The organism is Paenibacillus xylanivorans (genome assembly GCF_001280595.1).
GTDB lineage: Bacteria > Bacillota > Bacilli > Paenibacillales > Paenibacillaceae > Paenibacillus > Paenibacillus xylanivorans.
The window spans coordinates 147,982-205,652 of sequence record NZ_LITU01000050.1 but is presented as its reverse complement, the minus strand read 5'-3'; the positions used below and the strand labels follow the sequence as shown (position 1 = coordinate 205,652).

The window sequence follows — 57,671 nt, the reverse complement described above, 5'->3', positions numbered from 1 at the left end:
CAAAATCAGATTACTCTGTAGGAACTTTGATTTCGCCGTTGATGATTTTTTCTTTGTACTCGTCCACTTTTGCAAGTGTATCAGCAGAAACATTTTTCGTAGAAGTATCAGCGATACCTACACCGTTTTCTTTCAAAGTCAGATTCTCAGCTCCGCCTTTGAATGTTCCATCGATGATTTCTTGGTTTACGCGCTTAACAGCTTCGTCAACTTTTTTGATCATAGAAGTCAGTGTTACATCATCACCAAACTCCAGGGATTGGTCTTTATCTACACCGATAACCCAAACGTCTTGACCTTGTTCCTTACGAGCGATTGCTTCTTTGAACACACCATTACCAGTAGCACCGGAAGCGTGGAAAATGATATCTACGCCTTTGTTGTAGAGTGTTGTTGCTGCTGCTTTACCCAGGTCAGGCTTATCAAATGCACCTGTGTAGTTGGGAATGAACTCAGCATTAGGATTAACAGCTTTAACCCCTTCTCTGAAACCTACTTCAAACTTTTTGATCAGTGGGCTTTCCATACCGCCAACAAAACCAATTTTGTTCGATTTAGTTGTCAGACCAGCTACAACACCTACCAAGTAAGAACCTTCTTCTTCAGCAAATGTTACCGATTTAACGTTAGGAGCATCAACAACACTGTCGATGATCGCGAGTTTGGAATCAGGATTTTGTTCAGCTACAGTCTTGATCGCATCAGCCAATTGGAAACCGATACCCCAAGTCAGATCATATCCACCTTTAACGAACTCGTTCAGGTTTGGAATGTACTCTTCATCGGATTTACTTTGCAGGTATTTAACAGCTACACCTGTTTCAGTTTCAGTTGCTTGCAGAGCTTCCCAAGCGGATTGGTTAAACGATTTGTCGTTAACTCCACCTACGTCAGTAACCATACCGATTTTCAAATCGGATTTAGCTTCAGTGTTTTCGCCACCTGTAGTTCCTCCGGCATTTGTTTCCTCTTTCGGTTTGCTACCGCAACCTGCGAGCATAACCGATACTGCCAGCAACATGACCAAAGACAAGCTGAGCATCTTTTTCATTTCTCTTGTTCCCCCTTAATGATATATACCTAATTCCTGTCCAGGCCAAAATGGAACGGTTCAACAGATCGATAATATGGCTTTTATGCAGAATGTATGGTTTCTTCGACATTAAAAGCGCATTCTTACCTCTAAAAGATTGTGTCACCTGTCGAAAAACCGAACATTATGACTCGAAGAGAAAATTTTAGGACTAGCCTACAGAGGTGATTATACATTCAACCCGTGGTAAAATCCAGATGTTTCATCACCAAATCTCACTTATTTTTGCTCTTTTTTTATTGAAAGCGCTTAATATTTTAACGGTTTAACACAATAACGTTACAACGATGTGATGTTACATAACAAAAACTTATCACACCTCCTAGCAAAAAGTGGATTCACCCTGTTTTTGTTTGCATTATTTCACCGTTCGTAATTTATGTATTATCACAGCCTGTTATTCAGCCGTTATATGCTTTCATTGTGTCCCTACAGACTGCAGCATATTCGTTTCGCACAACCCGGCACTTCTGAGTAGATCATTCTTTAAGTCGTAAAAAAAGCCGCCATAGGTACGGCGGCTTGCATAAACAATTTTAAGCGTTGATTTTGCCTTTAGCTACAGTAGCCAAAGAGTTGAACGCATTGATGTCGTTAACGGCCAGATCAGCCAACATTTTGCGGTTCATGTCTACACCAGCAAGTTTCAATCCATGGATCAGTTTGTTGTAAGACAAACCATTCATACGTGCTGCAGCATTGATACGAACGATCCACAGTCTGCGGAAGTTACGTTTTGTGTTGCGACGGTCACGGTATGCGTATACCAGGGATTTCATTACTTGCTCGTTAGCTGTTTTAAAAATACGGTGTTTGGAACCGAAATAACCTCTTGCCAGTTTCAAAACCTTTTTATGACGACGACGTACTACAAAACCGCCTTTTACTCTTGCCATATTAAAGAACCTCCCAATAAATATTAAATGTATCCGTGGTATGTGTACGGCCTAGGCCGATCCCCCATACGGAATGTACTATTTCAAGTTAGCCTTTCAAGTTAGCCAAACCTTGTTTCAAACGTCTTACGTCCCCGGCAGCCATAACTGGGTTGCCGTTCAGAACGCGCTTAGCACGTTTTGATTTGTGGGAAAGCAAGTGGTTTTTGTGAGCTTTGTAACGCAGGACTTTACCGGAACCGGTAATTTTGAAGCGTCCTTTCAAACTGCTGTGTGTTTTCATTTTAGGCATTTTGTGTTTCCTCCTTCAATGTTATCAGGCTTTAGGAGCCAGAATCATGATCATACTGCGGCCTTCCAATTTTGGCTGACGTTCGATGGTGCAGAGTTCTGCAACCTCCACCTTAACGCGCTCCAAAATCCGTTGACCAATGGCGGCATGCGCAATTTCACGTCCGCGGTAACGAACGGAACATTTTACCTTGTCGCCTTCTTTCAAGAACTTAACTACATTACGAAGCTTCGTTTGATAATCATGCTCCTCAATATTGGAACGGAACCATACTTCTTTAATGTCAACAATTTTCTGGTTCTTACGGGCTTCTTTGTCTTTCTTTTGTTGCTCATAGCGGAATTTGCCATAGTCCATGATGCGGCATACCGGCGGTTTAGCCTGTGGTGCCACATTGACCAGGTCCAAGTTCAGGTCAATCGCCATTTGCAGTGCTTCCCGAATCGGCGTGATCCCAATTTGTTCTCCTTCAGCTCCGACAAGGCGCACTTCCTTCGCCCGAATCTCATCATTAATCATGTGATCTTTACTAATAACCGTCCACCTCCAGGTCATTTTGAATATCCAGTTACACAAAAAAATAAAAGGGATGCCGGTTAAGCTACCGACATCCCTGTAATCAACACAATTCTTCATGAGTATACACTTCATAAATTATTGGGATCGTTGACCAGTCAACATGTTTGTTGATCAGGTGAGAAGTCGGACTTCTACTTGTGATTCCATAGCTATTCATTTAACGCACTTGAATACTATAACATCCTGCAAAACGATTGTCAACATCTCTACAATGTTTTTTACAGAGATACTTTCATCCAAGTCAATAATTTATTATCCCTGCTTGCTCTGCACCTCATCCAAACGTACAACACGTGTATGTTGGGTATGGCTCCATTGTTTGTTGTTCTGCGTGAAGAACGCATAGAACGTAATTGGATACCAAGAAAGAAGGTAAATCGGGAACAAGATCAGGTACAGATACACTTTGGCAAAAGTAACCTTTTCCAGCGCCATGGACAACAAGAATGTCAGGACATTCAGACCAATCGCTACGAACCCTACCCAAAGCGGGAAGTAGCCATATATGTTTGCGATATGCGGACCACTAAATATCACTGTATCCACCCACAAGACAGCTGTCATCAGGAATGTAAGCAAAACAACGTACACGTTTGCTCCATACACAGCAAGGTCAAATTTCACCAAGCTTCTTTCCTTGATACTCTGCCACAACAGCGGGAAGAAATATCTGCGTGCAACCGTAAAGTGACCTTGCATCCAGCGAAGACGTTGTCTTGCTGAAGCTTTAAAGGTCAACGGCTTCTCATCAAATACTTTGGCATCATAGTTAAAGACAGGATATACGTTACGCTGAACACTGCGCATCGTAAACTCCAAATCCTCAACCAGACTTGTAGCGCCCCAGCCAATTTCCTTGAGAAGGTTGGTCTCGAAGCACATTCCAGTACCTCCGAGGAAATTCGCCATATTCAGATTATGACGGGACAACTGCCACAGACGGTTGATGTACCAGTAAGATACGCCATATGCTGCAGTGATCCAAGAATCCTCCGGATTTTTCGTATCGATGTATCCTTGAATAACACGCGAACCATTGCACAAGTCGTCATTCATCTCGAGCAAGAAGTTACGGTCAACCAGGTTATCCGCGTCAAACATGACGACTGCGTCATACTGACGTGGCAATTTCCACAAGTATTTAAGCATCCATTCGATGGCATACCCTTTACCTCTGAGATCAGCATTCGTACGTACACAAGCATTCAATCCATGCTGTCTTACAATTTGAGCCGTTCCATCCGTACAGTTGTCGCAAATGACAAACACATCGTACAGATCTTCCGGGTAATCCAGTTGTTTCAAGTTCTCCATCAATGCACCAATGACTTGTTCCTCATTGTGTGCTGCGACGAGTACAGCGAATGACTTTGTCGCCGGATAATGTTTCTTTTTCTTTTTCTTAATCAGACCGAACAGCGAAAACGTGAATTGGTACACGGCTAGCAGTGCCAGAATGACCTGCATCGTGACGAATATAGCGTCCAACATCGTTCTCTGTTACCCCCTTTTTTTCAAAACCAGATTACTTTAATTCGTTTCTCTTCCTGGATTCTGCACTTTTATTTTTTTTGTGACGCGCAGAATATGACCCTGTTCTTTTGTTTACTACGCAAATATTTCAGACAATGTTTCAAGCATGGTTGATGCCAGTTGGCTGCTTTATCGATTTTGTATTCTTTTCAGCCATTTGTCAAAACCGCAATTCCACTTCCTGAAGCAGAAATGTGAACTTTAAACGCTGAATAGGCACTTTGTGATACTCCAACCTCGCATTCATGCCTGTTATATCTTATTTTCAGCCGTTTACTTGATTTTTATTTCTAAAGTCCCTGCTTTTTTCATCAGGCTGATACATATCGACAGAGGCTCTACATCAAATAACGTAAACAGACCTCAAAAAGTTCAGTCTTTTACTCACAATTTTTTAACCGCATTTCAGCCATGTTGAATCATTGTATCTTTTTTAGATCGTCCGAGTCAAAAAGTTAAGTTGGGTGTATATCCACTCTTTAACATGAATTTTACCTTTTTCACATGTGTTCTTCTTGAAAAGGACAACATTTAAAAATATGATAAACATATACCTGAAATAACCTCAAGTTCACGAAAAAACGGTTATATACTAATCAGGACGACACCGGACACAGCAATTTACCGGAAATACTGCCGCCAACATGGGGCCTGACTGGCAGGAGGCCAATATGAGCCGTTTATTCGTAAAGTTTCAAGAGTATGATCGAAATGTATTTATGTGGATTAATGGTCGACTTCATAATCGTTTTATGAACTTTTGGCTGTATTATTTCACCCATCTGGGAGGAGCAACTTCTTCTATTGCAGTATCCTTACTCATCTGGCTGCTGGCTCCAGCTCCTTGGAGTACAGCAGGACTTCAGGCATGCATCGCTCTGGCGGTTAGCCACATTCCCGTAGCCATCGCCAAAAAGCTGTATCCACGCATTCGGCCTTACCTGGCCCTGCCGGATACGATTACGTTCCGCAATCCCCTGACGGACCATTCATTCCCTTCAGGGCATACTACTGCCGTATTCTCGGTTACGGTTCCTTTTATGGCAATGGAGCCGTTCCTGTTGTTGTTGTTACTCCCTGTTGCATTAATTGTCGGATTTTCACGAATTTACCTGGGATTACACTATCCCTCAGATGTGCTCGCAGGTGCTACGATCGGTACTTTAGTCGCACTTGCAACAGTTGCTTTATGGACATAATGTGAATATGTTAGACTAAGGAAAACCTCGCAGGAACAGGTGAAGCAAGCGTGGAGAAAAAAAGAGTATTACTATTATCTGAAGGCTTTGGCGCCGGTCATACTCAAGCCGCTTATGCGCTGTCCAGCAGTTTGCGAAAACTTTCGCCGGATGTGCAAACCAAAGTGCTTGAGCTGGGAAGTTTTCTGAACCCCAGAGTTGCGCCACTCATCATTACAGCGTACAAAAAAACGGTCATTAATCAGCCCAAGCTCATCGGGTATGTATACAGGCACCAATATAAAAAATCTTTGAACCGGCTGACTACACTCGCGTTGCATAAATTGTTTTATACCCATACACGCAGTATTGTGCGTCAGCTTCGTCCGAATGTTATCGTATGCACCCACCCTATTCCCAGTGCCGTCATATCCAGACTGAAACGTCTGGGTGTACAGGTTCCACTTTGTACAGTCATTACCGATTATGACGCGCACGGGACTTGGATTAGCCCAGAAGTGGATCTGTACCTTGTTTCGACAGATGAGGTAAAGTCCAAATTAATGCTGCGGGGTGTATCTTTAGACAAAATTCGAGTTACCGGCATTCCGATCCACCCCAATTTCTGGGAACATCCCGGACGGGATGAGATCCGAGGCAAATTCAATTTGAAGAACATGCCTACTGTGCTTGTGATGGGCGGTGGTTGGGGAATGCTTAGTGATGAAGTGGTTAACCAATTATTGACACGATGGCATGAGGATGTTCAGATTATTTTCTGCCTCGGCCGCAATGACAAAAGCCGAATCAGCATGGAGCAAAATCCGTTGTATCAAAAAGAGAATATCCATATCATCGGGTACACCAATGAAGTGGACAAATTAATGGAAGTATCCGATCTCCTGATCACCAAGCCGGGCGGGATGACATGCAGTGAGGGTTTGGCAAAAGGGATCCCCATGTTGTTCCATAATCCCATACCGGGCCAGGAAGAAGAGAATGTTCAGTATTTCACTGCACGAGGTTTGGGAGAGCCGATTACTTCACTTGACGTTGTTGTAAAATGGATGAATAAGCTGCTCCATAACTACCCTGACATTGTTCGGAAACGTAAACGCCACATGGCGCAGATTGCCAAGTATCACCCGATGCAGAGCGCACAGAGTATTATCGACCTTCTGGACCTGCGTCCCTACTCGGCAGACCAAGCCAGACTGTAACGGCTTCAAACAAGCCTGCATGTACACAGCAAAGGTGCCTTCGAATCGAAGGCACCTTTTTTAATATGAAGAAAAGTACAAACTATTGAATACCAGCAGACTTCAAGTAATCCTGCCACTGTTTGGTGTACTCACTCTGGATCTTTTCAAGACCTGCCTGTTTGGCTTTTTCCATAAAAGTATTCAGCCCTGCTTCTACATCCTCAACCAATCCCACATTCAGCGGATACAAATACTGCTTCTCTACTTGCTCTAGGGCAGCCTTCTCAGCTTGATATGGCGTCCAATCCTCTGCAAATCCGGTGTAAATATCCGGCTTTTTCATTTTGTCCAGTTCTTTAAAAATAGCAAGCACATCATCAAAGCTCTTATCGTAGAGCATGAATTCCGGATTACGCCAAGCCCAGCCATTCATGCCTTCGCGCGGGAATCCATTGGTCTGGGCATCGCCCACCATTGTATAATAACCGTCTTGGACTTCGAAGTTTTTGCCTTCCACGCCATATTCGGTCAGCCAGTTGTAACGTTTGTCGGTAACCAGTTTCTCATAGAATGCGAGTGCTTTCTCCGGGTTTTTGCTACTGCGTGGAATGGCGAAACCATTGTGGATCGGATGAACGGGTTGTGCAAACCCTTTTGCATTCGGGTAAGGGAAATAACCGAGCTTCCAATCCGGGTGAGTGGACTGGACCTTAATCACATCCGCATTAAATTTGTTCGGGTTCTCTCCCGACAGAACAACAGCCGATTTGCCATTTTGCAGCAATGAGTTGGACGTATCCTTTACATTCAGCACGTTTTTCGGGAAAAAGCCTTTGTCCATCCAGCGTTTATACGTTTTCAGATCTTCCAGATGCTGTGCAGACCCCCAATAGGAAGTGATATTGGATGGTGTATCATACATGATGTCCAGACCATAAGAGAGCTGACCTGCCGTATTTACCAGCTTGGATGTCAATTGACGAATACCATGGGTATGGTTCGCATTGCTGTCCGCGATTGGAATCATACTCGGTTCATTGGCTTTGATTCCCTCCAGATAGGCTTCGAGGGTCTCCAGAGATTCCGGTTTGGGCAGATTGTACTTCTCACGCAAATCCTCACGATACGCAATACCTTCAGTAACATATTCAGTCCATGTAGATGGCACAGTATAGATTTTGTCATTGACTGTTACCGCTTTCCACATATCTTCAGGTACATAAGCTTTAAGTGTTGGTGCTGCCTTAGGCAGTAGTTCATCCAACGGCAGGAATGCTCCTTTTTTCGCATAGGACTGATAGAACGTCCAATCTGCCGTAAAGATCAGGTCAATCGGTTGACCGGAAGATAGAAGTAGTTTATATTTCTGATCCCAGTCTGTCCAGGAGGTATAGTTGAATTTTACATTGACGTTCAGATCAGCTTCAGCCAACTTGTTGACTTCCGATTCAATTACAGGCAGATCCTTGGGTGCATCACCAAGCATGTAGAATTGCAGTGTTACCTTCTCCCCTTTGTTTTCAGTAGAACCTGACTGCTCACTTCCTTGCGCCGATCCCCCAGAACCGTTATTACATGCGGCAAGCACCCCGGCGAACAGCATCAGGGCAAGTACCATAGACAGGTGCCGAATTGTTTTGTTACGCATACGCATCCTCCCTTTTTTTGTGATCAACCTTATATGTTAGCGCAGACTCGCCGTAGTTCAGACGGACAGACAGCTCCCCCGCAATCTGTCCCCACAGCGCGTGCACGTTCTAACCTTTCACCGCACCAATGGTAAGCCCTTTAACAAAGTAGCGCTGCACAAATGGATACAGGAACAAGATGGGGCCAGTAACCACAATAGCCATCGCCATTTTGGTCGATTCGGTAGGTACATCCTGACTAAGTGTAATACCGGTGCCAATCGCCATCTGGTCAATGAAGGTAATCGTGTTCATCGTGTTATATAAGTAGAATTGCAGCTGGTACATATCCGGGTTGTTAATGAACAATGAAGATGTGAACCAGTCATTCCAGTATCCCAGTGCCAGAAATAACCCTACAGTGGCAATGCCAGGCATCGCCAGCTTCAGCACAACGCTAAAGTAAATGCGGAAGTCATTCGCTCCGTCGATTTTGGCTGACTCAATCAACTCATCCGGAACAGCTGAACGAATGAAGTTTTTCATCAGGATAATGAGAAATGGTGTCATCAGTCCGGGGAAAATCAACACGGTATACGTATCCGTAAGATTGAAATAGTTTGCCAGCATGATGTACCAAGGTACCAATCCCCCACCAAAGAGGGTTGTGAAGTAGATAAAAAACGAGAAGGCGTTCCGGTACTTGAAATCTTTGCGTTGCAGTACAAATCCCGCCATTGTAATGAGAAACAGTCCAAGAGCCGTACCCACAACGGTTGTAAAAACCGTTACACCATAAGCTTTGAGCACCTGGGTCGGAAATTTGAACACCATCTTATAACCTTCCAGGGAAAAATCGGTAGGAAAGAGGTGATATCCATCCCTCACAATGGATTCGTTGCTGCTGAAGGAGCCGGATAAAATCAAAAGAAATGGCACGATACAGATTAAGGAAAGAATAAGGATCACGCTGTAAGCGATGACTTGAAACAATAAGGTGAATTCGGAATCTCTGGCATGTGTATGCATGGTGGTTCTCCCTTCTGCCCTGCGGGCTTTCTAGAACAAGGCGTAGTCCTCATTGATTTTGCGGATGATATAGTTCACGGTCATGATCAGGATAAAACCAAACAGCGATTGATACAGACCTGCCGCGGTAGCCATTCCGATATCGAACGTTACTTTCAGAGAACGGTACACATACGTATCGATGATGTCTGTAGCGTTATATAAGACACCGTTATTTCCTATGAGTTGGTAAAAGAGATCAAACTGCCCCTTCATAATGCTTCCGAGCGAGAATAAAAGCAGGATGACAAATGTCGGTTTTAGCATCGGTACGGTGATGTACCAAATACGCTGAAAGATGTTAGCTCCGTCAATCCGGGCCGCTTCGTAATACTCATCGCTGATACCTGTAATGGCTGCAAGGTAGATGACCATGCTGTACCCGAGATTTTTCCATAGATAAAAAATGATGATCAGGAACACCCAGATCCAGGGTGTATTGTAAATATCGATTGGACCCGCCTCAAAACGTTTGAGTACGGTGTTCACAAAACCGGATTCATAGCTGAACATGTTGTAAGCGATTACACTTAATAGTACAAACGAGATAAAGTACGGTAAAAACATGACCGACTGCGTAATTTTCTTAAACACTTTCCCCCGAATTTCACTAAGCAAAATTGCACAGAAGATCGCTAGCCCGTTTCCCAATATAATGAAGGCCAGATTGTACCCCACGGTGTTGGATGTCAGCTTCAGCAGCATTCCTGATTGCCACAGAAACTTGAAGTTCTCCAGGCCAACAAATGGACTGCCGAACAAACCACCTTCGAAATCATAGCGGGTAAACGCATAATAGATGCCGACCATCGGAAAATACGAGTTAATCAGAAAAAAGATCAGTGTAGGCAGCAGCATCAGGAACATGATTTTGTTTTTGTTCAATTCTTTGAGCATGGCTCGATCCCTCCCGAATTTCTTGCGGCGTGGTGCGCAGTGGAGCTCTGTTTTTATTGTAGATGCCCTGAGCGCTACCGGATACTGAATCATTCGGCCGGATCATGAACGATTCTGCGAAACGGAATATGAACAATATGAACGAACACTGCAATGAATGACAGAGCGTTCACAAAAGTTGATATCGTGCATAGGTTGAACCTAGTGAACAATACAGCGAAAGTTGAACTTTAGCTAAGGAAATCGGGCATAGCACGCCGTCTGTCGTTGATGTAAACGCATACATAATATATAATCCAAGATACATCCGTGATTCACCACGCCCATATATGAAATCTTACCCTTCGCTATGAAGTCTAACTTTGTTCATCCAAAACAGGAGGTCCACGGGAGGAAAGGTCATGCGTAAACGTTCAGAGGACAGCCAGAAGGTGTTTGCACGGATTCTCATTGGCATTATTGTTAGCACCGTTGCCACCTTGCTTGTGGCTTCTACCATTTTGTACGTCAACTATAATCGTATCGCCCTTCGTCAGGTCTACGGAACAGATGTGAATGGTCTTACCCAAACCAGTCGGGAAGTCTCCAAGATGACTGAGACTGCCAAATCACTGTCTTATCAGATTTATCAGGATTACACCATCTCTGCTCTGCTGCTGTATTCAAATCCGAGTATCTATGAAATTACGCCAGCGATGGAGCAACTCGACAACTATCGCATGTCCCTCCCTTTTATCGAATCCATCTATGTATATAACTCCAAAAATGATGAGTTCTTTATCAGTTCCAATGAAGTTCGCAATGGACAACAGTCCATCTCGGAAATTGACGATAAGGGGATTACAAGCATCCTCGACCGATTCCATGATTACAAGCCTTTTGTTCCCATTCCGCGTACATACCAAGTTGGTTCCACTGAGGAAACTCAGGTTAGCAGCTATACGTACCTCTGTTATGACACGATCAATGACAATGCCACACTGAATTATGCGGTTGTTGTAAATATCAAGGACGACTGGCTCAGTCCCAATATGAACTCAGTCGATCAGCCCGGGAAAACGTTTATTATCAATGAACAGGGACAGTTATTGTCCGATTTCAGTGATCGTACGTTGATGAAAGACCTGTCCAATGAAACGTTTATGCAGCCAATCCTGCAAAATACGGAGCAGTCCGCCTACTTTACCGCAGAGGTTGATGGAGAGAAGTCTCTTATTACCTACACCGCTCCTGACAACCTTGGGTGGCGCTATGTACGAATCACGCCTTACGACCTGATTACCACAGATATTCGCAATATGCGAACACACACCGTTCTTTTTTGTCTTGGGCTATTAATTGCGGGAGTGCTTTTATCCTACCTCGTTTCACGGAAGCTATATCATCCCATTGATAAAGTGCTTGTCCGTATGCGTGTGATGGAAGCGGAGCGTCGTGGCAGTCTGCATCTTTTGCGACAGGATTTTTTGCGTGGGGCTTTGCAAGGAAGGGAAACGGTAACAGGAAGCATGCTGGAGGAACGAATGAAGTTCTATGGCTCTGCTGTTGATGTTCATCTTCTAACCAGACTGGTACTACTTCGTATTGATCATTTTACCGACTTCAGTGAAACCTACCGGGATGAAGTCCAACTTGTAAAATACGCGATGATGAACATTTGCACAGAAACGGCTGACCTCTACTATCACACCGAAGCTGTGGATATGGGCGGCGATCTGATCACACTTATCTTTAATGATAAAATTCAGAATGAAGCTGATTATGACCATGGCTCCATTGAGGAACTGCTGCGCATGATGCAGGCTGCCGTGATGACACATCTGAGATGCTCCATTTCTTTTACGATCGGGCCAGCGGAAGATTCACTGGAAAACAGTATTGCTTCTTACACCCGATCAGCAGAAGCTTCGCTTCACCGTTTGTTCATGGGTCCTGGATGCCTGATCTATACCTCGGACATTATGGCGTATCATGCCAAAGAATATGCTTTCCCTGTTGGAAAAGAGAGACAGCTGATTGATTACCTTATGACGGGCAAAACAGGCGAAGCCAAACAGGTCTATGCAGACATCGTGAGTGAAACGGCAACCTATCCATTTACCGTATTTCAACTGGCTCTGTCCCATCTGACCATGACTCTTAATCATGTACGAAACACACTCAAAAAGAATAACCAGCTTACGCTTGAATCCATCTCCGACCGTTCAATGCTTCCGATCCATGATGCCGAGGATCTCAGTGAAGTTCACGCACACTTTTATCACATGTTCGACGAGCTTGGATCCAAAGTAGAAGAAAAAAGAACACTCAAACACGAAGAACTCATTCGCAAAATCAACTGCATTATTGAACGAGATTACGCAGACACCAATCTTTGCCTGACCTCCATTGCAGATGAACTAGCCATGTCACCCATATATGTCAGCAGGCTCTACAAACAGCTAACGTTAAAAGGTCTAACCGATGTCATTAACGAGACGCGCATAGCCAAAGCCCAATATCTGCTCATTGAGACGGAAAAATCTGTAGCTGATATAGCCGAGCAAACCGGATTCACCAACAGTTCTTATTTCTATCGGATGTTTAAGAAATTCAACGGGGTTACTCCCAACGATTATCGTCGTAAGGAACTTCATTCGGAGCTTTAACAGCTAGTAAAACGAAGAACCACAAGCGGTGTCATGAGGTTTAGTTTTATTAAAATAGAAAAAAGCGTGATATGAGAGTCTGGTAGCCAGACGCATATCACGCTTTTTGAACATATTACTCTTGATCTTCGCCAGACTCGTCCGCAGCTTCCCGCACTTTATACTTGTCCAAACGGATTTGTTGGTACTCGCTCAGAGCATCTTCACCAACGATTACTTCAACACGGTGAATGTTCATGCCTTTGCCCATGAATTTCTGCTCATACTCTGTCATGACATGCTCTTCATTCAATCCATCGCGGTGAAGGTTCAGGGACAGATTGGTCATTTGCATACCAAAGTCTGCAATCGCATTGAGGGAGAAATCAAACAATGTCTCCGAATCTGTTTTGAAATGGATCTGTCCCTTTTTATTTAGCAATTCCGTATATTTCTTAAGGAAACGTGGATGTGTCAAACGACGGCGTGCATGCTTGGCTTTCGGCCACGGATCGCTGAAGTTCAGATAAATCCGTTCTAACTCTGCCTCTTCGAATACTTCCTCGATCTGTTCGATATTGGCCAGGGCCAGCTTCAGGTTGGGAGGTGTCTCCACTTCCGCCTGACTCCATGCTTTCCGAGCCTTCTCGCTGGCACGACGCACCAGTTCGTCATACATATCAATACCGATAAAATTAAATTCCGGATATTTATAACTCATTTGGCTGATAAATTGACCTTTACCCATACCAAATTCCACAAAAATCGGATGGTCATTACCAAACAGTTCAGACCATTTTCCTTTGTACTGTTTGGGATCAAGAACAACGAGATCGACTTGTTGCTCCAGATTTTCACGAATCCCTTTTCTGCCACGTAAACGCATCTTATTCCTCCGTTTATCCATACTTGTCTCAGAATCATTTTGCCGAAGAACCGGCGAATTGTAAAGAGCAATGAAAAAGGAATCTTCGGATCTGCCACTTTGGGGCAAATCTCAAAGATTCCCTCTTCGATTTATTTGGAATTGGGGTCCAACTACTTTAATAGTTCATAGTCTACCTTATCTTGGTGTGAAAAATCAAATGTCTTTTCGAAAGCATCGCGAACTTTTTGTCTTGCAGCCGCTTTCACTTTCGGATTGCCATTGAAACGAACACCTGTCAAAGCCAGAGCTTCTTCTGCCGTCAGTTCTACAGAAACATGATGAAGGTCATTATGTTTAACTTGGGAATTCATTCATATCACCTCACGGTATAGTATGGTCCATGACGTCAACATTGATTCAAATGCTATGATGAATAGTACCCATTAGATGGTGTCTGACGTTGGTTTAAATATAACATAATGTGTAAACTATAGCAAGGATAAAACCACGTTTCTACGGCCTATTTTTGCGACCAGATTCCCCTTTTTTTGAGTTTTTTGATACAATGGTAAAAGTTCAAAAAGAGTCGAATTCGGTAAAAGATCAAGCAAGCCATTAGGTAAGCCAAAGGAGTACCCTGAAGATGAATGCACCTTCAATACAACCTCCTCTTCTGTGGGGAGATAAACGATTCCATACCTGGAATTACGAAATGAGAGACGAATTTAACAATAAGGTTTTCAAAGTGATGCTGGATGCCGGTTTCACCTGCCCGAACCGGGATGGTTCCATCGCCAAAGGTGGTTGTACATTTTGCAGCGCTCGTGGATCTGGTGATTTCGCCGGTAGCAGACGCGATGATCTGGTCACCCAATTTAATACCATTCGGGATAAACAGCATCTGAAATGGCCTACAGCCCACTACATTGGCTATTTCCAGGCCTACACCAACACATACGCTCCTGTTGAGGAACTGCGTGAATACTTTGAAGAAATTTTGAAACAGCCCGGTGTCGTGGGTCTATCCATTGCCACTCGCCCTGACTGTTTACCGGATGACGTCGTTGATTACTTGGCTGAATTGAATGAACGCACCTACCTATGGGTTGAGATGGGGCTGCAAACGATTCACGAGTCCACGTCAACCCTAATTAACCGTGCGCATGATACTCAGTGTTATGAGGAAGCCGTTGCGAAACTGCGCAAACGGAATATTCGGGTGTGTACACATATCATCTACGGACTGCCGCAGGAAACCCATGAAATGATGCTGGATACCGGACAGGCTGTTGCCAACATGGATGTGCAGGGGATCAAAATTCATCTGCTTCATCTGATGCGCAAAACGCCAATGGTGAAGCAGTATGAAGCCGGGCTTCTTCGTTTCCTAGAACAAGACGAGTATATTAAACTGATCGTCGATACGCTGGAGATGCTGCCACCTGAAATGATTGTACACCGCCTTACAGGGGATGCCCCGCGTGATTTGCTGATTGGACCGATGTGGTCCATGAACAAATGGGAAGTGTTGAACTCCATTGATCGTGAGCTGCGTGAGCGGGATTCTTGGCAGGGAAAATACTGGAGGGGGGCATAAAATGGGCTTTCTTTCGGTTTTAAGTTGTGCCCATCAGTGGATTTCTTCCCGTCTACAGCCTGGAGATTTAGCCATTGATGCAACGGTAGGTACAGGGGCGGATACTTTATTTCTGGCACAAAAAGTGGGTAAACGCGGTCAAGTTATTGGTTTCGATATTCAGAGCGAGGCCCTTACCCTGGCACAAGCCCGTATTCGCAAACAAGAGGACAGTGCCCAATTGGGCTCCATCTCTCTGCTTCAATTAAGCCATGATCGAATGGCTGAAGCCGTTCCTGAAACATGGCAGAGTAATGTCGGTGCTGTCATGTTCAACTTGGGGTACCTACCTTCGGAAGGTGCGGACTCCACCATAATCACGGAAACAGACAGTACCATTGCTGCACTTCAGGCTGCACTGGATTTGCTCAAGCCGCGAGGCATTATTTCCGTTGTGCTGTATCCAGGTCATGATGGAGGATCACAGGAAGCGGATGCGGTACTTGAGTGGTCTTCTGCTCTGCCTGTTGAGAAGGCACAGGTGGTGATCTATCGCCAATTGCAGCGTGAAGCCTCCCCTTTTCTGATTGGCATCGAGAAAAAATAATTTCCTTTATCCCACAAATACAATAAACTAGACACAATCGCAACAAAGTAATCTTGGATCGATTTAAGCGATTTGTGTTCTACATAAAGACGTGCAACCGTATTCACTGTTACATTCATGCCAGCTACGCGGTCATGATTGATTAAAGCGATCCACCATTTCATATACTAGAGGAGAGATTAGGAATGCCTACGCCATACCCACTGCAATTTCAACCAGAGTTCAAAGAACGTGTATGGGGAGGTCGCGCGCTGGAGCAATTCGGCCTGACGCCACCTGAAGGACATATAGGAGAAGGCTGGATGATTGCGGATCATCCCAATGGTACAACCAAAGTATTAAATGGAGCACTTGCTGGAAAAGGCCTCGATGAAGTTCGTGAACAACTGGGCACAGCATGGCTTGGAACCAAAGGTGTATCGGAAAAGGGCGGACGTTTCCCCCTTCTGATCAAACTGCTTGACTGTAACGACGATCTGTCTGTACAAGTTCATCCAACGGATGATTACGAGGCTCTGCCTCCCGGCGAGCTTGGCAAAACGGAAATGTGGTATGTGCTTGACGCCAAACCGGGAGCACACATCATTTATGGCTTGAATGAGGGCGTTGATCGTGCGGTACTGAAGGAAGCGCTGGAGAATGGTACAGTGATGGATACCCTTCGTCAAGTTCCTGTTGAAGCTGGAGATACATTCTTTATCCCTGCAGGAACGGTACATGCTCTCTGTGCAGGTGTCGTTGTTGCTGAGATCCAGCAAAACTCGGATACAACCTACCGGATTTACGATTACAATCGTCCGGGTCTGGATGGCAAACCACGTGAGCTGCATGTTGAAGATTCACTGAATGTAACGGCTTATGAGGGCGCTGGTGCTACAACGATGAAAACCAACGACGCGACTCCAGGTGAGTGGCTGAAGCTTGCGGAATGCCCTTATTTTGTAGTGGAAAAAGGGATTGTCGCAGAACGCTGGGAACTCTCTACAAGTGCTGAAAGCTTCACTATTCTTGTGGTGTGTGAAGGTAGTGGGACCCTGGAGTGGGATAACGCGGATTCGGATAAGATTGAACTGAAAGCAGGACAATGTTACTTACTGCCTGCCAACCTAGGCTCTTATACGCTGGATGGCAACACCACTGTTCTTCGCTCTTATTTGCCTTAATCGAATAATCAAATATGTATTCAAGGTTATTTTATTGAACTGAATTGGCTTTAATGTGACCTGTGAAGGAGGTTTTACACGAGATGCAGGAATCTGCCTTTAGCCTGGTTGGCGATGAAGGTACCCGTATTCATGTGTACCGCTGGCTTCCCGATCCGGAGTGCAACGTTAAAGGTGTGGTCCAGATTGCACATGGCATGAGCGAGACCGCTGCCCGATATGCTGAATTTGCCCAACAACTCACCACTCACGGCTACGCTGTGTACGCCAACGATCATCGTGGTCATGGCAAAACGGTAGAAAACTCGAATTTGTTGGGCAATGCCGGCGTCGATGCTTTCCGTTGGATGGCGAGTGACATGATGAATCTGGGCGAAGTTGCTGCCAAAGAAAACCCTGCTGTGCCCCTCTTTCTGATGGGGCACAGCATGGGGTCGTTTTTGGTGCAGCATCTCATGTATGCTGGCCACGAACGTTACCATGCATTTATTTTGTCCGGCACCAATGGCAAACGTGGTCTTCTTAGAATTGGAGAGAAATTGGCTTTCCTGCAGTGTGGCATTCAGGGAACTGCTCATCCAAGTCTGCTGCTCAATGCGCTCGTATTCGGTGGATTCAATCGTTCTTTCCGTCCAGCAACAACACCGTTTGATTGGCTGTCTCGGGACACCGAAGAGGTCAAGCGTTTCATTGATGACCCTTTGTGTGGAGCCGTCTGCTCCGCAGGCTTTTTCCGTGACTTTTTCAAACTGCTGTTGGACATTCACTTGCCACGCAACATGAAACGTATTCCCAAGGATAAATCTGTATATCTCTTCTCGGGTGAACAAGATCCGGTTGGACTTCATGGCAAAGGAGTGCTTAACCTGGTCTCCCAATATCGGGAGCTTCAGCTTGAGGATATTGAATACCGCCTCTATCCGGGGGGACGCCACGAAATGCTGCATGAGACGAATCGGACTGAGGTAGCCGGGCATGTCGTGGAGTGGCTGGAAAGGCATATGCCTGACCAAACTACCCATCATTCTACAGCACATGCTGAAACCGCCGATTCCGTATAATGCGATGCAAACATTCATACAATGATGAAAAAAGCCTCTGAACCGGTTAGCAGCTTGCGCTGTGCACCATGTTTAGAGGCTTTAATTCTTTTATTTATAAGATGGCAATTAAATGTTAATCGTTATGGATTACCCTTCTATCAGCAAAGACTCTGGATCTTCAAGCAATTCTTTCACCGTCACGAGGAAACGTACGGCTTCGCTACCATCGATAATACGATGATCATAAGACAGGGCGATATACATCATCGGACGGTTCTCCATCCGCTCTGCATCAATCGCTACTGGACGAAGCTGAATTTTGTGCATACCCAGAATACCCACCTGAGGTGTATTCAAAATTGGTGTGGACAACAGGGAGCCAAACGTTCCGCCATTGGTAATGGTGAAGGTTCCTCCTTGTAGATCAGACAACGCCAGCGTGTTGGAACGAGCTTTGGACGCCAGGTCAGCGATGCTTTTCTCGATCTCAGCGAAGCCAAGACGATCTGCATCACGTACAACCGGTACGACAAGGCCTTCTTTGGCAGATACAGCAATACCGATATCATAGTACTTTTTGAGTACAACATCTTCGCCATCAATTTCCGCGTTTACGGTTGGGAACTTTTTCAGTGCGCCTACAACCGCTTTGGTGAAGAAGGACATAAAGCCGAGATTGATTTCATGTTTCTCTTTGAACTTGTCCTTACGGCGTTTACGAACATCCATAATTGCCGTCATATCCACTTCGTTAAACGTAGTCAACATCGCTGCAGTCTGTTGCGCTTCTACCAGACGTTTCGCAATGGTAGCACGACGACGAGACATGCGTTGACGTTCCACTGGCTTAGTAAATGTGGAGCCTCCAGCTGCCGGAGCACTAGGTGCTGCCGCAAGCGCTTTGGCAGGAGCCGCTGAAGGAGCAGCAGCCTGAGTGCTGTGAGTTTTCACATCATCCTGATAAACCCGGCCAATTGGATCCTTGCTCTGTACCTGATCTAGCTCAATGCCACGCTCACGTGCAAGTTTGCGTGCAGACGGTGAAGCTGTCTTCGAACTGCTATCCGGCTCCGGTGCTGCAGCAACAGGTGCTGGTGGCGGAGTTGGAGCTTCTGGTGCAGGTGCAGCCGCTTGTTTTTGTTCAGTTGCTGCCGGTTGGGAAGCGGGCGCGCCGCTTCCTCCTCCAGCTCCCACCGAGAGTGTTCCGATCGTTTCACCGATCTCTACAGTCTCGCCTTCATGTCGAACAATCTTCTCAAGTACACCGCTCTCTTCAGCACTAATCTCAATATTTACTTTATCCGTTTCCAGCTCCAGAAGAACATCACCCTGATTAACGGTTTCGCCTTCTTTAACCAGCCATCTGGATACGGTTCCTTCCGTTATCGACTCGCCCATTGCAGGTACTTTAATTTCACTCACAGCTGTTACCTCCCCAGTGGAATATTATTCTTCGTCGTTTGCTTCAACGCGGATGTAATGATCTGTTGCTGTTCCATGCCATGCACAAGCTGATAACCGCTGGAAGGACTCGCATGTTCCGGTCGACCTTCGTATTTAACGGTTGTGCCTTCTGGAGCGATTTCACGAAGACGAGGCTCCATGTATGTCCAGGCACCCATGTTTTTGTTCTCTTCCTGTACCCACACCAGCTCTTTCAACTTGCTGAAACGTGCGAGTACACGCTTGATTTCTTCCGCCGGGAACGGATACAGCTGTTCGACACGAATAATGTGAAGCCAAGACCAATCCGCTTTATCTTTCTCAAAAGCATCTTCCAGATCAATGGCGATTTTACCACTGCACAAAATAATGCGCTCTACGCGATCCGGCTTCGTGCCCAACCCTGCTTGCTCCAGCACAGGCTCAAACTTGCCTTCGCTGAATTCTGTTGCAGGTGAAGCGACACGAGGATTACGAATGAGACTTTTCGGCGACATCATAACAAGCGGACGGGCATCCTCTGTTTCGGTCAAGGAAGCCTGACGACGCAGCAGATGGAAATATTGCGATGCGCTCGACAAGTTTGCAACCGTCATATTGTCTTCTGCACAAAGTTGCAGGAAACGCTCCAGACGAGCACTTGTATGCTCAGGTCCCTGACCTTCGTTAGCGTGCGGAAGCAACATGACCAGACTGGATTTCTGAGACCATTTGGCACGGCCGGCAGATACGAACTGGTCAAAAATAACCTGTGCACAGTTGGCAAAATCTCCGAATTGTGCTTCCCAGATTACGAGCGTATCTGGTGAATATACGTTATACCCGTATTCGAAACCAACAACAGACTCCTCAGACAACGGACTATTGTAGATGGCAAAGGATGCTCTTGCTTGCGGCAGATTATGCAGTGGGCAGAATTTCGCACCATTCTCGGAATCATGCAACACCAGATTCCGATGGGCAAACGTTGCACGCTCTGCATCCTGTCCACTGATCCGGATAGGTTTGCCATCCGCAAGGATGGTAGCAAACGCAAGCGTCTCTGCAAGGCTCCAGTCAACCTTCTCACCATTGTTCAGAGATGTGCTTCTGCGCTGCAAAATGCGCTGCAACTTCGGATATACATTAAAATTCTCTGGCCATTTCAGCAAGTCAGCGTTAATTGCCCGCAGATTTTCCAATGGCACCGCAGTTGGAATAATCGAAACTGCTTCTGGCTCGCTAATTTGACGTTGGTAATATTCATGTACTTCATTATTCTTCATCTGCTCGTAAGCTTCTTTTAAGCGATTTGTCACAGCCTCACGAATGCTGTTGATGGAAGCATCGTCGACAACTGATTCCTCTTTCAGATGATCCTGATACAAGTGACTAACCGTTGGATGACCTTTTACTTTGTCATACACAGTCGGCTGTGTTGTTTCCGGATCATCCGTTTCATTGTGACCATAACGACGGTAACCGATTAGGTCAATCAGGAAGTCCTTTTTGAACAGGTTACGGTATTCTGCTGCCATACGAATAGCTGCGATACATGCATCTGGATTGTCTGCATTGACATGCACAATAGGGATCTCATATCCTTTGGCAAGGTCACTCGCATAGTACGTTGAGCGTGAATCTCCGCTATCTGTTGTGAATCCAAGACGGTTGTTCACGATAATATGAATTGTTCCGCCATTTTGGTAACCAGGCAATGCTTTGAAATTGAGTGTTTCTGCTACAATACCTTCCCCAGGGAAAGCTGCATCACCATGCATCAGAATGGTTGCCGCTTTGGTTACATCCTGTTTCGGATATCCCGGATCACGGCGGTCATCCTGTGCTGCACGTGCAAAGCCCTGAACAACCGGGTTTACATATTCCAGGTGACTCGGGTTATTGGCAAGCGTAAGACGCGCTTGTACTGTTTCACCGTCTTTAACATAACGGTTTGCGCCCAGATGATATTTGACATCCCCCGTCCAACCGTAATTGATTCCTGTTGATCCTTCGGAAGGAACCAAATCCTTGTTCGGAGAATGATGAAATTCAGAGAAAATTTTGCTATACGGCTTGCCCAGTACATGAGCAAGTACGTTCAATCGACCACGGTGAGCCATCCCCATCAGAATATGGCTTGAACCTGCGTGTGCCATAATTCGAACTGCTTCATCCAACATAGGGACAAGCACGTCGTTACCTTCAATGGAAAAACGTTTTTGCCCAACAAATGTTTTGTGAAGGAAATCTTCAAATTGTTCCACTTCAACCAAACGTTCCAGCAAAGCTTTACGCTCCTCTGGATTAAGTGGTGCCGGCGAAGTACGAGATTCTGCACGGCGGTTCAGCCACTCCCGCTCGTGAACTTCATGCACATGGCTGAATTCATAAGCCATAGGACCAGTATATATTTGCCGCAGGCGCTGGATGGCATCCAATCCTGTTACCGTCTGTCCATCTGCACCTTCCCAGATCAGGGAAGCTGGCAGAGCTTTCAAATCTTCTTCATTTAATTCAAAATGCTTCGGTTCAAGCAAAGAAGTATCTGAATCTTCACTGATTCCAAGTGGATCAATATCGGCCGCAAGGTGACCATAAGTACGAATATTCATTACCAGTTTCCCTGCTGTAACCGCTTTCTGTAATAATTGAATATCCACGCTTCCGGAAGCCTTTTGGGCATTTCCAGAATACGAGGCTGTATGTGCATCCCTGCCAGACATCGGCGGAGCACCCCATTGTTCAAATAATTCCCGATAAGCCGGTGTAACTGCACCTGGGTCTTGGGAATATAATTCATATTGTTCCTGTACGTATCCCATATTCGGGCCATAGTAACTTTCCCAGGGTTTCTTGTTGCCTTCCTCGATCGTCATCGACGTTCCCTCCGTCTTGATTTAGTCATAAGTTTTTGACGGAAATCATTGACTAAGCCGTAATTTGCGTTCGTTCAACATTTTAAGCTAAATTTTTCATGAAGTCCAATAATCGTGCTGTTGGTGGTAGTAACGTTGTTCCGACGCTCCCGTCAAGGTTTGTCTGCGTTTTCAAAATCATAGTAAACTGATGATTATATATACCGTCGCACAGATGTCGAATACTGTCCTGATCCGTTCGAGGGTTACACCTTCCTCAACTTTATGAATTGAAGTCCGTGTTCTAATATCTATTCTATAAACTTTTGCGCTCAGGAGCATTTCCTATTTTTAGTTCAATTGATGCATAAATTAGATGAATCGAATAATTGGCACATTTCCAACCCACAAATGTGCTCTGATTGTATGGCGTTTTGTTGTTAATTGCTTATCCTACGATGGTTTCTACACATTTTCAGGTTTCGCCCGATTTGCAGCCTCCTTATTTAGAATTGTGGTCCATAATGTTCAAAAACAAACCGTCAAGTTAAATATTAACCATTTGGCTTGGTATTCAACAAAAAAATGGGTGTTTCTTGTAATTCAATGTTATAAAGCAAAAGCCGCCTGTAATGCGTAAAAGCATCCGGGCGGCTTCTTTTTGACTTGGTTTATTTAGGCTGACAGAAATTACATCTCTTAGATGTTCCACCAGTGCTGCTGATGTCAGTCATTTAATGTGGCACCTGAGACTGAAAATCGTTCCTGCTTGACTGGTCTGCATGGTAAAAGACCACATCGCCATCCTTCAAGGGCCAAGTTCTGCCTTCACTGTCTACTGGAGTGTTGTTGAAACCTTCCATCTGCCACTGATTCATCAGTGGAGCATAAATGTATTGCAGGTGTGGAGCTTCTGTATTCCCATCTCGAAGTGTCTCGATATTAAAGTTGACCACAATATATCCGTCCTTCAGAAATATAGAAGCCTTTTCATCCAGTTGATTTTGTCTAGCGAGCGATTCGAGATTGGTTCCCTTTGGCACGGCGTAGACATCTGCAGGCAGGCTGTATTCTCCATACCAACGCTGGATCGCCGCATTCGCTCGGTCCACACTAACACCCGAAGGAATGTCTGTCTTTGGTCCAATCAGTGTACGAATGGAGGCGGGCATAATCATCCAATCATAGCGACCTACCCACGTCTTCTGGTGAGAGGTTTGATCTACAAGCGTAACCATATAATCAGCGAGCGAACTCTGATTGCGTTCATCTGCGGTCAGTTCATAAGTATACTGATAACGCGCCGTATCCCCCAATTCCGTACCGGGTACATTACGCAACCTCGAGTTCAGGACAACAAACCGTTTCTCCAAATCCTGCGCCGATCCTATCCGGATAAGTCGCTCTTGACCGCGGTGGTAGTATAGATCGACTTCTTGTCTGGAAGAGCCATCTTTGCTTACAAAATAGAACTTTGGTGTAATTCGAACGCCATCCTGTTTGCCAAACATATTCCCCTTTGTTTTCAGATCGAATTTGACATGGTAACCTGTTTTCACCGCTACATTGCTGAAACCCTGCACAGGGTGACTGCCTGGGCGAACAGGTAACACAAACGGTGCCAGATTACCTCGCGGATCACCATCAATACTGTTAAGCCCTGTCCAGTAGCTTGCTTCTGTCGGCTCCGAACTCCCGAGCTGTTTACGAAACACGTTCTCCCAATTATAATCGGCGATATCCGTAACATGAAAATCATACAATCGCCCAATAACCTCCACTGGTACCGTATCTGCCGCAACATGATGGGTCAGATTGGTGTTGGCATCCTGCTGCTCGGTGAACGTCGAAGGCGCATTTTCCGCAATATTCCGAAATTCAATTCGGTATTTCCCTTCATCCACCCATACCGGAAGATAGAAAACGGTATCCAACTGATTGATCGGAATGTCCAACCAGGTCTTGGCTGGAATGAACTGACTCCTATCGGCGTTATAGACATCAAAGGGGAAACGAATCTGCTTGATCCGAAAATACTTAGCATAATCCCTATTGCCATAACCCGGGTAACTGCTTACGTCCAGATGCTGCCCAGAGGTCGGGATGCGTACGATAAACGGTCTTTCCAGAATAAGTGCCGAACTGGTCGGATCAGGTATTGTTTTCTGGTTATGCGGCTGATCATCAGACACCCATGCGTAGTTAACGACAGGTGTATGCACCGTGACAGAATTGATACCTTGAATAGAAAATTTCTGATCCTGACCGCCTTTAATGTTGCCAGGAATCAAACCATAGGCGATCTCGCCCGTTGTCGGTTGGTTCGCCTTGTTGACCAGTGTATTCTGAATGGTTAAACGATTTTGGTACAGCACACTGTCACCGATCATGCCCGGCTGCGGGATGGTCCCAGGTCTCGGAGCAGTCTTATCCGTCGGAGCAGGGTCCATCACAGTGGCACCATTAAACACTACCTTGTCATTATTTACAGTGCTCTCTTTGACCTCAGTTTCCGCTTTGGATTGGAACAATGACGTTTCATCAGGTGTAGGCGGCTCGCTGTCACCGCCTGACTTTGTTTCAGTGCCAAGGTCGATTTCCTTGCAAGGTGCAGGTTTCACATGTGCGGTAACGGCATCATCATTAGCCGATTGTAAGGTCGGCGGTGTATATCCGTTTGGAGTCAACGTTACTGTACCACCGTAGCCACCAAGTGCATAATTGGATATCGTAGCTTGATTTAGCTGGTAGACTTCCAAATTATCAATCTGCCAATAATTATATTGTCGGATGACCTGCATTGGTTTTTCCACAGGAACGTCTAGTTCCTTAGGTTGTGGAGGTGTGCCTGGATCATTCGGTCCTGTCGAGGCTCTGCCCGGAATCGTCCATGTTTTGTGATACTTCTTTTTTACGTTGACCGTATAAGTCACAGTTCCCGTCATGTTAACCCAACGGTGCTGGAACAAGTATCCTTTAGCCATGACATTTGCATAGAGATCTTCAGAAGTCGGGATGCCGCGGGTGACATCAAACTTCTCAGATCCCCGATCATCAGCTTTCAGCACGCCCCGGACGGAGGGGTCCATGACAGCCGATTCGATTAACGCTCCTTTATTAGGTGGACTGATGGTCACGGGGCAACCCACAACACCACCGCCGTTACCTGGATCAGTTCCCCCGTCTCCTCCGTTGCCTGTGCAATCCTTTACATCTAAAACCTGCGTTCCTTGCTCATCCAACTGCTGGGCAGTGTCTAAAAATCGTGCAGTGATGGTGGTGCTACCGACGATACCTTTGATCGTCATTTTCCCATCTGAACCTATTGTCGCTACTGCTGGATTGGAGCTCTGCCAGGTCAGTTTGGAATGAGCGGTAAGCTCATGAACAGAAAGATCTGACTTGGTCAGGATAGCTTTAGCTTGCAGCGGTGTAGCTGTGTCTGCTTTACAGGCGTTGGGCAGGTTTACAATAAGTCCTGGTTCAGACGTCACCGTAATGTCAGCAGTATCCGAGATGAGGTATGTACCGTTGTTCCAAATTGCACGTACAAAAGCAGTACCCGGCTTTTCAGCCTTTATCATTCCTGTTTTAGGTTCAATGCTCACAATACTCGGATCGGATGACCACCAGGTGGTCTCAGCTTCACGCCGACTTACGTCGATGCCTTCACTAAATTGAGGTGCTCCATAGTTCCTCGTTTTAACTTTGGCTATTATCTGTTTGGTTTCTCCAACTTTTAGATTGGAATCTGGGGTTACGTCAATTTCCTTTTCTTCTTCAAGATCCCCTTCCCAGATGATGTCCATTGGAGTGTAATAAACGACATTGTATTTTGGACATCCTTCCGTTGTCTCACCACCATTTAAAAAAGGTTTTTTTTCAGTCGGAGTATGGTAGCCTCCAGTAATTGTCCTTATTGCTACAATAGTAGACGGAAATGGAGGACTTGGGTCCCCTACGCCAGTATAAGAATTTTGATCTGCTCTACCTTGATAGTCAACATCATGTATTCGAACATTTTTAATATTTGTTACATCTACTTTGTTTCCATTGTAGTCAGGCCAACTTTCTGGAGGCCATTTACTGAAATCAACATTATCAGGTATTTCTTTAGCTTCAGGATATGGACTCGAACAACTTCCTACATTTCTCGCATAGGTTGGGCCCCCCGAATGTTCAGCTTTGAAACGGCCATCGTCGACCTGGTACCAGTACACTCCTGGTGTTCCTATAGTAGGTGTTGCTTTGACTGTAACTTTTTGAGGATTTTTCATTGATTTTGGCCCATACTGATCTGTCGCAGCATTAATAATATTAATGGGAAGAAGGAAATTTATTAATAATTCACTAACAAACAAAGTTATTAAAATGAGACTAAAGAAACGTTTATCTATCTTGCTCATGCATTTTTTTCACCACCCGATTCAGTCTACCTTTGAATTTTAAACGCTCCCTCTGTATCAGATTCCAAGAAATAAGACCATGATTTATTTCTTAAAGTTGATGTGATCCAAAATCTTGTTTGAACTCCTTTTTTAATCAGTTCACCAGAATTCATAGGTAACGTTGTAAAGCCCTTCTCTTTTGCCAATTTCAAATCTAAGCGATTAAATTGTATAAGAGAATCGGAAAATCCCTTGTTAAACGTTAATAAATTAGACTCTTCTAAATATGAAGTGAATGAAATATCAGAAAATGTTTTATACGAACCAGGAACATAATTTTTTTCCAATAATAGTGAGGCATAAATACCTTTCGGTTTGCTCTTAGTGGTATCCACGACTATTAGTCGATGTATCTTCATTACACCAGATTTATTAGTTAAGGTGATGTAACCTTTAGATAAGTCTGAAATCTTAGCAGAACCCGAACTATACTTATAATTACTAATCGTCGTTAAATTCGTTCCCGTCGTACCAACCTCACGCATCTCATTCAAATCACTGTACTTCCCTGCATCCGTACCCTCGACATCCATATAACGCAGCAAAATGGCAGACACTTCAGCTCGCGTTGTTGGATCAGCAGGCTTCAAGGAACCATCCTCAAATCCACCGACAATACCAGTCCCGCGAACAAGAGCAAGATAAGGAATTTGCTCTGCACGAATCGTTCCCCGATTCACTTCCGGGGTAGGTAGCAGTGTATTTCGAGTATCGTCAAAAGCATCCTGGAAACTGGTTCCCGATTTGATCAGTCCGTTCGCAATCCATTTCATCAACTCGTAGCGTGTCAGCTCGGCATTGGGATTGAATCCTTTCGGATAATCATTAGCGTTAATAAAGCCTTGGCCCACCAACTGTGTCACAGCTGATTCAGACCAGTGTCCCTTGAGATCAACAAAAGGATTCTCTCCTTGTACCTTTTCCAAGCTGGTTGCACGGCTGAGAAGTGTGGCATACTCACCACGGGTGATTTTGGCATTGGGGCGAAACGTACCATCCTGATAGCCGGAAATCAGATTCTTATCATAGGCTTTAACAATTGTAGCTTGCGCCCAGTGCCCTTTGATATCTTTGAACTTCGTAAGCGCAGAAGCCGTTGTGCCCGCTCCACTTGTGCTTGTAGCAGCATCCACAGTAGACACCAGACCCACGGTTCCATTAGTCAGCAGCGTTCCTACCATCAAAGCCGTCGTCAACAAACTTACTATCAACACATTCCTTTTTGATTTCCTAACGTTTGATCTCATCTGCTTCTTCAAATATACTCACTCTCCTATGTACCTTAGTATGGGGCAAACTTCTGCTTTTTCAGCACTCGTACTACTCTTCAAGCCAAAACCTAAATTTGTCATAATCATCAATATTCTACCATGCAAATCTAGGCTATTGGTATTATTTTTCAGCAATCCCCATCACTACAAGGCATGCAACCTCCCCTTCCAAAGACCCAATTCACCCCTAAAAACACAAAAAAAGGCCACGAATCCGCAGATTCATAGCCTTATGCTTTAAGGTGTCAGTCCTATTCAATTGAAAAATTTGTAATCTATCTATCACAGAATAAACGATTCTGCACCATTTGAACAGTCCTAAAATTTAAATCAGAATAGGATTCTATTAAAACTGTTCATTCGAAACTGTTACCGTCTGCCCCTGACACAATGCTATTGTTAATCATATGCTGTGCAAATGGCGTCAACGATAATGCGCTAACCTCTTCCATAGTAAACCATTGTGCACCCAGCGAATCTTCGCCATCGGGTTCCCTTTTGATCTCATAAGGCCGACTTTCGCTTGTTAAATATACATCGTACAGAATCCCAATATGGTGCAGCTCTTCAGGCTCGCCTTCGTACATCCACTTCAGTACATTCGACTCCGCAGAACGAATCACCAATTGTAGATTGGAAAGGCCTGTCTCCTCTTCGATCTCGCGGTGTAGGGCCGTCTCCGGTTGCTCACCAAACTCCAACCTTCCTCCAGGCAAATCCCATTTCCCCATATAGGCTCCTCTCGCCTTATGAACTAACAGGACTTTTTGCTCCCAAGCGACTAAACCATATACCCCCATATGTGTAAACCGATCCACTTAAAGGCTCTTCCTCTCATCTGTAAGATGCCTAACTTGCTCTTCCAATCTACGGATACGCTTATTCATCTGATAGAACGATGGAGTGAATATCACCCCAATAATAACAATGATCCAGACACTCAAATCATCAGCCCCTATCTTAAGAGTCACTCCACTCAAGCGATAACCGAATAATCAGTTCTTCCCCCTCAATCAACAATGCGGTTAACCCTTTGTCCGAGCCAGATTGGTGATTCTCTCCATTGGTCCAATACGCGGCTTCTCCCGATCGGACAACTACCCGCTCGTCTGTCTCGCCTTCCACCCAACCTTCCCCTTCAAGCACCAGAAACACCTGCTCACCCACTGCTGGATGCAAACCCACACTTCCTCCTGCAGACAGTTTTAGTTGGGCTACATGGCATGCTGTTGTGCTTCGGAGTATTGGCGTAATCTCCGCTCCCTCACTGCCATAAGCGGTGATGCTGCGACGATCCTCTGGTTTTAGGCGATATATCTTCACTTCTTGTTCTCCTCTGCAACGGTTTCCAGGTCCAGAGCCAAACGGATCATATCCACGCAGCGAATGCCATCTTCAATAATCTCTTCTTCATAATGTTTCACAAAGAAATCCCGATCGACCCCTATAATGCGAAAACCGCAGCGCTGATACAGCTTCAACTGATGAAAACTTGAGTTGCCTGTCCCAATTTCTACCGTTCGACCACCGAGCCTGCGTGCTGCTTCTATCGCTTCCTTGATCATGTGTTTGCCAACGCCCTGTCCCTGTAATTCTTCCTGTACGGCAATATTAACAATCTCTACCGTCTCTGGACGCGTCTTCAGCAAAACAAACTCTCCTACCATTTCTCCTTCATATTCAGCGATAAAACAAACACCGCGACTCAGATACTCGTCAACTATGGCTTTGGACGGATCAGCCATCAATAAAAGTCCATAAGGTTTTTCTTCTTCCCAGTCCAAAATCCGGAACGACAATTTCACACCAATCTCCACCTTTTCCTCGTACATATTCATTTACGTCCCGTTTGCTGAAGCCTATGTATGGCTATATCACCAAATATACAACAACCTTCCGTATATAAATGTTGTGGTTTGAATTCATATTTTTCTCTTTTTATAACCTCGGGTTACTCCGGAACGACTTTTATACTTTATTTCATCCATCTAGTTCACCAAATCTATTAGCTATTTACCACTCCAACTTGATTTTGATAATGACGAATCACCATGCCAGATGCTTTTTGCATGCCCTTTTTCTCATAGAACCCCTGAAGTTCGTCATCACACAAAAGATCAATCATATAGAGATCACTCAGACGATTGAACATACGCTCGACAAGCTCTGTTCCGATTCCCTTACCCTGATACTCCGGAAGCACTTCCAACAAGGGAATATATGCACTAAGAACTCCGTCCGAGATCGCTTGAATAAAGCCCACCATATTCCCAGTATCTTCATCAACAGCCAGTTCAACAGCATAGGATTGTTCCAACAGCTTCAGGAAAGTAGGCGTAGACGGAGAGTTGGGCCAACCTTCAAAAAAATTCCCACTAAGTTGGTCGATTCCTATTCCCTCCAGCGTGTCACGAAATGTAATCCCCATAATCGCAAGTCATCTCCTTTTAAAAAGTAAACTTCATTATATCATAATATCTGGATATAAATATATAGAATTGGTTGATAAAATAAGAGACACCATTCAAATACAAGCCTCATTTATTTGCTTTATTCAAGTAATCTGTCATAAAAGCACAACGTTCTATTCCACACGTTACTCACCCGTGCTTAAATGCTCATGGATTAATTTCCATCCTCCGTTGATGCCTGAAACAAATACATTGGTAGCCCGACCTTTTCCAGAAGCCGGCTCCCCTTGATACATTCCTTTCCAGTGATAGGTATAAATACAGACCGCCTGCTCTTCGCCCGTCGTAATCCACGTGACATCTTCTGCACGATATACCTCTTCCTTGACGGTCTGCCAAGCGTTTTCAAAATAAGCCCGAATTTCGTCAGGCGTAGTACAAGATGTTCCCGTAAACCAATATACGGCATCCGGTGATAACCATTTGCTTACCTCATCAAACTGATGTGTATTTGTCGCTGCAATGTATCCTTCTAATGCATGCTGGTATCCCATAATTTCTTCCGCCTCCTGAGCGTTTTGAATCATTTAACTTCACTCTGTTCAAGAACCGAATCGCTATACACCATAAATGTCTCTTTCAGTGTACGCCCCGTTGATTTCTCCCAGATCACACTCCGCTCAAACGTACCTGCTTGAAAAAATCGCGGAAAACGTTCCGCAAACCAATCCTGCATGGGCAGTTCAAGCGCTTGCCCTAAAGACACCCACAACAGTTCGCCTTCCGGCGGCTCGCTCAGTAGCTCCCCCTCAAAAGAAGTAGCCAAGTAGTTGAAAACCATATAACGCAATCCTTGCTCCGGATCACAAAATTCATCAAGACCTTTGTATGTAATCTTTTTCACCACAAGTCCAGTTTCCTCTTTAACTTCTCGCACGGCACCATCCACAATACTTTCCGGAAAATCAACTTTCCCTCCAGGAGCAATATATCCAGGAAATCCTTTTCGGTTCGGTCGATTCATTAATAGTACCTGATCCCTCCGTTTGTCCCATACCATACACATCGTTAAAATCTCAGTTCTAGTGTCCATGTTTTCCCTCCCAGTTGCCTTATACAAAACCTAATCCCTTGCAATTCACACATATTCACTCACTCGACAGAAGAACCTTCCAATCCTTGATTCCCAGGTGTTTTTCTGTCCTCTCCGCTCTTGTGTAATTGTTGAATTAAGCTTAAATACTTCGTTGTACACTAACACTTCTGGTACATAGATAGATTCTCCTGCTTCACTCTCTATTCCCCATCCCTCTTAACTTTCCAGATTATCTGCAAAGTCAATTTGGATATAAACGCATACGAAAGACGGACACCGGAAATTTCGGAAGCCCGCCTCTTTATGATGTATGCAATACTTTGCTTTTGAACCGAATATTGAATATGTGATACTCAGCTCATGCCTGTAATTAACACCCGACGTTCTTTCCACTCTGCACGACGATAAGCCTGCAGCAGACCGAATTTGCGGATACTTGCTTTCGGCACCGATTTGTAAGGCATAGCGACCGTAAATTCCTCATCGAACGGCACAAAAGATAATCCTACTTTCTCATTGGAGAGCCACTCGGCATGGATGGGTTGCCTTGAACAGGCATCGAAGGTACAGCCGAGTCCTTCGGCGAAAAAATCATAACGTGCAGCAGGTGTTCCGGGTTCCTCCATACAGAGAAAAAGACTGAGCTGATCACAAAAAAGTATAATTTCCACATCACTTTTCAGCCTATGTTTCAACGCCTCACCACCACCAAGCTGCTGTTCCCAACGTAACTGGTGCTCCCGTTCATCGTCTAGATACTCCCTGATGTCTTCATCATCATTGGTGTTAGCACCCAGGTTGTTTTGAAACAATTCTATATACATCATGCTGCACAGCAATCCGGCATACAGGTTTTTCTCACGAACCTCTTCAATACCTTTACGATAAAATACAAATCGCGGACGTAGCGGAAAATCACGAAACGAATATGGGATCTGACTATAATCATTCCAGAATGGAGACGAATCCAGTTCAATCCATCCCCGATCATGCTCTCTTGCGGCAAGAATCAGGTCTTCCCGATGCGCTTCATCGACCAACAATTCCGTTTTCCAATGGGAAGCCATTTCTCCGGCTACTAGTCCATGCTCATGCTGTGCGGTCAAAACAAAATCATGCTCTCTCTCATATACGATCATTTGCTGTCACCCTCCCGCATGGTATACGTTGACTTTAACATAATTTGGTTTACAATTTCCTATAAGTTGCTTTTCATTCAACTTTCAGGGAATATACAAAGGAACCATCGATGTAAAGATGTTGTCAGTTCCCTGAAATTTGGTACACTAAAGATTGTGCCAACATAACATTACATACAGAAAGCGGGATCTCATGAATTTATACTCTCCTTACACCGAGTTTAACCGCAAGGAATGGGCTGACTTGAAAAAACATCAGACCACTCTTCCACTAACGAAAGCGGAATTGGAACAGCTAAAGGGATTAAATGAAGAGGTATCCATTCAAGAAGTTGAGGATATTTATCTACCTCTTACCCACTTTATTGACTTATATGCAGGTGCTTCACGAGAGCTGAATCACTTAACGGCATCTTTTTTGAAAAAAGAAGCACATCACGCTCCCTACATTATCGGTATTGGGGGCAGTGTTGCCGTGGGCAAAAGTACTACCGCCCGTCTGCTTCAAGCTATGCTAGCCAGAGGTAAAGGAAATCCAAAGGTGGATCTGGTCACAACGGATGGTTTCCTGTATCCCAATGCCGTGCTGCAAGAGAAAGGTATCATGAACCGGAAGGGATTCCCGGAAAGCTACGATATCAAGTCACTGATTCAATTCATGGGTGATGTCAAATCGGGCAAACCCGAAGTGATGGCTCCCGTATACTCGCATCTTGCCTACGACGTCATTGCAGGTGAGGAGAATGCCATCTGTCAACCAGATATCCTCATTATTGAAGGAATTAACGTGCTCCAGGTCAAAAAGGAAACCCCACTTCTGGTCAGTGATTTTTTTGACTTCTCCATCTATATCGATGCAGAAGAGGAGCACATTCGTCACTGGTACATTGAGCGTTTCAAGCTGCTACGCAATACAGCGTTTCAGAATGAGAATTCCTTCTTCCACAGTCGTTTTGCCAATCTGGAAGAAGATGAGGCTGTTCTTACGGCAAGTCAGATCTGGAAAGATATCAATGCCAAAAATCTGCATGAAAACATTCTGCCAACCAAAGGACGAGCCAGACTGATTCTGAAAAAGGAAGCGGACCATTCGATTCAGCGTATTCAATTGCGCAAGCTGTAAATGTAACAATAAGCAGAAACCCTGTTGTATTGCTTAATACCCATTTAAAAGGAGACAAGACACATGCAGACCCTGGTTATACTCGGAAGTATCATGATGTTTCTTGCTGTTGCCCTCGGAGCATTCGGAGCGCACGCGCTCAAACGCAGATTGTCTGCTGATATGATCAAAATATACGAGACCGGTGTCCAGTATCACCTTGCACACGGACTCGGAATCATCCTTCTCGGACTGCTCGCTGATCAGCTGGAGCAACCTTCTCTTGTTATGCTGGCTGGATGGCTGCTATTTGCCGGTATTCTCTTGTTCTCGGGCAGTCTGTATGCCCTAAGTGTAACTGGAGTTCGAAAACTGGGTGCTATCACACCGCTGGGCGGAGTAGCATTCTTGGCCGGTTGGATCATCTTATTAATCGCTGCTCTGTAGAACCAACATCGTAAACTGAAAAGAGTGTTCTAGTCGATCTTACAAATCGCTGGAGCACTCTCTTTATGTTTAACTTCGCCATATACGGCGAATGCTGTGTGTGACTTCATCCTCCTGCTGTTTTTCCAGGACATATACATCAGGATTAGTTAGATTTTTCCACCCCTCGAATCCAAAGGATGCATCATGACTGCGAATGATTAGAGATAACATATTGCCGTGTGTAATCACAGCCCCGCCATGCTCAGGTCGAAGCCACAACTCGTCCAATACTTCAAGGCCCCGAGCTGCCGCGAGACGTGAAGATTCGCCACCTTCTTCCGTCCAGTCTTCGTCCTTGTATGTACGTTCAAGCACATCCATCCAGTTATCCAGATGAAGGGTACTAAGCACCCTCTCTTGCAGACGTTCATCCGTATGTATATGTTGCAGGACGGTTTTGCCCAGTGGCGCGGCGGTCTGAAGTGCCCTTTTCCATGGACTCGACACAATATATTGTACAGGGTGCTCCGCCAACAACTCAGCAAGTTCTTCTGCCTGACGAAGTCCTTCTTCAGTGAGCTCGGCATCCGGTTCTTGCCCTGTTGCTTTGGCATGACGGATGAGATAAATAGACTGCATCGCCCCTCACCTCCTGTTGATTCACTTACATTCAATGCTTCTCCAGATATTTGAGTGCAATTTGCATGTTCTCCCGGTCCTCCGAACGGCCAGATGAACTAAGAAAAGTAACCTTATCCCCTCCCCACGCTCCCTTTTGATTTGCCAACCCAAGAAGTTGCTTCAAGCGGTTAACTGTTCCCGTACTGCCATCAATAATTTGAATATGATCAGGCAGAACCGTACGAAGAATCGATGTGTAGAACGGATAATGCGTGCAGCCAAGTACAACTGTACCGTATAAGTCCAGATCAAGATTAGCCAGCTTGAGGCGGAAGTACGCCGCAATCTTCTGTGGATCAAAATCCAACTGTTCACACCATTCCACTAGTTCTGGTAATGGAATGGAATCAACACTGTGGTGATCATCCACCCGGGATACCAATTCATGATATTTTGTTTGACTCAAGGTCAGGGCTGTAGCAAATACAAGCACCCTTTTGCCGCTTCTTCGATTCATCTCCACTGCCGGTTTCACAGCAGGCTCCATCCCGATAACGGGGATATCATACTTGGCACGTAAATCCTTCACGGCCAGACTGGTCGCTGTATTGCAGGCAATCACGATTGCTTTCACATTTTCCTGAACAATAGCCTCCACACAATTGAAAATATGTCCTCTAACCTCATCCGCTGACTTGGTCCCATAAGGAACATGCAATGTATCGGCATAATACAGAAACGCTTCTTCAGGGAATTGATGCAAAGCCTTATGCAAGACGGTTAAACCACCGATTCCCGAGTCAAAAAATGCAATTTTCTTCTTCAAGGGTTTCACCTCTATAACGTATTCTTTCAGGTTCCTGGAACCTCTCATTCCTGCTCATGATGACTGGGAGGTGAGTTATGTTATTCTACATTCATTTTATACTGTCTGAGCCAGTCTTTTCCACTTTGCCAGTTTTCCACCGGATTGTGAGTTCCAAGCAGTTCGACACTCGCCTGAGCCATGACCCATTCCTTAAGCCCGTCATTCGCACTAGACTCCAGCTGCTGAATCAGGACGTTCAGTCCCTCTTCACCAGTATCCAGAATTTGAACATACGCCTCTGTGTTAGCACCAATATAATCACCTGGATTACTGCTGGTCAGAATCATCTCAGGACCGTTCAGAATTTGCTGAAGGTTGCTTTCAATCTTCGACGTTACGTCCTGACTTTCCGCCTGATTCGAGCATGCTACCAACATCCATGCAACACATAGCAATGCCGTGCCGCTTGCAATACGTTTGCGAATCATGGAATCACTCCTGCCATTGTTCCAGAATCAACTTCCATTTTTCTTCCTTTAACTCCTGTCCTGACAGAATCTGCTTTTCGGATTTCAACCACTTCAAACCCAAATGATTGATACAATCTACAAGCCCACGCAGCGGATTGATGCCCTTCATTTAACACATGAATCCATCCTTTATGACGTAGTCGTGATGCTGAAGTCCACACCAAACTGGATTAGTCCCAGCTTACGGGCAACAGTCTGCGATGCTACATTGTCCCAAGATGTACTATAGATCGGAATGCGCCCATTCTTTTTAACATGATGCTGCCAGCACTTCACCGCATCCACTGCATAACCCTTTCCTCTGAAACCAGGCGCCGTATAGAGACTCGCCTCAGCACCCTGTTTGGATACACGGGCTGAACAACATACAGCGACAGCCGAATCCTCAATAACATAAGCGGCAACGGGCATTTTCTCATGCAGACGCTCTATTAAATCAGGAAAATGCTCTGCCAGCAGAAAAGTACGATAACTCTCTATAAGCTGAACATTTGGATGCCATTCGCCACACTTCTCAGGAAATGCATAAGCCGGGCCCATCCATACACCCTTCACTGGCTTAAAAGTCTCAACTCTCCGAATCAGCTTCGAAATATCAAGCGGAAGCCCAGATACACAGCCTAGCTCCTCAATCAGAGTGAACGGCAACTGCGCATGATAATAGGAACATTGCCCAGCTGAGGTTATTCCAATAAATAAGGCTGGAGCCCTCCCACCATCCGGTTCATTAATGCTTAAGAGACGGTTCCGATCATCCATCGTATACAATGTATCTGCCTGTATTTTCATCATATCCATGGGTAAAAGGTTTGATATGGGATTCATAATTACGGAACAAGCCTCTCCAAAAGTGGTTTGCTTACACTTCTTTTTCCAGCTTCATGCTGCTGAAATTCAGGTATTATTCCTGACACCGTATATTTGCACATTGCCTATACCCCCTTCATTAATTTCCATTATACGGTATATTACGTGCAGATACGAATCCAATGTGCACAATTGCGAATGGGAAATATACGTGAGAATTTTACGAGACAGACAACGATCCAAGATAGCTTATTTATCCTGCAGCAGAGCTTTTTTCCATGATTCACTTAATTCTGTAACCGACCCATAACGCTGAGTCCGCTCTGGATTAACCGCACGCACAACCACCTGGTACAATGCTTTTCCGGCATCCCACCTGGCATACGAACGATCCAGTTCTCCACCAAGCAGTGAGAAAGCCATTGCTCCCATATTGAACACATTCGTGACTCCGTCAATTGGCGCATCCAACTCAAATTCCTCAGGAGACATAAAGCGGGATGAACCCCACATCCGTCCCATCGTATTCACAAAAGAACCCTTGCGATACAAATCAATATCGCATATCTTCATCGTTTGCTTGTCAAAATCATAGATCAGACTGCCATCGTAAAAATCAACAGCCACATACCCTCTACGCTGCACTTCGATGTGGAAATCCAAAATCTGCTCCATCGCCTGAATGCGCGTCTTTACCGGAAGCTGTTTGAATCGATAATAGGGGGAACGCGGGTCCTCATATTTGGCTGGCGGTGGATAATCCCAATGGAAATGCAGACATTCTCCTTCCACCCAATCAAATACACAGGCATAGCCATGTTCCGTTGCAAAATGATCCTTTAATTGAATCAAGGTGTCATGTGCCAAATCTTCGTATATCGAAACGGATGATTTCAGATAATTAATCGCTTCGGCAGGCTCTCCTGTACTACTCGCATGGATCGTGCGTGCTCCAGCATATTTCACGAATTGCCTCTCTCCATCCTGACCCATGACACCAAAGGACAAATTGCCGGAATCCTGCTGATCAAACACACGAAATACGGTACCCAGGCGCGCGATCCACTCGAATGAATGAGGTTCTTTTAATACAAAAGAAATGCCGTCAAGTTCAAGCTGAACCGTGTCCGTCATATGTCACCACCTGTTTCAACCTGCTCATCGCCTAAATTCAAACGCTCAGCATAAAAGTACGTCATATGAGCCTCATCGTAGCCCTTTCCCTGAACTACCAGCGCCTTAAGTTCAATGCCATAGACTTCAAATCCGTAGTGCTCATACAACCGTCGGGCTGACTGGTTTGTGGTAACCACACTGAGATTGATTTGTTCTATGCCCTCCAGATCCCTGCCCCGATCCAACACTTCGCGGAGCAATCGGGAAGCAAGCCCACATCCACGATATGACGGTGAGACATAGACTCCCCAGATATAACCTTTGTGCCTTAGCTTAATCCCATGTTCCCGTTTGAATCCCATCGTTCCTGCAAGGATGCCTTCTTCTGTGTATGCCCCCAGAATGTAATCATCGGGTTCGGTATGTATGCGTTCCTGAACTTCACTCATGGGAAGCTGAATCGACATTTCAAATGAAGCCCCGAAGGCTTCCGGATGATTTTTCAGCGCTTCCAGCCGTAAAGGCCAATACTGCTCTGCCTCATCTCTGCGTATATTGCGAAGGATGAACACGTTCTCCTTTTGACCTTCATTCATGCTTCAACCACTCCCTGCATTTCATAAGGATAATCAATCTGGAGCTTTACATTCGCTGCAGCTTCCTGTCCTGCAAGCAAACCTACGACATAAATCCCAAGATCAATGGATGTCGCAACCCCTCCCGCTGTAATCACATTTCCGTCTTTTACAATTCGGGTTTGAATCACCTCGGCAACGTAAGGCTCAAGCAGATCATAGACATTGGGATGCGTGGTTGCTTTTTTACCTGTTAAAAACCCTGCCGACCCCATCAGCAGAGAGCCTGTGCACACGGATACCTTCAGCGGAACATTCTCGGCCTGCCTCAGCCAGCCCACAAAAGCCTCATCAAATCGAAGCTTGCGGGTTCCCATGCCACCAGGTACAAAAATGAGATCATATTCCGCTAAATTTGGCTTCACCCGGTCCACCTTCAACGTTAAACCCGATTCGTCCGTGACCTGATCTGTCATCGCACATGTTTCCCATGTGGTGCCTTTGGTTTGTTCAAAGAAATTCAACCGATTGATGACATCATAAAATCCTGCAAAATCAAGGAAAGTCAAACCATCAAACAAAACAAAAGCGATTTTCATATGAGTGTCCCCCAGTGTTTTTATTTCGACGCATCTGGCTCCATGGCTTCCTTCACCCAATCGCGCTCGGGCAATTTACTGTTGATACGGAAGAGCAGGCCAACAATGGACAAAAGTAAAATAATGACAATGATTTCGAACATAGCTCTTTACCCCCAGCATTACGAGTTGAGTTTTGCGTTTTACCCTATCTCAATCCACGCGCTATAATCCACTCCAACCATTTCCATGGCAGCAGTAACTTTCCGATGATAAGCAATCGCGACCCTTTACCCAGCGCATAACGAAGCCTTGGTGCACGCATCCGTGCAATGCGAGCAATCAGATCGGCCACTTCCTGTGGATCAGGTGCAGTCTCTCCAGCATGCTGGGAATAACGCAGAACCGCGTCCAGCTTATCTTTATAGGGGGAATGATTGCTCCTGTGAATTTCACCCAAGCCTTTATTCCAGATGGGTGTGCGATAAGCACCTGGTTCAACTATGACTATCCGTACGCCAAATGAGGACATCTCATGACGCAAGCTTTCCGTGAAACCCTCCACAGCGAATTTGGATGCTGCATACGGCGCATAACCCGGAAAACCGGACAACCCACTAACGCTGGACAAGTTGATGATCAATCCCTGCTTTTGCTCACGCATGACAGGCAGGACCGCACGCGTAACGGCAACCAAGCCAAAGAAATTCGTTTCCATTTGCCTACGCCAATCGTCCATGGATACTTCCTCAATAAATCCGCCAAGCGCAAATCCTGCATTGTTCACCAGCATATCGATTCGCCCATTGTTTTGAAGTACCGTCTGAACAGCCTCCTGCACCGAATTAGCATCCGTCACATCCAGGCGAATATACTGTAACCGATCCGAAATATCCGCCTGCTCCGCCAGAATTGCCAATTCTGCATTCCGACTCAAATCACGCATCGTTGCCACAACACGATATCCTTGTTTGGCCAGCGTAATCGCCGTGAGCATGCCGAATCCGCTTGATGTGCCCGTAATTAACGCCACGGGAGCGTTTGGGTCGAATTCTTTCAACTTTTTCACGGTTGGTCCTGTTTCGCCCTGTATAGATTCATCCTCTATCTGTATCTTCTGTTCTGTCATCTGCTTCACCTCTTCCCTCGGTTGATTTAGTTGATTTAGTTGATTTAACTTCGTTACCACTTATCATCACAACGCTTCACTTAAGTGTGCTGTCTCTCCACTCGGCGCAGCTTCGTTATTCCCGGTTCAAACGTATAAGGGACAAATCTGATCTCGGGTACGCTACATTCCAGCCTCGCACCCAGCTTCATTAGTTCACGCTGTACTTCGGCCTCCACCTGCTGCATCCCTTCTCCTCCTCCTAGCCGAAGCGATATCTCCAGCGTCCCGTTACCCCGCTGTACGACGCGATAATGTTTGATTTCAGGAGAGGCTGCAATCACCGCACGCGTTACAAAATCCGGAAATACAGGTACGGCTTCACCCGTTAGTCGATGTGGAAAATAAAGCGTGTCATCACAGCGGCCTTCGATCCGCTCAATGGCAGTGAACGGAGAACCACAGGCACAAGGAACCGCTGCCTCGGTTAGAATGTCGTTCAGCCGATACCGGATTATCGGCTGTGAGGTTCTGGAGAAGTCCGTGATCACAGGCACGAACCTTCGGGTCGCGGGATCAATGAACTCTTTTTCAATATGAACGATGTCTTCATTCAGATGCAGCGTGCCGAAGCGGCAGGTTGCGCCCAGGAACCCTTCAGTACACTGGTAGACCTGATGAACCGTTTGACCAAAAACATGCTCCAGCACCTTGCGATCCAGCGGGTCCAGCACTTCGGCAACCGAAATGATTTTGTCCGGTACAGCGGTCAATGTACCTGACGTATAAGCGTCAGCCAGCATTCTCAGCATGGAAGGTGGCGCTACCCATACGGTGGGTCGGTATGTCTCCATACGTTCAACCAAGGTATCTACACGCTCCAGCAGATCAAAATATTGAAATTGAAGCTTGCCCCGCTGCACCGATTCATACAAATTACTGTTGGCCCGCAAGAAAAAGGCGATTTTGGCAGGCTTCCACAGTCCGCCAGGCAGGAGCTTGGCCAGCACCGTCCCTGTCCACGCATCCTGCTCCCGATCACTCACCAGAAACAACCCCCGGTTGCCTGATGTGCCTGAGGACAAGCCCACTGTCACGCCCTGAACGGATGGTTTAAAATCACGCGTTTCCTCACTTTCCCCGGCGAGAGCCATCGCTTCGTCCTTGGAAATGCCTACCGTGTTGAGTCGATCGAAATGCTGCATCATGACCGTTTTGTCAATCAACGGAAAGCTTCTCCAGTTGGATGCATCAACATCACCCCACCACTCTCGGTAAAAAGGTGACTTTTCACGAACCCGCTCCACTTGCCGAATGATCTGGCGTTCCTGCCAGCGTCCAAGCAGCGCTCGTGTTTTCCATTTTCTCAATCCCCGTGCAAGTGCATAATGATAGACAATACGCAGTGTATTACTCATACCTCCTCAGCCCCTGTACCCCAAGCATTCAGCGCCTCGCGGCAATGACTGGGCACAATCCGAATCGCCGGAAACTGCTGATGTAACTGAACCAGTCTGTCAAAATTCCTTCGATACGTCAGACGATCCGACATAATGATTCCTGCCAGCGCATGAGGTCTGCGTTGTTCCTGAAAAGCACGACTCGACCACACCGCGTCCGCGCACAGAAAATAGTCATGCGACTCAGTACTGAGCAAAATTCCCATCATGCCTTCCGCATGACCCGATACGTCAACACCCAGCAGACTGCCATCACCGAAAATATCGCACACCTTGGAAAAAGGAAAATCCTCACCCGCTCTCATCCATCGCTCCGCCTGCATCGTAACAGGCAATGATCGGGCATCAAAGTCCTCTGGCAGCAAGCCGGATAGAAACCCTGCCTTTACAGCCGAAATAGGCCCAAGTGAACGCACGGCGTCATAAGCTCTTGGCAGATAGATCAATTGCGCCTGTGGGAAATCCCGCACACCTGCGATATGATCCCCATGAAAGTGCGAGAGGATGATGTACCGAATATCCGAAGCTTTCAGCCCTAAACGGGCCAGAAAATGTACCGCACTGTCTTCTTCACGATATACCACAGGTGTAATATGACGGTACAGCGCGTTTGGCAAGTGAGCGGTTTCTTTGAAAAAGCGGGAGCTATATCCCGTATCCAGCAGAATCGGACCATGTACAGGATGAATGATGCAGGCAAAGCCTGCTGGAAAAGCCACGGGACGTAAACTTCCACCACGGAGTGTCAGAAACTCCGGATGTGTGCAGTAACCTGCTGCGCCCAGATGAAGTTTTACCGATGTTGTTGTCAGCATGATTCAGCCCTCCACCAGTCTGCAAATTGTTGTAACCCCTCATCAATGGTCACCCGAGGCACATACTCTAGTTTCTCACGGGCATCCGTTATATCCAACGTCTGCGGGATAGATAACGAACCAACCGTATATCGCGTTAATTGAGGTTCACCTAACGCAGGAATCAAGCGATGTACACGTTCTAGCACTGCGGCTGCTCCGTATGCTGCTCTGTAGGGAATGTTTCGACGGCGTAAAGGCATTTCCAGCATCCCAAACAACGTGCTCACCAAATCCTGGAACGGTCTCGGATCTCCATTGGAAATATTGTAGGCACGACCCAGCGCTTCTGTCTTGGCATCCTTGCATAACAATAGCGCATCCACCACGTTATCCACGCAAGTCAGGTCAATGAGTGCCTGTCCGCCTGCGATCATAGGTACACCCGATTTGGCATTTGCTGCAACGATTCTGGGAAAAAGGGTCTGGTCATACGGGCCAAAAATAGCTCTGGGACGAATCATGATCGATGGAAGTCCATTGGCATGAGCCTGCAAAACCACTTGCTCGGCGAGCCGCTTGGTGGCTGCGTAATGATTAGCTGGTTTGGAGGGCAAGGGGTCATTCTCGTGTATGTCATATCGGGAACTATAGTTAAAATATAAGCTCGGTGTTGATACATGGATGAATCGCTGTACGCCACCTTTCATGCAACTATCCAACAATTTCTGTGTCCCCTCCACATTGCTGCTGTAGAAATCCCGGTATTTGCCCCATGGCGACGATAACGCCGCACAGTGAAATACAACATCCTGACCCGAACAGGCCTCATTCACCGCCACCTGATCCCGTATATCGCCGTTGTAAAATCGGATGCCTGCCGCCTCAAGCTCTGTACCGTGCTTTTGCTGGCGTCCCATACCCGTAACTTCCCAACCTTGCTCGGCAAGCCGTATCGCCAGATGCCTGCCCAGACATCCGGTTGCTCCTGTAACCAATGCTCTATTCATCGCGATGTTCACCGTTCCATTCTATGTCGTGAGTCAAAGCTTCAGTCAGCGAAAGCTTATGTTTCCTTGCCAGCCGCCAGGCGGACAGTACAACTGCAAATTGCTCAAACCAAGGTTTCGGATCGTGTCTCTGGTATACTACATCCCTCGTTCCTCGCCAAGCTGCCATCCATGCCCCCATGCTTCCCTTCCCCCAGAGCTGCTGCAATCCACTTCCCAGCATCGGAAGCATCAACATCGCCTTACTGCCTTGCTTGGGGATGATCACTTTTGCTGCTTTCACCAGTTCTTCAGGTGCAAATAAAGCACGTACCAAGCCATCACCAGGGTAAAACAAATGGATGCCACTGGTCGCCCTCGGATTACACTCAATGGCATACACTTGTCCGTCCTCTGTCTCGATAAAATCAAACCCAATCTGCCCGCTAAACCCTGTCGCCTGTACAAATTGCCTTACCCACTCGTAAATCCCTTCATGCTCCACATGTTCAAAAAAAACACTCGCTCCTACGCTGCCCGTTCGATAGCGGCTGTCGTAGGTCGTATGTGCAACGATTTTCCCTTCATAAGCTACGCTGTATGTACATAACATTTGCCCGGCAACGTAAGCCTGCGCAACCCAAGGGGAAGCCGAGGATATTTCCGTGTCACCAGGAGGATCATTCTGTAAACGGGACTGCTTCATTTTACCTGCGTATATCTTCTGATCAGGTGCGCCTACATCAAATTCTGCTATGGAGGATATCGGCATAAGAACTCTTGCGGCAAAGCGGGAGTACACTGGCTTCCATACCCACTCTCCCTCGGTTTCCAGAACAGGCTGTACTTCCATCCATTCCTGCCGACTGTGGATCAGACGGGTATCCGGAACCGAAAGACCAAGCGACTCTGCAAGCTGGATAAAGTCATATTTATGATGCAATTCATGCAGCTGCTCTATAGGCGAAACAAGTACACGGCAGTGATTGCGCAGCTGCTTTGCTCCTTGAGCAATATAAAAGACTTCTTCACACATTGGAATCAACAAATCGATCTGCCAGGCTTGAACCAGACTCTCCATCTCTAACAAGTAATTCTCTGTTTCATGACGTGGAGATGGAACCATGAAGCACTGCTCCACTGCACCGGACAATCTGCACAAATGACGCACTACGCTCTCTGCGACGTAAACCCGGTGACCCGCACGATGAAACATACGCGCCAGATCGAGTGTTACCGGAGCCCGGCCGCCTGTGAGCAGCACATTTAAGGATTCTGATGTTGGATGTCCATTCTTTCTGAATCTAATAGTCAAAAATGAGTCCTCCCAGTGATAATCCGGCGGCTGTACCGATCATTAACACCCGATCTCCCCGCTGAATGCGCTGCTGCTTGATCGCTTCATGCAGCCCCATCGGAATGGAAGCGGCTATTGTATTGCCATGATTTCGTGTAATGTCCATAAAACGGTCCTCTTCGATTCCCAGCTTTTTGCGAATCAGCCTCATCGCCATGGCACTTCCCTGATGCGGAATCACCAATTGGAAATCCTTCATCTGATTACCGGTGGCCTGCAACATATCGTCAATAAATGCTGGCAACAATCTGGATGCCATACGGAAGATAGCCTGTCCATCCATATGAAAAAGATAGGGTTCAGGCTGCTCTGCCACATAATTCGAGGCATGCAGACGAGTGCCCCCACCGGCAATTTCTGAAAACCGCGCGCCGCGGCTGTACGTTTTCAGCGAGGCATGTACAATCTGCGAAGACTCTCCTTCAGGGGAGCGTTCAATAATGACAGCAGCAGCTCCATCACCGAACAGGGCAGCACTCTCCTTGTTTGACCAATTTAATCCCTTCGAAGCGATTTCCGTAGCTACAAGCATCACCCTTTTATAACGCCCGGCATCCACCATATAGGAGATAACATCCAACCCGTTCAGAAAACTCAAGCAGGTCGCATCCATGTCAAAAGCCGGTACACCTGAATCCTGCTGCCCCATCGCCTGTTGAATAAATACCGCCGTACTGGGTAAAGGTTGTTCCTTCGTACCGCTCGTACACACCAGACAGTCTATATCCGCAAACGTCAATCCTGCATCCGCAAGTGCGGCTTCGGCAGCCCTCGCTCCCATGAATGAAGAGGTCTCTGCACCCGAAGCGTAGTGACGCACACCTACACCTGTTGCCTTGCTGACCCAGCCCGCAGGCACGTGCAAACGGCGATCCAGCTCCTCATCCGTGACTTCCTGTTCAGGCAAATACTTGCCTGTTCCAACAATTCTCACTCTTCTAAGCTGCATATGACCTACCTCTTTCTATCTTCTGACTGATTGATATAAGTTCAAGTAATGAATATTTACACTAAAATTCCGATGACAGAACAACCTTCTGATCGCTGGTATGCTAAACGCCAAGATGAAGTGCAGAAAATACAGCAGAAGGGCAGATGTCTCTGCCCTTCCGGTAGTGTTATCTTTTTTTATTCAGTCACGTTGATTAATTTCCTCACTTCAAAATCTCGGCCAGTGCAAGATCGAGTGTATCATATCTGAACGTAAACCCTTCCCGTTCCAGCCTTTCGGGAATCACCCAACGGCTTTTGAGAACCAGTTCCGTTTCGGTCCGAATGAATCGGGCTCCCAGTTCAAGCATCCAGCGAGGCGAAGGAAGTCCGATCCGAACTCCCATCTGCCGCCTCAGACTCTCCATAAGCTGGCGGTTCGTGACAGGATGCGGAGAAGAAGCATTAAATACACCTTCCAGTTGCGGATGCTCCTGAACATAGATTACCATGCTGAACAGATCCTCTATATGAATCCAGCTAAACTGCTGGGTTCCAGGCCCTTGTGATCCACCCAGGCCAAAACGGACCAGATTGGTCAGTGGCTCCATGACGCCGCCTTCTCCCAGCACAATAGCAATACGTAATGCAATCTGGCGCGTAGACGGCAGACTGAATTCAAAAAAAGCCTTTTCCCACGCCTTGGCGACATCTACCGAGAATCCGGAGCCAATCTCGCCCTCCTTCTCCGTCATGGGACGATCTTCTGCATGTCTGTATATTGTGGCCGTGCTCGAATTAATCCATAGTTCAGGAGGATTGCTACAAGCCAGAATAGACTCACCCAGAATGCGGGTTGTCCGGGTTCTGGATTCCAGAATGATTTTGCGGTTCTCGTCCGTGTAACGGCAGTTTACGGATTTTCCGGCCAGGTTAATCAGCAATTCTGCACCTTCAAGTGCCTGTATGATTCCAGCCTGGTTCTCCCAGGCAACATGACCGGGCTGACGTGAGATGATGAGCACCTCATAACCAAGCTCCTTGAATCTCTGAGCAAAATCCTGACCAACAAACCCTGTTCCACCCGCCAACACAACCTTTTTCACGGTATCCCCTCATTTCCCCATACTGGGTAAAGCAAGTACACTATATATGGACTAACACCGACTGCGACCGTTTTGTTTGATTTTAATTTACGCCCAAGGCTGCGTATAAGCGATTGCGTTCTTCGATCGCCCATGCGTTTGTTTGGTTTTGCTCCAACTGATACCGAAGCTCGTCATGGAAATCATGAATCATGAATCCTTCAGGCAAGTTCCCCAACATGGCTGTAAAATTGTATTCAGGCAGTTTTCTTTGTCCTTTACCGATCTGCTTCAACCATTCCATCCATTCGACAAGCGTCAGTACTTCTTCCTGCCATAGCTCGGCCTGTAGTCCGAGTGCATCCTGAAGCTGCTCATAAGCAGATAGATCGGAGAAGGGGCGGCATGCTTGCACAGCCAGTTCATACAACTCGATTACTGCGCGCCGTACCTCATGCTCAAGTTCAATCTCCAATCCTTCCATGAAGTCCTGAACCTGGATGCTCAGTCCGTCATCGTATAATAATGGTGCTTGTGCCAACAGACGTAAAATCTCTTCCATGTCATGCGCTGAAATTTTCTTTTGCTCATAGAGAGCCGGTAACCTATATGCTGTAATGATCATTCACTCCTACATCGTTCTTCTATTAATGACGTATATTATATCATGCTTTGGCGGGTTATCCTTGAATCACTTTAACGATAACAAAAAGACAACTTTACTCTTTCAGGAGAGCATAGGTTGCCTTTCGTGTTCCTATTGGAGAAGCAAACATCGTCTAGATAAACGCTTTAACTGCTGCAAAATACTCACGAATCATATTGATCGGTTTCAGATAGCCCGGTGAAGGAGCCGAGATGCCGTATTCGGCAGCGTAACCGTTCTTGGCCGCCAGATACTTGGATCTGAACATATGGTAGTCACTCGTGACAATCATGATCTCGGGATGCTCCAGCCCGGATGCAGCAATGATTTTTTTGGAAAAAGCCATATTCTCCTGGGTGCTTGTCGATTGATCTTCCATAATTACCTGTGCGGGGCTAATGCCCTGATCAACAAGATAGTTTTTCATGGCGAGTGCTTCGGGAATCGATTCTCCCGGCCCCTGCCCGCCGGATACAATTACTGGCGTATCAGGATGACTGCGAATATAGTCAAGACTGGCATCTAGTCTTTGTTTTAAGGTTAAAGACAATTCTGTGCCCTTAATTCCCGACCCGAGAATAATGACATAATCCGCTTCTTCCGGATCATTCGCACGAAGCTGAGTAAACACAAGCGCTTCGATAATGACAAATGAAACCGCAGCGATCCCGAACCCGGTAAGCAGGATGCGTTTTAGCAGGATATGCTTTTGATAATCAATCCGTCTTAGCACGATAAAAGCTACAGTGATCATGCCAAAAAACTTCACCGCGAAGTTCCAGCCCCAGAAGACCAGAAAGAACACAAAACATGCAATGAAAATAAGATCAAGAATCAGGCCTTTTTCTTGTATAAACTTTTTCATAAATCCAGTAACACTCCTTCTCGGGCCTTCACTTCCGTCATATGCCCTCGATTCAGGATCTTATAATCGTAAGCTTGGGCCACTGTTGTTGCCAGCACTTCTTCTCTACACGCTGATTATAATAGTCTTCATCCAAGAAAAACGGACTTTGGCGTACGATTAATGTATACAGATCCTCCAACCCATACGGGGCACAGATATCCACCTGATCCTGATCATCTAACCTTACACCTATGGCAGTGGCGATTTCTGGCCAATATCGAAGAGCATCTTCTGTGGATTGATATGGCTCGTTTCCATTGTGCAGATGCATCCTAGCCTGATTCTTCACAGACCACTTGGAATTGCCTGTCGCCTTGCGAAGCCGTTGTTCCAACAGCAGATCCCGCTCCTCACGCATGTCTTCCACATCATAGTAAACAACATCAATATCGCTGTGCAACTCGCGGAGAGAATAGTCATGAAGCACATCCCAGATATAATTTCGAATATACCCCGCACCTATGTAACACTGAGGCAGATCCAGACTGCGAACCCGCCGCAGGTCGTGCATTAATTGTTCATGCTCCGTAATCGCCTGAATCAACTTTTCCTCATGCAGCATATAGCGTCTCTCCCTGTTACTTTGTCTTTTTAATTGCAGAGCTACCATTGCTCACTTTCATTTTACCGAAACACTGCTTGTTCCAATATATCATGTTTGAGTACCCTCAATAAAATAAACAAATCCCCTCAGGAGTCACCTTAAGCTCATCTGAACAGATGTTTCTTAAGATCAATTACCCTGAGGGGATTGAATGAGGAGATCGAATAAAGGGATTAGGCCTACTAGAATTCCATTAACCCCACATGCCAATCAGTAATATGCCGCCAAAAATAACGATGGAACAGAGAATACGCTTTTTCCCCTGCTGTTCTTTCAGTAACAAAATACCAAGGAAGGCCGCGAATACCGTCCCCACTTCCCGAAGCGGACCCAGTCTCGCCATCGGCGCCTGCTGTAATGCAAACAGAAATAACAGGTATGAACCCGGATTAAGCAGTGCTCCCAGCATAATGGTCGATCGGTTCTTCTTCCACTCCTGACGTAATTGGCGGGAAGCGAGCAGCGCCGGGGTCAATCCGGCCACAAAGCCGATATTCGTCACTTCAAGTAAGGACAAGGGTGAAATATGCTCCAGATTCAATTTGTCCACGAACACATAACTGGTTGTACATAACCCGACACATAAGGCCATCAAAACCGGCTTTGCCCCTTTTACCCCTGAGCCAGATTTGCCGTCTCTACTTCCCACACCACTGAGCACCGTAAATCCTACAATCATGCAGGCAATACCGACCCAGCCGAACACTGACAACGTTTCCCCCAGAAAAGCAACGCCGATTAATGGCACCAGCAAGGTGCTCGTTCCCCGCATAATTGGATAAATCTGCGACAAGTCGCCCAATTCATACGTCTGCGACAGTAGCCAGGAATACAAGGCTTGCAACGCCATCGATAACACGAGTAGTGCATAGGCTGGCATGGATAAAGGTTCACGTACCAACTCTACGATAAGCACAGGCAGCAGTATAACGGTCGGAATCATCATGATGGACCATAAAAACACGCTTTTGTTTAAACTGCGTTTGGTGAACATGCTCCAGACAGCGTGAGCCATCCCGGAAGCAAGCACCAGAAATATAGGTAAAATCATAATCAAAACGTTCCTCTCTAATCCCTTGCTCTTCTATATTCTCTAATGTGCCGAAGCGCTCTCAGGTTGATGTGCTGGCTGTTCCTTCACGACCGATCCGTCTTCCAGACGAATCCAGGTATCAAAGCTGCGTTGTCCCGCTTGCAATTGAATGACCCGTCCTCCGCGCAGCATACCTTCCCTTCCGTATGTACTGTGTCCACTCGAACGCCCGTAGCAGAGACGAATACCGTGGTAACTCCCCTGAAAATCATTCACATGATCATGTCCGCAAAAGGTCCCCACCACATCGCCCATCTCCAGCAGTGCAGAGAACAGACCCGAGTTCACTTGGGCAGAGCAGACAGGTTCGTACTTGCTGCCGTAACAGATTTGTGTCTCCCACATGGACTGATATTCAGGAATCGGGATATGGAAAAACGCCAAGGCTGGGAGCTTCTCCCCGCGGCTGCGGCCGGGATTGACGCGTGTGGATTCAGACATCAGCCATTGGATCTGATTGGGCTGAATCCAGCCATAACCGGGAATGGACTCGAACTGGGAATAATCCCCTGAATCGAGTAAATACAACACTGCCGCCGGATGGCCATCCGCTCCGGCAATCTCCAGTGTGTAATTGCCCAAGCCCGCAATGTCACGCGGCCCAGGTTCCGTCACGGTGTGTGCATGCTGCTGAATCACATCCATTAATCCATCGGGGGTAATCCGATTCTCTGTATCATGATTGCCGTACACAAAAGCCCACGGAATACCACGTTCTTCCACCACCGACACGGCATCCCGGAATGCCTGCTCCGGATTTTCACATTCCTTATTGCCAGAATCGACTGGTCCCGTGTAGATGACATCGCCTGTAAATACAACCAGATCGGGTTGTTCCGCTTCAATTACCGTTTTCATTAATTGCCCGGTCCGAAGATCTTCAGACCGCCCATCCTTCCAGTGTAGATCTGTAAACTGTACGATTTTAAAAGTTCCATTTTCTTGAAAAGCAAGCTGTCGTTTCACCCTTTTTCCTCCCTGATGATCCATGTACTATGGACCAAATTTATTAATGTTGTTTGTTGTGGTTTTTCGTTGTTTTATATGATCTTATCGTCACATCATATTACTGTCAATACATATTAAGAACAGAATCCAAACCTTATTCACACCTTGATTACCATTTCAAAATTGACAAGGGCTTCTCACCAACTTAAACTATTAAAACAACAACAATCCACAATATCTCACAACTCTAAAATATATAAAATTTAGATTGGAACTTCAGGAGGCACAACCCATGTCTTTAACGTATGAAGAACGCAGACACACCATTCTTATCCAACTTGCTACGCAGGGCAAGGTTCAGGTACAGGTTCTGGCGGATCTGTTTCAGGTATCCACGGAAACGATTCGGCGGGATTTGGATCGGCTTGAAAAGGAAGGCGAATTGCGCAAAGTATACGGAGGAGCTGTACGTGTACGCTCAGGCATGACCGAAGCCCCTTTTCAAAAGCGTGCGCAGCTTCAACTGAACGAAAAGCAGGCCATTGGCGTGGCAGCCGCCTCTCTGATTGAGGATGGAGAGACCGTAATGCTGGATAATGGCACAACAACGCTGGAGATTATGCGACAGTTGCGACATCGGTCTCAGGTGACCGTCATTACCAACTCCGTTCCCATTCTTACCTGTGCACTGGAAGAATTTGCAGGAAAAATTATTTTCGCCGGAGGAGAAGTTACCCCGGTCATACAAGCCTCTACCGGACCCATTGCTCATGAATTGCTCAGTCAATTCAAAGTCAACAAGGCATTCATCTCAGCAGGCGGCGTTTCGTTAACGGATGGGATCACAGATTATGTGTTGGAAGAGGCACTCATCTCCCGCAAAATGATGGAGCGTGCGGAGGAAGCTATTTTGGTCGCTGATCATACCAAGTTTGGACGCTCCACCTTTGCCCAGATTGCGCCTATAAATCAAATATCCATGGTGATCACAGATTCTGGATGTCCCACAGAATGGGTGGAGGCTCTTCACCAAATGGAAATAGAAATGGTTCACAGTGTTTGACAATGTGAGCCATTTTCTATATTTTAGAAGTATAATGATCGTTCTATCTTATTCTGAAGGGAGGGCCTTACCCCTTATGAGCAGCAAAAAGGAAATGCTGTTGAACGTGGCTGAGGAATTGTTCTACCTGCACGGTTTTCACTCCATCGGCTTGAAGCGAATCATCACAGATGCAGGGATTGCCATCATGACGTTATATAATCACTTTGCCTCCAAGGATGATCTCATTGTTGAAGTGCTTCGACGGCGAGAACAGCGCTATCTGGAACAGCTGCGGCAGTATGCCGACAACAAAGCGCAACCTGTATTGCTCAATCTGGCGGAAGGACATGCACGCTGGTTGATGGATCATGAGTCGAGAGGATGTTTGTTTTTGCGTGCCAAGGAGGAATTTGGCGGAGATATAAACAATGTCATTGTACAAACCGTCAACTCGCATAAGAAACATGTGATGACCTTGATCAAAAATCTTGATCCTGCCGCAAGCGACCGTGCAGTGTTGCAATTTAACCTGCTGCTGGAGGGTTCCACCGCGCTTGCTGAGACAGAAAATGTAAATAACGTGTGCCGGGAACTCATTCACATGACGCAAAATAGTTTCAATTAGTCCCACACCGGGTGAGTTAGTAGTTCAACTCACTTTTTTATTTCAAAGAAAATATAATGATCGTTCTATCTAAAAGGCGGTGGATTTGTTGAAAAAAATTATTTTCCCAGGGATTGCACTTATCGCTGTATGTTATGCATTCGGGAGATTCAGCTATGGGCTGTTTATGCCGGAGATCTCGGAAGCACTCCAACTGGACGATGCTCAATCCGGAGCAATCAATTCCGCAACCTACATTGCGTACTGCCTGTCTCTACTTAGTGCTCCACTGTTAATTAATCGCATTGGGCACTATTATGTCATTCAAATGGCGGGTGTTAGTGCTGTGCTCGGTTTATTGGGCATTGCCTTGTCTCCAAACGTGTTTGTTCTCACACTAGGCGTATTTCTTGCCGGATTAAGTACAGGCTTAGCCTCTCCTGCATTGGGTAACACCGTCTATGCTGAGCTTGCGCCTGAGCAGCAAGCCAGGGGGAATAGCTGGATTAATACAGGTACCAGCTTTGGCATTATCATATCTGGTCCGATCTACTGGCTATTCACCGAGTATTGGCGTTTAACCTACATCTTCTTCGCTGTTCTCGGTGTTGTGGTGGTGCTGTGGAATAGTCGCGTTCTTTCCCCACGCAAAACAGAGCCTTGTACCAAGTCCCTCTGGACATGCATGAAGCCGACCAGACCGGGTGTCGCTCTGCTCATGGCCACCCTTCTGACAGGCATCAGTTCTGCGATCTATTGGACCTTTGCCCGAAACTTCCTCACGGACGAAAAAGGGGCCTCCGATTCGGAAGCCGTACTGTTCTGGATTGTAATGGGGATTATGGGGATTCTCGGCGGGTGTGCTGGCCGCATTATTGAACGGATTGGGATCGGATGGTCCTATCGGATAGGTATTCTGCTCTTGTCTGTTTCACTTGGCGTTATCCTTCTTCCATCGATGGCCTCCAGCCTGGTCTCAGCCGTGATGTTTGGCAGCACCTATATTTTTCTGACCAGTGTGTTCATCGTGTGGGCGACCAGGTTATTTCGTCCAAATACGTCCATCGGGATCAGCCTTGCTTTTCTCGCGCTCGGTGCAGGGCAGTTCATAGGTTCATCGGTAGCCGGTTACACCATTGAAATGTTCTCCAACACTACAGCATTTCTGGCCTTTGCCGTACTGGGTCTGTTCGGATTACTTATTCGAGTGAAATAGCCAGAACATTATTGGACCCACAAGCAGACCACCGACTATACATCCGCTGCGCATCTGAAACCAATATGCCCAGTAGATGTATCAGGCGTATTGGGGATTCTCGCCGCCACTCTATAGCGATTGCAGTAGGAACGGTGGCATAGGTAGGAACCCCCCTTTAACACCTTACGTTCTTCATTGGGAGATAGTTCCGTATCAGTAGCTGTAGCTTTCTCATGATCCGTAACGTAGCTATCAACGCACCACTCCCACACATTGCCTGACATATTATAAAGTCCATATGCATTGGGCGGAAACGATTGAGATGGAGCGGTGCCTGCATAACCGTCGGCTGCATTATTTTTCGTTGGAAATACACCTTGCCAGATGTTGCAATAGTGTTGCCCATCGGGCCTTAACGTATCGCCCCAAGGATATTTCTTCTGAATCAGGCCACCCCGTGCTGCATATTCCCATTCGGCTTCTGTAGGCAGACGTTTACCCGCCCAGCGGCAATAGGCATTGGCATCATTCCATGAGATATGAAGAACCGGATGATCAGAGCGATCTTTTATATTAGAATCGGGTCCTTCAGGATGAGCCCAGTCTGCACCTTCAACAACCCACCACCAGGGCGTCTGTTGTACCACGGTTCGAACTTGAGTCGCCGTTTGCGGAGAAACGAACAGATGAAAAACAAAAGACCAGCCAAACCGCTCCGCCTCAGTCCGATACCCCGTCTCACGAACAAATTGTGCAAATTCCGCATTGGTTACCGTACAGGCATCCAGATAAAAGGAGTTCACCTGAACTTCTCTGACGGGGCCTCCCCCGTCTGCTTCAAAAGCTTCGGGGTCATTTGTGCCCATCAGGAAGCGTCCACCTTCAATACGAATGCTTTCTTTCTTCGCTGCTCTATCGGTTAGAGTTATCTTGAAATCAGCTGAATAACTGGTATGACTGGATGGCTTGTCCTCTACAGCCTCTACCGATGCAGCCGTTTCCTCTGGCAGACTCTTTTCCTCCAACTTACCGTCTCGGCTTGCAGCGCAGCAGCAGGAAGAAGGTTTCTTTGGCAGCTGGTCATGCATCTCAAGCATCCCCTTCCATAAGTAGGTTTAAGACTCGCTCTCCCTATTGTACACGGCAGGACGAATATCCGGATACGGGTGGTGTTGTCATTCCCTAAATTTCTTGGATTACCCCTTTTCAAGGGGAAATATACAGTTAATGGAGTAATCCACCATCAAAAAGGTTACTAATTTCATAAGACAATAAAGTTATGTACTTTTGTCGTGGATTAAACAGCGGTGGTAGCATTCAACGAATGGTGAAAACATCAGAGGCCTTATATCCATTCACAAGAAAGACGTAACATATAAAAGCGTCAGCAAAGTATAAGTCATTATGCAAATGCTGACGCCTTTTTAATTAGTAGAAGTTCAAATGACAGCCCTATCTCCAACTCCACTTCGGTAATTGATCCAGCGTAATCACATCTTCGCTATTGTATACTTCCTTCAAATACGCTATCTCATTGTGATTGCCACCCCTCAGGAATTCTCCAGTCCAGGTACAGAACCAGCTCCAGTGCACGCCCTGCTCTTTCATTTGCTTTGGATCAGGAATGGAGCCGTTCTCGGCTAAGGCAATGATTTTGCTGTCATTCACCAGTTCACGAAGATCCCCATAACGTTGAGCCAGTGGGCTGTGATCGCCTGCTGCTGGATACACATCCACACTCACAATATCCACCATATCGTCACCCGGATACCACTCCGGCTTTTCCGAGTTCCACACCCAGATCAGATTACCCAGCTTATACTTGTTGACCAATTGATCATACAACAGGCGATATAACTGCTTGGCAGGTTCAGGCCCTTTGACTCCCCACCAGAACCAGCCTCCTTCTGCTTCATGAAGCGGCCGGAATAACACAGGCACCCCAGCATTCTTGAGTTCTTGCAGATGTACTGCAATTGTATCGATATCCCGAATCAATAGGGTATACTCTTGCGATTCAGGATGAGCCAATGCTGAATCGAGATTGTAGGTCGTGGCATCCGTATAGAAACCGCGCCACCATTCCTTGCCTGGTTCATCTATCAGATGAGTAGGGGCATTCCAATGCCAACACAATGTCACAATTCCGCCTTGCTGGTGCCATGCAATCGCATCCCGAATTTCCTGGGAAGTCGCGCCGCGGTCTGTTCTTGATGGAGAATAATCCATGAGATCGAATCCGATCACCGCCGGCTTGCGGCCTGTATTCTCATTAATCCAGTTCAGATTGCCGTAATCCTGCTGACCCGACAGTACCCCTTTTCCATAACACTCTACCAAGTACTTCATCAGTTCTCTGGCCACGGAAGTCGCCGCTTCATTCACCAGAATACTGCTGATCCTGCTCTCCATCATCGTTAATCCCCCTCTGCTTCTTATCCAACAACCCCGGAGCGTTCAATACTCTCCACGAAATAGCGCTGTACAAACAAATACAAAATAATGAGCGGTGCAATCGCCAGCAGAATTCCTGTATCCACAATCATGGCTACATAGTTGGGATCTGCCTTCATACCCGAGTTCGAACCAAAACCCATCAATTGGGGAATCAACTGGTTGGCTTGGGCAGGCAATGATGCCACCTTCAGTGAGATGAGTGGACTTTCACTCATGAATAGCGCCGAATAGAATGTATCGTTGTACTGCCAGACAAAAGAGAACAGAATAACCGTGATCAGCGGTGAAATGGCGTTCGGCAGCATGATTCGGGCAAATGTTCGAAACCCGCCTGCTCCATCAATCAGCGCAGCTTCTTCGATCTCTTTGGGCATGCCTTTGAAGAACTGGCGGAAAATATAAATGAACAGCCCCGCCTTCAGCCCACCTGCCGTAGCCGCGGTAATCATGGACGGCCAGTATGTATTCAGCAGATTGATCCCCTCTCGTCCCGTGAACAGATGAACCATTCCCAGGATGTCAAAGTTGCGGAAATGCAGATACATCGGCACCATCAGGGTGCTTGTCGGAACGAGAATAGTGAGGATGACCAACACAAACAGCACATTGCTGCCGGGAAAAGAAAAGCGGGCGAAGCCGTACCCGGCTAACGCACAGGATATCGCCGTGAGCAGCGTTGTAATCGTGACGAACAACAGCGTATTCGCCAGCAATGGAAAATAATTCATCACCTGTGCCGCAAGCTTGATATTATCCAGCGTAAAATGCTGGGGAATCATATAGATGGTCGGATTATAGATATCCTGTTTATCCTTGAATGCAACCGAGATTTTTAGAAACAACGGATACAAAATAATAAATGAAATACCGATAACCAGTGCATATCTGAATATGGAATACAGGAGGTCCGATGTCTTGTTTCGTACCCTCTGCATGCGGTAGTTGTCTTTCGGAACCACCACCATGCGTTCCGTTCCCGACACAG

General features: G+C 46.2%; 57 protein-coding genes. 12 read left to right on the top strand and 45 right to left on the bottom strand.

All coding sequences use genetic code 11. The features are described 5' to 3' along the window. Positions 1–10 precede the first annotated feature (10 nt). From AMS66_RS08720 to AMS66_RS08700, 5 genes are all read right to left on the bottom strand, one after another. On the bottom strand, positions 11–1,051 hold the full coding sequence (locus AMS66_RS08720; RefSeq protein WP_053780420.1) for a BMP family lipoprotein: 1,041 nt from the start codon (positions 1,049–1,051) through the stop codon (positions 11–13). Between the two features lie 578 nt (positions 1,052–1,629). Further along, positions 1,630–1,989: a 50S ribosomal protein L20 gene (gene rplT, locus AMS66_RS08715; RefSeq protein ID WP_017689664.1), complete on the bottom strand. Its 360-nt coding sequence runs from the start codon at positions 1,987–1,989 to the stop codon at positions 1,630–1,632. Between the two features lie 88 nt (positions 1,990–2,077). Further along, a complete protein-coding gene (gene rpmI / locus AMS66_RS08710; RefSeq protein ID WP_017689665.1) occupies positions 2,078–2,281 on the bottom strand; it encodes a 50S ribosomal protein L35 in 204 nt (67 codons plus the stop codon). A 24-nt stretch (positions 2,282–2,305) separates the two neighbouring features. Continuing rightward, positions 2,306–2,800, bottom strand: coding sequence for a translation initiation factor IF-3 (infC, locus tag AMS66_RS08705; RefSeq protein ID WP_024628309.1), 495 nt, complete (start codon positions 2,798–2,800; stop codon positions 2,306–2,308). Positions 2,801–3,112: 312 nt separating this feature from the next. Next, positions 3,113–4,351: a glycosyltransferase family 2 protein gene (locus tag AMS66_RS08700; RefSeq protein ID WP_053780419.1), complete on the bottom strand. Its 1,239-nt coding sequence runs from the start codon at positions 4,349–4,351 to the stop codon at positions 3,113–3,115. 713 nt (positions 4,352–5,064) lie between these two features. Between AMS66_RS08700 and AMS66_RS08695 the strand changes: the two genes are divergently transcribed. Together AMS66_RS08695 and AMS66_RS08690 are read left to right on the top strand one after the other, a co-directional pair. Continuing rightward, the gene (locus AMS66_RS08695) at positions 5,065–5,592 is read left to right on the top strand and encodes a phosphatase PAP2 family protein (protein ID WP_053780418.1); all 528 of its coding nucleotides are present in this window, start codon (positions 5,065–5,067) and stop codon (positions 5,590–5,592) included. Between the two features lie 50 nt (positions 5,593–5,642). Beyond that, the gene (locus tag AMS66_RS08690; RefSeq protein ID WP_053780417.1) at positions 5,643–6,791 is read left to right on the top strand and encodes an MGDG synthase family glycosyltransferase; all 1,149 of its coding nucleotides are present in this window, start codon (positions 5,643–5,645) and stop codon (positions 6,789–6,791) included. Positions 6,792–6,873: 82 nt separating this feature from the next. Here the strand turns inward: AMS66_RS08690 and AMS66_RS08685 are convergent, their stop codons facing one another. The 3 genes from AMS66_RS08685 to AMS66_RS08675 all read right to left on the bottom strand — a co-directional run bounded on the left by AMS66_RS08685 (position 6,874) and on the right by AMS66_RS08675 (position 10,366). Beyond that, positions 6,874–8,427, bottom strand: a complete 1,554-nt coding sequence (locus AMS66_RS08685; RefSeq protein ID WP_053780416.1) for an ABC transporter substrate-binding protein — start codon at positions 8,425–8,427, stop codon at positions 6,874–6,876. Positions 8,428–8,530: 103 nt separating this feature from the next. Then, positions 8,531–9,430 (bottom strand): carbohydrate ABC transporter permease, encoded by a 900-nt coding sequence (locus AMS66_RS08680; protein ID WP_053780415.1) that lies wholly within the window; start codon positions 9,428–9,430, stop codon positions 8,531–8,533. A gap of 30 nt (positions 9,431–9,460) precedes the next feature. Beyond that, the gene (locus tag AMS66_RS08675) at positions 9,461–10,366 is read right to left on the bottom strand and encodes an ABC transporter permease (RefSeq protein WP_144424451.1); all 906 of its coding nucleotides are present in this window, start codon (positions 10,364–10,366) and stop codon (positions 9,461–9,463) included. Between the two features lie 401 nt (positions 10,367–10,767). On the opposite strand from AMS66_RS08675, the gene AMS66_RS08670 reads away from it, so the two are divergent. After that, a complete protein-coding gene (locus AMS66_RS08670) occupies positions 10,768–13,014 on the top strand; it encodes an AraC family transcriptional regulator (RefSeq protein WP_053780413.1) in 2,247 nt (748 codons plus the stop codon). 115 nt (positions 13,015–13,129) lie between these two features. On the opposite strand, the gene trmB is transcribed toward AMS66_RS08670, so the two are convergent. Then, a complete protein-coding gene (gene trmB, locus AMS66_RS08665) occupies positions 13,130–13,879 on the bottom strand; it encodes a tRNA (guanosine(46)-N7)-methyltransferase TrmB (protein ID WP_053780412.1) in 750 nt (249 codons plus the stop codon). Positions 13,880–14,031: 152 nt separating this feature from the next. Beyond that, positions 14,032–14,232 carry a hypothetical protein gene (locus tag AMS66_RS08660; RefSeq protein WP_053780411.1) on the bottom strand — a complete coding sequence of 67 codons (201 nt, stop codon included), beginning with the start codon at positions 14,230–14,232 and terminating at the stop codon, positions 14,032–14,034. A gap of 272 nt (positions 14,233–14,504) precedes the next feature. Between AMS66_RS08660 and AMS66_RS08655 the strand changes: the two genes are divergently transcribed. The 4 genes from AMS66_RS08655 to AMS66_RS08640 all read left to right on the top strand — a co-directional run bounded on the left by AMS66_RS08655 (position 14,505) and on the right by AMS66_RS08640 (position 18,268). Continuing rightward, positions 14,505–15,458: a TIGR01212 family radical SAM protein gene (locus tag AMS66_RS08655; RefSeq protein ID WP_053780410.1), complete on the top strand. Its 954-nt coding sequence runs from the start codon at positions 14,505–14,507 to the stop codon at positions 15,456–15,458. 1 nt (position 15,459) lies between these two features. Further along, positions 15,460–16,044, top strand: a complete 585-nt coding sequence (locus tag AMS66_RS08650) for a class I SAM-dependent methyltransferase (RefSeq protein WP_053780409.1) — start codon at positions 15,460–15,462, stop codon at positions 16,042–16,044. A gap of 185 nt (positions 16,045–16,229) precedes the next feature. Continuing rightward, entirely contained in the window at positions 16,230–17,207 is a 978-nt protein-coding gene (locus AMS66_RS08645) for a type I phosphomannose isomerase catalytic subunit (RefSeq protein WP_053780408.1), read from the top strand. 83 nt (positions 17,208–17,290) lie between these two features. Next, on the top strand, positions 17,291–18,268 hold the full coding sequence (locus tag AMS66_RS08640; protein WP_053780407.1) for an alpha/beta fold hydrolase: 978 nt from the start codon (positions 17,291–17,293) through the stop codon (positions 18,266–18,268). Between the two features lie 129 nt (positions 18,269–18,397). On the opposite strand, the gene odhB is transcribed toward AMS66_RS08640, so the two are convergent. The 11 genes from odhB to AMS66_RS08585 all read right to left on the bottom strand — a co-directional run bounded on the left by odhB (position 18,398) and on the right by AMS66_RS08585 (position 32,895). After that, positions 18,398–19,672, bottom strand: a complete 1,275-nt coding sequence (gene odhB / locus AMS66_RS08635; protein ID WP_053780406.1) for a 2-oxoglutarate dehydrogenase complex dihydrolipoyllysine-residue succinyltransferase — start codon at positions 19,670–19,672, stop codon at positions 18,398–18,400. A 5-nt stretch (positions 19,673–19,677) separates the two neighbouring features. Then, positions 19,678–22,551, bottom strand: a complete 2,874-nt coding sequence (locus tag AMS66_RS08630) for a 2-oxoglutarate dehydrogenase E1 component (protein WP_053780405.1) — start codon at positions 22,549–22,551, stop codon at positions 19,678–19,680. A gap of 713 nt (positions 22,552–23,264) precedes the next feature. Then, entirely contained in the window at positions 23,265–26,339 is a 3,075-nt protein-coding gene (locus AMS66_RS08625) for a DUF5704 domain-containing protein (protein WP_236703286.1), read from the bottom strand. 623 nt (positions 26,340–26,962) lie between these two features. After that, complete coding sequence (locus tag AMS66_RS08620) at positions 26,963–28,237, bottom strand: S-layer homology domain-containing protein (protein WP_053780403.1); 1,275 nt, start codon at positions 28,235–28,237, stop codon at positions 26,963–26,965. A gap of 368 nt (positions 28,238–28,605) precedes the next feature. Further along, on the bottom strand, positions 28,606–29,067 hold the full coding sequence (locus tag AMS66_RS08615) for an NUDIX domain-containing protein (RefSeq protein WP_053780402.1): 462 nt from the start codon (positions 29,065–29,067) through the stop codon (positions 28,606–28,608). 142 nt (positions 29,068–29,209) lie between these two features. Next, positions 29,210–29,572 carry a cupin domain-containing protein gene (locus AMS66_RS08610; protein WP_053780401.1) on the bottom strand — a complete coding sequence of 121 codons (363 nt, stop codon included), beginning with the start codon at positions 29,570–29,572 and terminating at the stop codon, positions 29,210–29,212. Continuing rightward, the gene (locus AMS66_RS08605) at positions 29,569–30,087 is read right to left on the bottom strand and encodes a GNAT family N-acetyltransferase (protein ID WP_181014103.1); all 519 of its coding nucleotides are present in this window, start codon (positions 30,085–30,087) and stop codon (positions 29,569–29,571) included. The genes AMS66_RS08610 and AMS66_RS08605 overlap by 4 nt, the downstream gene beginning before the upstream one ends. 167 nt (positions 30,088–30,254) lie before the next feature. Further along, a complete protein-coding gene (locus AMS66_RS08600; protein WP_082350619.1) occupies positions 30,255–30,677 on the bottom strand; it encodes a GNAT family N-acetyltransferase in 423 nt (140 codons plus the stop codon). Between the two features lie 168 nt (positions 30,678–30,845). Further along, on the bottom strand, positions 30,846–31,214 hold the full coding sequence (locus AMS66_RS08595; RefSeq protein ID WP_053780399.1) for a YybH family protein: 369 nt from the start codon (positions 31,212–31,214) through the stop codon (positions 30,846–30,848). Positions 31,215–31,243: 29 nt separating this feature from the next. Further along, positions 31,244–31,753: an 8-oxo-dGTP diphosphatase gene (locus AMS66_RS08590; RefSeq protein ID WP_053780398.1), complete on the bottom strand. Its 510-nt coding sequence runs from the start codon at positions 31,751–31,753 to the stop codon at positions 31,244–31,246. A 356-nt stretch (positions 31,754–32,109) separates the two neighbouring features. Further along, positions 32,110–32,895: a DUF3891 family protein gene (locus AMS66_RS08585; RefSeq protein ID WP_053780397.1), complete on the bottom strand. Its 786-nt coding sequence runs from the start codon at positions 32,893–32,895 to the stop codon at positions 32,110–32,112. Between the two features lie 193 nt (positions 32,896–33,088). On the opposite strand from AMS66_RS08585, the gene coaA reads away from it, so the two are divergent. After that, complete coding sequence (coaA, locus tag AMS66_RS08580; RefSeq protein ID WP_053780396.1) at positions 33,089–34,018, top strand: type I pantothenate kinase; 930 nt, start codon at positions 33,089–33,091, stop codon at positions 34,016–34,018. Between the two features lie 63 nt (positions 34,019–34,081). Next, positions 34,082–34,444, top strand: a complete 363-nt coding sequence (locus AMS66_RS08575) for a DUF423 domain-containing protein (RefSeq protein WP_053780395.1) — start codon at positions 34,082–34,084, stop codon at positions 34,442–34,444. 69 nt (positions 34,445–34,513) lie between these two features. Here AMS66_RS08575 and AMS66_RS08570 read toward each other — a convergent pair whose 3' ends face one another. The 21 genes from AMS66_RS08570 to AMS66_RS08480 all read right to left on the bottom strand — a co-directional run bounded on the left by AMS66_RS08570 (position 34,514) and on the right by AMS66_RS08480 (position 51,400). Next, entirely contained in the window at positions 34,514–35,065 is a 552-nt protein-coding gene (locus tag AMS66_RS08570) for a histidine phosphatase family protein (RefSeq protein ID WP_053780394.1), read from the bottom strand. Positions 35,066–35,096: 31 nt separating this feature from the next. After that, positions 35,097–35,921: a glutamate racemase gene (gene murI / locus AMS66_RS08565; protein WP_053780393.1), complete on the bottom strand. Its 825-nt coding sequence runs from the start codon at positions 35,919–35,921 to the stop codon at positions 35,097–35,099. 32 nt (positions 35,922–35,953) lie between these two features. After that, a complete protein-coding gene (locus AMS66_RS08560; RefSeq protein ID WP_053780392.1) occupies positions 35,954–36,343 on the bottom strand; it encodes a hypothetical protein in 390 nt (129 codons plus the stop codon). A gap of 4 nt (positions 36,344–36,347) precedes the next feature. Next, positions 36,348–36,494 carry a hypothetical protein gene (locus tag AMS66_RS32680; RefSeq protein WP_160319677.1) on the bottom strand — a complete coding sequence of 49 codons (147 nt, stop codon included), beginning with the start codon at positions 36,492–36,494 and terminating at the stop codon, positions 36,348–36,350. A gap of 20 nt (positions 36,495–36,514) precedes the next feature. Beyond that, entirely contained in the window at positions 36,515–37,183 is a 669-nt protein-coding gene (locus tag AMS66_RS08555) for a GNAT family N-acetyltransferase (RefSeq protein WP_236703281.1), read from the bottom strand. Between the two features lie 258 nt (positions 37,184–37,441). Next, a complete protein-coding gene (locus AMS66_RS08550) occupies positions 37,442–38,326 on the bottom strand; it encodes a serine/threonine-protein kinase (RefSeq protein WP_053780390.1) in 885 nt (294 codons plus the stop codon). Continuing rightward, the gene (locus AMS66_RS08545; RefSeq protein WP_082350618.1) at positions 38,323–38,904 is read right to left on the bottom strand and encodes a GNAT family N-acetyltransferase; all 582 of its coding nucleotides are present in this window, start codon (positions 38,902–38,904) and stop codon (positions 38,323–38,325) included. The genes AMS66_RS08550 and AMS66_RS08545 overlap by 4 nt, the downstream gene beginning before the upstream one ends. Beyond that, positions 38,901–39,482: a DJ-1/PfpI family protein gene (locus tag AMS66_RS08540; RefSeq protein ID WP_053780389.1), complete on the bottom strand. Its 582-nt coding sequence runs from the start codon at positions 39,480–39,482 to the stop codon at positions 38,901–38,903. The genes AMS66_RS08545 and AMS66_RS08540 overlap by 4 nt, the downstream gene beginning before the upstream one ends. Before the next feature lie 20 nt (positions 39,483–39,502). Next, entirely contained in the window at positions 39,503–39,625 is a 123-nt protein-coding gene (locus AMS66_RS34330; RefSeq protein ID WP_269084534.1) for a hypothetical protein, read from the bottom strand. Between the two features lie 44 nt (positions 39,626–39,669). Continuing rightward, positions 39,670–40,590: an SDR family oxidoreductase gene (locus AMS66_RS08535; protein ID WP_053780388.1), complete on the bottom strand. Its 921-nt coding sequence runs from the start codon at positions 40,588–40,590 to the stop codon at positions 39,670–39,672. A gap of 80 nt (positions 40,591–40,670) precedes the next feature. Next, complete coding sequence (locus tag AMS66_RS08530) at positions 40,671–41,987, bottom strand: F390 synthetase-related protein (protein ID WP_053780387.1); 1,317 nt, start codon at positions 41,985–41,987, stop codon at positions 40,671–40,673. Further along, the gene (locus AMS66_RS08525) at positions 41,984–42,844 is read right to left on the bottom strand and encodes an MBL fold metallo-hydrolase (RefSeq protein WP_053780386.1); all 861 of its coding nucleotides are present in this window, start codon (positions 42,842–42,844) and stop codon (positions 41,984–41,986) included. The genes AMS66_RS08530 and AMS66_RS08525 overlap by 4 nt, the downstream gene beginning before the upstream one ends. Then, positions 42,838–43,833 carry an NAD-dependent epimerase/dehydratase family protein gene (locus tag AMS66_RS08520; RefSeq protein ID WP_053780385.1) on the bottom strand — a complete coding sequence of 332 codons (996 nt, stop codon included), beginning with the start codon at positions 43,831–43,833 and terminating at the stop codon, positions 42,838–42,840. The genes AMS66_RS08525 and AMS66_RS08520 overlap by 7 nt, the downstream gene beginning before the upstream one ends. Beyond that, positions 43,826–45,127: an ATP-grasp domain-containing protein gene (locus tag AMS66_RS08515; RefSeq protein ID WP_053780384.1), complete on the bottom strand. Its 1,302-nt coding sequence runs from the start codon at positions 45,125–45,127 to the stop codon at positions 43,826–43,828. The genes AMS66_RS08520 and AMS66_RS08515 overlap by 8 nt, the downstream gene beginning before the upstream one ends. Next, positions 45,117–46,118, bottom strand: a complete 1,002-nt coding sequence (locus AMS66_RS08510; RefSeq protein ID WP_053780383.1) for a beta-ketoacyl-ACP synthase III — start codon at positions 46,116–46,118, stop codon at positions 45,117–45,119. Before AMS66_RS08510 ends, AMS66_RS08515 begins: the two co-directional genes overlap by 11 nt. Before the next feature lie 205 nt (positions 46,119–46,323). Next, entirely contained in the window at positions 46,324–47,205 is an 882-nt protein-coding gene (locus tag AMS66_RS08505) for a TIGR01777 family oxidoreductase (RefSeq protein WP_053780382.1), read from the bottom strand. A gap of 82 nt (positions 47,206–47,287) precedes the next feature. After that, positions 47,288–47,809: a hypothetical protein gene (locus AMS66_RS08500; RefSeq protein ID WP_053780381.1), complete on the bottom strand. Its 522-nt coding sequence runs from the start codon at positions 47,807–47,809 to the stop codon at positions 47,288–47,290. Positions 47,810–47,963: 154 nt separating this feature from the next. Beyond that, entirely contained in the window at positions 47,964–48,695 is a 732-nt protein-coding gene (locus AMS66_RS08495) for a YdcF family protein (RefSeq protein ID WP_053780380.1), read from the bottom strand. Positions 48,696–48,747: 52 nt separating this feature from the next. Then, positions 48,748–49,299: a nucleotidyltransferase family protein gene (locus AMS66_RS08490; RefSeq protein WP_330219301.1), complete on the bottom strand. Its 552-nt coding sequence runs from the start codon at positions 49,297–49,299 to the stop codon at positions 48,748–48,750. 235 nt (positions 49,300–49,534) lie between these two features. Further along, complete coding sequence (locus AMS66_RS08485; RefSeq protein WP_236703279.1) at positions 49,535–50,392, bottom strand: DMT family transporter; 858 nt, start codon at positions 50,390–50,392, stop codon at positions 49,535–49,537. Positions 50,393–50,434: 42 nt separating this feature from the next. Continuing rightward, positions 50,435–51,400: a metallophosphoesterase family protein gene (locus AMS66_RS08480; protein ID WP_053780379.1), complete on the bottom strand. Its 966-nt coding sequence runs from the start codon at positions 51,398–51,400 to the stop codon at positions 50,435–50,437. Between the two features lie 274 nt (positions 51,401–51,674). Between AMS66_RS08480 and AMS66_RS08475 the strand changes: the two genes are divergently transcribed. The 3 genes from AMS66_RS08475 (at position 51,675) to AMS66_RS08465 (ending at position 54,247) form a co-directional block, all read left to right on the top strand. Beyond that, a complete protein-coding gene (locus AMS66_RS08475) occupies positions 51,675–52,445 on the top strand; it encodes a DeoR/GlpR family DNA-binding transcription regulator (protein ID WP_053780378.1) in 771 nt (256 codons plus the stop codon). 76 nt (positions 52,446–52,521) lie between these two features. After that, positions 52,522–53,052 carry a TetR/AcrR family transcriptional regulator gene (locus AMS66_RS08470; protein ID WP_053780377.1) on the top strand — a complete coding sequence of 177 codons (531 nt, stop codon included), beginning with the start codon at positions 52,522–52,524 and terminating at the stop codon, positions 53,050–53,052. A gap of 79 nt (positions 53,053–53,131) precedes the next feature. Beyond that, positions 53,132–54,247, top strand: coding sequence for an MFS transporter (locus AMS66_RS08465; RefSeq protein ID WP_236703278.1), 1,116 nt, complete (start codon positions 53,132–53,134; stop codon positions 54,245–54,247). 35 nt (positions 54,248–54,282) lie between these two features. Here the strand turns inward: AMS66_RS08465 and AMS66_RS08460 are convergent, their stop codons facing one another. The 3 genes from AMS66_RS08460 to AMS66_RS08450 form a co-directional block, all read right to left on the bottom strand. Continuing rightward, the gene (locus AMS66_RS08460; RefSeq protein ID WP_456238478.1) at positions 54,283–55,326 is read right to left on the bottom strand and encodes a formylglycine-generating enzyme family protein; all 1,044 of its coding nucleotides are present in this window, start codon (positions 55,324–55,326) and stop codon (positions 54,283–54,285) included. Between the two features lie 355 nt (positions 55,327–55,681). After that, positions 55,682–56,644: a glycosyl hydrolase gene (locus AMS66_RS08455; protein ID WP_053780374.1), complete on the bottom strand. Its 963-nt coding sequence runs from the start codon at positions 56,642–56,644 to the stop codon at positions 55,682–55,684. Between the two features lie 20 nt (positions 56,645–56,664). Further along, complete coding sequence (locus AMS66_RS08450; protein ID WP_053780547.1) at positions 56,665–57,621, bottom strand: carbohydrate ABC transporter permease; 957 nt, start codon at positions 57,619–57,621, stop codon at positions 56,665–56,667. Between the last annotated feature and the right edge of the window lie 50 nt (positions 57,622–57,671).

Bases quoted from the DNA above. Each gene is read 5' to 3' on its own strand.
- AMS66_RS08720 (WP_053780420.1), bottom strand. From the start codon at position 1,051: ATGAAAAAGATGCTCAGCTTGTCTTTGGTCATGTTGCTGGCAGTATCG.
- rplT (WP_017689664.1), bottom strand. From the start codon at position 1,989: ATGGCAAGAGTAAAAGGCGGTTTTGTAGTACGTCGTCGTCATAAAAAG.
- rpmI (WP_017689665.1), bottom strand. From the start codon at position 2,281: ATGCCTAAAATGAAAACACACAGCAGTTTGAAAGGACGCTTCAAAATT.
- infC (WP_024628309.1), bottom strand. From the start codon at position 2,800: ATGATTAATGATGAGATTCGGGCGAAGGAAGTGCGCCTTGTCGGAGCT.
- AMS66_RS08700 (WP_053780419.1), bottom strand. From the start codon at position 4,351: ATGTTGGACGCTATATTCGTCACGATGCAGGTCATTCTGGCACTGCTA.
- AMS66_RS08695 (WP_053780418.1), top strand. From the start codon at position 5,065: ATGAGCCGTTTATTCGTAAAGTTTCAAGAGTATGATCGAAATGTATTT.
- AMS66_RS08685 (WP_053780416.1), bottom strand. From the start codon at position 8,427: ATGCGTATGCGTAACAAAACAATTCGGCACCTGTCTATGGTACTTGCC.
- AMS66_RS08680 (WP_053780415.1), bottom strand. From the start codon at position 9,430: ATGCATACACATGCCAGAGATTCCGAATTCACCTTATTGTTTCAAGTC.
- AMS66_RS08675 (WP_144424451.1), bottom strand. From the start codon at position 10,366: ATGCTCAAAGAATTGAACAAAAACAAAATCATGTTCCTGATGCTGCTG.
- AMS66_RS08670 (WP_053780413.1), top strand. From the start codon at position 10,768: ATGCGTAAACGTTCAGAGGACAGCCAGAAGGTGTTTGCACGGATTCTC.
- trmB (WP_053780412.1), bottom strand. From the start codon at position 13,879: ATGCGTTTACGTGGCAGAAAAGGGATTCGTGAAAATCTGGAGCAACAA.
- AMS66_RS08660 (WP_053780411.1), bottom strand. From the start codon at position 14,232: ATGAATTCCCAAGTTAAACATAATGACCTTCATCATGTTTCTGTAGAA.
- AMS66_RS08655 (WP_053780410.1), top strand. From the start codon at position 14,505: ATGAATGCACCTTCAATACAACCTCCTCTTCTGTGGGGAGATAAACGA.
- AMS66_RS08650 (WP_053780409.1), top strand. From the start codon at position 15,460: ATGGGCTTTCTTTCGGTTTTAAGTTGTGCCCATCAGTGGATTTCTTCC.
- AMS66_RS08645 (WP_053780408.1), top strand. From the start codon at position 16,230: ATGCCTACGCCATACCCACTGCAATTTCAACCAGAGTTCAAAGAACGT.
- AMS66_RS08640 (WP_053780407.1), top strand. From the start codon at position 17,291: ATGCAGGAATCTGCCTTTAGCCTGGTTGGCGATGAAGGTACCCGTATT.
- AMS66_RS08630 (WP_053780405.1), bottom strand. From the start codon at position 22,551: ATGACGATCGAGGAAGGCAACAAGAAACCCTGGGAAAGTTACTATGGC.
- AMS66_RS08625 (WP_236703286.1), bottom strand. From the start codon at position 26,339: ATGGACATCATCTGGGAAGGGGATCTTGAAGAAGAAAAGGAAATTGAC.
- AMS66_RS08605 (WP_181014103.1), bottom strand. From the start codon at position 30,087: ATGAATATGTACGAGGAAAAGGTGGAGATTGGTGTGAAATTGTCGTTC.
- AMS66_RS08600 (WP_082350619.1), bottom strand. From the start codon at position 30,677: ATGGGGATTACATTTCGTGACACGCTGGAGGGAATAGGAATCGACCAA.
- AMS66_RS08595 (WP_053780399.1), bottom strand. From the start codon at position 31,214: ATGGGATACCAGCATGCATTAGAAGGATACATTGCAGCGACAAATACA.
- AMS66_RS08590 (WP_053780398.1), bottom strand. From the start codon at position 31,753: ATGGACACTAGAACTGAGATTTTAACGATGTGTATGGTATGGGACAAA.
- AMS66_RS08585 (WP_053780397.1), bottom strand. From the start codon at position 32,895: ATGATCGTATATGAGAGAGAGCATGATTTTGTTTTGACCGCACAGCAT.
- coaA (WP_053780396.1), top strand. From the start codon at position 33,089: ATGAATTTATACTCTCCTTACACCGAGTTTAACCGCAAGGAATGGGCT.
- AMS66_RS08575 (WP_053780395.1), top strand. From the start codon at position 34,082: ATGCAGACCCTGGTTATACTCGGAAGTATCATGATGTTTCTTGCTGTT.
- AMS66_RS08570 (WP_053780394.1), bottom strand. From the start codon at position 35,065: ATGCAGTCTATTTATCTCATCCGTCATGCCAAAGCAACAGGGCAAGAA.
- murI (WP_053780393.1), bottom strand. From the start codon at position 35,921: ATGAGAGGTTCCAGGAACCTGAAAGAATACGTTATAGAGGTGAAACCC.
- AMS66_RS08560 (WP_053780392.1), bottom strand. From the start codon at position 36,343: ATGATTCGCAAACGTATTGCAAGCGGCACGGCATTGCTATGTGTTGCA.
- AMS66_RS32680 (WP_160319677.1), bottom strand. From the start codon at position 36,494: ATGAAGGGCATCAATCCGCTGCGTGGGCTTGTAGATTGTATCAATCAT.
- AMS66_RS08555 (WP_236703281.1), bottom strand. From the start codon at position 37,183: ATGGATATGATGAAAATACAGGCAGATACATTGTATACGATGGATGAT.
- AMS66_RS08550 (WP_053780390.1), bottom strand. From the start codon at position 38,326: ATGACGGACACGGTTCAGCTTGAACTTGACGGCATTTCTTTTGTATTA.
- AMS66_RS08545 (WP_082350618.1), bottom strand. From the start codon at position 38,904: ATGAATGAAGGTCAAAAGGAGAACGTGTTCATCCTTCGCAATATACGC.
- AMS66_RS08540 (WP_053780389.1), bottom strand. From the start codon at position 39,482: ATGAAAATCGCTTTTGTTTTGTTTGATGGTTTGACTTTCCTTGATTTT.
- AMS66_RS34330 (WP_269084534.1), bottom strand. From the start codon at position 39,625: ATGTTCGAAATCATTGTCATTATTTTACTTTTGTCCATTGTTGGCCTG.
- AMS66_RS08535 (WP_053780388.1), bottom strand. From the start codon at position 40,590: ATGACAGAACAGAAGATACAGATAGAGGATGAATCTATACAGGGCGAA.
- AMS66_RS08530 (WP_053780387.1), bottom strand. From the start codon at position 41,987: ATGAGTAATACACTGCGTATTGTCTATCATTATGCACTTGCACGGGGA.
- AMS66_RS08525 (WP_053780386.1), bottom strand. From the start codon at position 42,844: ATGCTGACAACAACATCGGTAAAACTTCATCTGGGCGCAGCAGGTTAC.
- AMS66_RS08520 (WP_053780385.1), bottom strand. From the start codon at position 43,833: ATGAATAGAGCATTGGTTACAGGAGCAACCGGATGTCTGGGCAGGCAT.
- AMS66_RS08510 (WP_053780383.1), bottom strand. From the start codon at position 46,118: ATGCAGCTTAGAAGAGTGAGAATTGTTGGAACAGGCAAGTATTTGCCT.
- AMS66_RS08500 (WP_053780381.1), bottom strand. From the start codon at position 47,809: ATGATCATTACAGCATATAGGTTACCGGCTCTCTATGAGCAAAAGAAA.
- AMS66_RS08495 (WP_053780380.1), bottom strand. From the start codon at position 48,695: ATGAAAAAGTTTATACAAGAAAAAGGCCTGATTCTTGATCTTATTTTC.
- AMS66_RS08490 (WP_330219301.1), bottom strand. From the start codon at position 49,299: ATGCTGCATGAGGAAAAGTTGATTCAGGCGATTACGGAGCATGAACAA.
- AMS66_RS08485 (WP_236703279.1), bottom strand. From the start codon at position 50,392: ATGATTTTACCTATATTTCTGGTGCTTGCTTCCGGGATGGCTCACGCT.
- AMS66_RS08475 (WP_053780378.1), top strand. From the start codon at position 51,675: ATGTCTTTAACGTATGAAGAACGCAGACACACCATTCTTATCCAACTT.
- AMS66_RS08470 (WP_053780377.1), top strand. From the start codon at position 52,522: ATGAGCAGCAAAAAGGAAATGCTGTTGAACGTGGCTGAGGAATTGTTC.
- AMS66_RS08460 (WP_456238478.1), bottom strand. From the start codon at position 55,326: ATGCTTGAGATGCATGACCAGCTGCCAAAGAAACCTTCTTCCTGCTGC.
- AMS66_RS08455 (WP_053780374.1), bottom strand. From the start codon at position 56,644: ATGATGGAGAGCAGGATCAGCAGTATTCTGGTGAATGAAGCGGCGACT.
- AMS66_RS08450 (WP_053780547.1), bottom strand. From the start codon at position 57,621: ATGCAGAGGGTACGAAACAAGACATCGGACCTCCTGTATTCCATATTC.